We start from the raw sequence: 57,671 nt of genomic DNA on the forward strand, positions 1-57,671 counted from the left end.
CGTCGGGAATGGATCAGGTTTTTTATGCCAACTCAGGCGCTGAAGCCAATGAAGCCGCTATAAAAATGGCTCGCCTGTATGCGCGAAAAAAAAATATTGCGGAACCAATCGTTATTTGCATGAAAAATAGCTTTCATGGTCGAACCATGGCCACACTCAGCGCATCTGGCAGTGAACGCTTACAAATAGGTTTCGAGCCTTTAGTAGAGCGATTTATCCATATCCCTTTTAATGATATCTCCGCCTTAAAAACAGCTGTAAAACAACACCAACAAAGCATCGTCGCTATCATGCTTGAACCTGTTCAAGGTGATGGTGGTATTCAAGCAGCAACAACTGAGTTTCTAAAAACAATCCGCCTACTCTGCAACCAACATGATTGGTTGATGATTTTGGATGAAATTCAAACTGGACTTTGCCGTACGGGCCCTTGGTTTGCCTATCAACACCATGACGTTATGCCTGACGTGTTAACCTTGGCTAAAACGCTAGCCAATGGTTTTCCCATAGGTGCCTATCTCTCTCGCGATAAAGCCAACAATTTGTTCCCTATTGGCAAACATGGCTCTACCTTTGCTGGTAATACTCTGGGTTGTGCGGTGGCTATCACCGTACTAGATACATTAGAAAAAGAAAATATTTCTACACATGTAAAAAAAATCGGAGACTATTTAATTCAGCAATTAAAAAAATGTTTCTCTAAACATACACAGGTTATTTCAATACGAGGCCAAGGTCTTATGATTGGTATAGAGCTCGATCGCGAATGTCGCAACCTACCGCGTTTAGGACTGAAACATCGACTATTATTTAATGTCGTTGCTAATAACACGATACGACTTTTACCGCCTTTAATTCTTAACGAAGAAGAAGCCAATGAAATCTGTCATCGTCTGGTAAAAACAGTCGATGACTTCTATACCGCTGAATCATTATGACAACGTCTAAAGAAAAAAAATTACAGTTCGCTACGCGCACTATTCATGCCGGACAATCACCTGATCCAAGCACAGGCGCTGTGATGACACCTATCTACGCCACCTCAACCTATGCACAGAAAGGTCCTGGCGAACATCAAGGCTTTGAATATTCCCGATCACACAACCCAACCCGCTTTGCTTATGAACGTTGTATTGCCGATCTGGAAAGCGGACGGGCTGGATTTGCCTTTGCTTCGGGGTTAGCGGCGATTAATACCGTACTTGAGTTATTAAAACCGGGTGATCACGTTATCGGCATGGATGATTTGTATGGCGGTACGGTGCGCTTATTTAGCCAAGTGAAACAACGCTCTGCCGGCTTGCAATTTTCTTTTGTTGATTTAACACAACTTGATAATCTAAGTAGCCATATAAAGCCTGAGACTAAATTACTCTGGATAGAATCGCCGACTAATCCCTTATTAAAATTAGTTGATATCGTTGCGGCTGTAAAAATTGCGAAACAACACAACATTCTCGTGGTCGTCGATAACACCTTTGCCACACCCTGGATACAACGCCCTTTAGAAATGGGTTGTGATTTAGTCGTACATTCAGCCACTAAATATCTGAACGGTCATTCAGATATGGTAGGCGGCATTGTAGTTGTCGGCGATAATCACGATCTCATTGAGAAAATGCGCTATCTACAAAATGCTACCGGTGCAATACAAGGACCCTTCGATAGTTTTCTAGCATTACGTGGATTAAAAACATTGGCATTACGCATGGAAAAACACTGCTTAAATGCGCTGCAGATTGCACAGCACTTAGAAAAGCATTCGAAGGCTGCCGAAGTTTATTATCCTGGGCTTGCGAGTCATGCTCAACATGCACTCGCTAAAAAACAAATGGCAAATAAGTTTGGCGGCATTATTAGCTTTGTTTTAAAAGGTGATTTAAACGACGTTCGCCATTTTCTTTCACGTTGCCGTTTATTTACCTTAGCTGAAAGTTTGGGTGGTGTAGAAAGCCTTGTCGATCATCCTGCCATCATGACACACGCATCGGTACCCGCAGAAACGCGTGCGCATTTGGGCATTAGTGATAGTTTAATTCGCTTGTCTGTTGGTGTAGAAGCAATTGAGGATCTCATCCAAGATTTAGAACAGGCCCTGAGCTTTAAATAATAAAACCCATGATAAAAAAAGCAATCGCGCTTATTTCCGGTGGTCTAGATTCCATGCTAGCGGCTCGCGTGGTACAAGAACAAGGTATTCATGTCGAAGGTATTAACTTTTACACGGGGTTTTGCGTCGAAGGTCATACACACGCTATCCGTAACACGGATGAAAACAAGCCTAAACGCAATAATGCGTTATGGGCGGCAGAACAATTAGGTATTAAATTACATATTATCGATATCATCCAAGAATATAAACAAATTGTATTAAATCCTAAACATGGTTATGGCACACACCTTAACCCTTGCTTAGATTGCAAAATTTTCATGGTAAATAAAGCAAAACAATGGATGGAAGAAAATCAATTTGACTTTATCATTACCGGTGAAGTCATTGGCCAGCGACCTAAATCTCAACTTAAAAAAAACATGCCTATTGTGGCACGAGAATCGCAAGCGGACGATCGCTTACTACGACCACTTTGCGCTAAATTTCTAGCGCCCACGTTGCCAGAACGAGAAGGATGGGTAGCACGCGAAAAACTACATGGTTTTTCTGGTCGTAGTCGCACACCACAATTTGATTTAGCAAAACAATTTAATTTTAGCGATTATGCCCAACCTGCGGGTGGTTGCTGTTTTTTAACCAATGGTCACTACAGCAAAAAACTCAAAGATCTTTGGCAGCATCGAGGTAAAAAAGACTATGAGTTTGATGATATTGTCTTGCTCAAAGTAGGACGCCATCTCCGACCTAGCCTACTATTCAAACTCATTATCGGCCGTGATGAAGGTGAAAATCATTTTCTTGAAGGTTATCAGCAACAATTTACCTCGATCAAACCGATCAGCCATCGTGGCCCCTTCACGCTAATCGATGGCCAGGCAGCTGCCGAGGATATTCACATTGCGGCACAAATTACCGCTCGATTTTGCCAAGCAGAAACAAGTGATTTAGTGACTTTAGAGGTCCACTCACAAAGCGGTAGCCTGCTAACCCTCACTGTGAGTCCCTTTACTACAGATCAGATCTGCAAAGAATGGTATATTTCAGGGTAATTATTAATAACCTAAGCAATAATGACTCATTATACTCACAGCAATGGGATTTTCGGTAAGGCGCCACGAAAATGAACAACCGCAGTGTATATAACATACATGAGGATTGCGAATTGAGCGGGAACACAGCCAAAAATTCTAGTACAAAGAATATATATCGACTGGATGCACGGCGTTTATTGTGTCCTTTACCTGTTATTCGGGTACAAGAGCGAGTCAAGCAACTGAATGCTGGTGATATTTTAGAGGTTGTCTGCACAGACAAAGGCAGTTTATCCGATATCTCTGCGTGGTGCCGAGTCCATGGTCACCATTTAGTTTCTAGCCATAGTCAGCAACGTGAAATTTTTATGACCGTACAAGTAGGCTCAGCGTAGGATATGGATGGAATCTAGTCGATACCAACAAGTACGTTCCGTCAGCCTTTGGGGTGGACTAAAGAACGTCATCCTTTCCACAGTCAAAATCATCTTTGGGATTACTGGACATTCGCATGCACTATTAGCGGATGGCATCCATTCTCTGTCAGACTTACTGATTGATGGTGTCGTTATTATTGCCTCTAAATTTGGCAGTAAAGCCGCTGATGAAGACCATCCTTATGGGCATGGACGTATAGAAACGGCCGCAACAGTATTTCTAGCATTAGTATTAGCACTGGCTGGCTTTGGTATCATTATCGACGCGGGTTTTACCATCGCTGCTTCTCACGTTAACACTATCCCCTCTCATTATGTTTTATGGATTGCTATCACATCGATTTTTTTAAATGAAGGCTTGTATTACTGGACCAAACGAATTGCAAAACACGTTAAATCAAAATTATTGATGACTAATGCTTGGCATCATCGCAGTGACTCTGCTTCCTCCTTGGCTGTTGCACTCGGTGTAATGGGTGCCTGGGCAGGGTTTCCTAAGCTAGATGCCTTGGCTGCTGTTATCGTTGGCCTCATGATCCTCAAAATTTCTTGGGATTTTGGTTGGCATAGCATTCAAGAGCTAGTTGATACGGCACCTAGCCTAGAGGAAACAAAAAAAGTTAGGCAGTTTATAAAAAAAATTCCGGGTGTAGCCGCCATTCATCAATTACGTACACGTTCAATTGCAGGTTCAATCTTTTGTGACGTGCATGTATTAGTGGATCCGCAGCTTAGCGTTTCAGAAGGCCACCATATTGGCCAAGAAGTCGAACACCTTCTAACAGAAAATTTTCCTGATATCACCGATGTAACCGTCCATATTGATACGGAAGATGATGAGCTAACAAACCCTTCGCGCCATTTACCTAATCGAGCGACGTTACAACCTATTTTGCTTCGGGAGTGGAAACCTCTCCTTCCTGAAACAATCATTCATGCCGCCACTTTTCACTATCAAAGTAGCGGAATATTGATTGAATTAAAATTACCGCTAAGTTTTTTAGATCAGCCTTCTTTATTGCAAGAACTAAAAAAAATAACGCATTCAGCCGAATTTATTACCGGTATTAAACTCTTTTATTATAACCCCAGTGAATAAAATGTTTACGATTGCAACCTGGAATGTTAACTCGTTACGTGTGCGACTTAACCATGTATTAGAATGGTTAGCACTACGAAAGCCCGATGTACTCGCTTTACAAGAAACCAAAGTCGAAGATCAACATTTTCCTGAAGAAGCATTACGCCAAGCGGGTTATCATGTTTTTTTCAATGGCCAAAAAACTTATAATGGCGTTGCACTACTTAGTTGCTCACCGCTGCATAATCTGCTTACCGCCTTACCCAACTTAGATGATATTCAACGGCGCGTTTTAATTGCCAATATCGGCAATTTACGTATCGTGAATGTCTATGTGCCGAATGGTGCTAGCCCCGACTCCGAAAAATATATCTATAAACTAAATTGGCTTAATAAATTACAAGCCTATTTACAACAAGAATTAATCCAGCATCCGCGTTTAATCGTACTCGGCGATTTTAATATTGCGCCTGAAGATAAAGATGTCCACGATCCGGCGGCCTGGGAAGGCCATGTATTGGTTAGCCCGGCTGAACGTAACGCGCTAAAAGGCATCTTGGACTTAGGATTAAAAGATAGTTTTCGCTTACTCAATACTGAACCAGGACAATATAGCTGGTGGGATTATCGTGCTGGCGCATTTCGACGCAATAATGGCTTACGAATTGATCATATTCTAAGCAGTTCTGAGCTAGCGCCTCATTGCGTACGTTGTGAAATCGATAAAGAAATACGTGGATGGGAAAAACCATCTGACCACGTTCCCATCATAGCAAGTTATGAAAATATCAACTAGGATTTAGATATGACAGATACTATCAAAGCACGTTTTGGCATTGGCGAAATTGTGCAACATAATTTGTTTGGCTATCGTGGCGTCATTGTCGACGCCGACGCTGGCTTTCAAGGTGATGAAGGCTGGTATAATAAAAATGCGCCTGGGAATCCCTCTAAAAGCCAACCCTGGTATCATCTTTTAGTTCACGGCTCAGTGCACCATGCCTATGCAGCAGAAATTAACTTGGTAAAAGACGATACCTCAGACCCTGTTGAACACCCTGAATTAGATTATTTTTTCGATACTTTTATAGACGGTATGTACCATCGTCGCCGTTATAGCAATTAAATAAAAATGAAAACCTTGACCCTCATTCGACACGCAACGGCTAATGATGCACGTGCTTCACAGCCAGACAGCGCCAGAAACCTCAGTGAACTAGGAAGGTTCCAGGCAGAAGATATCGCAAAGCAATTATACTCAAAGCAATGGGATTGTCGGCAAGGCGCCGCGAAGGAGAGTAACCACAATGTATATAACATACATGAGGATTGCGAACCGAGCGGCAACACAGTCGAAAATTCAAGTGCGAAGAGTATAAACCAAAAAAACTGCTTACCTGATTATCTACTATGCAGTCCTGCCAATCGAACACTACAAACTGCAACGCTACTTTGCCACACCCTACAGCTTAATCCCGACATCATTAAAGTAAACGAGATTCTTTACTCAGGCGATACCGATGATATTTTAAGTGCCCTGCATGGTGTAGATTCGCAGCAACTCTGTGTTGTCGGGCATAACCCTCACCTCAGCTGGCTAGCACACCTTCTTTGTAACAGCACAAAAACTATCACTTTACCCCCCGCAGGTGTTATAAGCTTAGCATTTGAAATAGAAGATTGGTCGGAATTAACCAAAGCACAAGGACGGCTACTTTTTTTTATTGAGCCTCACCATGAATCCAGTTGAAACGCTTTTTAAACAAGCGACCGACGCACATCAGAAACATGCGTTCGATGATGCAAAAAAATACTATCTACAGATATTAACTCTGGAACCGTCCTTCATACAGGCGCATTGGAAATTAGCAACTATTTATTGGCAGTCCAATGATTTAGAAAAAGTACAAACACATTACAAAAAACTACTCGAAATCATTCCGAATTCACCTGCTTTGCTAAATAATCTAGCTGCACTTTCTCTTCAACAAAACCAACTAGACCGCGCTATCGATTATTTTAGACAAGCACTTAACATTGAGCCTAAGCATAAAGAAAGCAGAAACAATCTAGCCGCCAGTCTATTACAAAAAAATGAATTCAAAGAATCTATTTGGCACTACTCTTTGTACCTAAATTTAGAACCTGATGATAGTGAAGCACTTTATAATCGCGCACATGCTTTGATGCTAACAGGACAACTTGATAAAGCGATTGAAGATCTTAAAAAAATACTTAATCTGAATAACCAACACATTGATGCAATCTGTAACTTAGCGGCCATTTATTTAAAATTAGATGATAACGATACAGCCATTAACTATTACCAACAGGTTCTAACGCTTCAAAAAAATCATCCCATTGCTTCTTATATGCTGAGCGCGCTCACTCAACAATCAATACCGCCAACTCCACCTTTTGAATATATTAAAAATCTATTTGATAATTATGCACTGCAATTTGATCAGCACTTAAAAGAAACCTTAGCGTATAAAACACCCGAATTATTATATGAGCAAATCCAACCTTATTTAAACAATAAAAAATATACTTTACTGGATTTAGGCTGTGGCACGGGCCTTAGCGGTGCACCCTTTGCAGCAACCGCCGAAAAACTAACGGGTATTGATATTTCAGGCAACATGTTAGCGCAAGCGAAAGCCAAAAATTGTTATACGACATTAATTGAAAATGATATTTTAAACGGACTTAAGGAATTAAAGGAAGCTTATGATCTGATTTTATGCGTAGACACACTGGTTTATTTTGGTGATCTCGATACATTATTTGCCGACATAGCGTTACGTTTAAAAACGGACGCATTATTCGCTTTTTCTATAGAATTAGCAGAAGAAGTAACTGCTTCTTATCAACTACAAACCACGGGGCGTTATCAGCACTCAAACCTTTATATAGAAACACTGGCTAAAAAACATCACTTAGAATGCCTTAAACAATTAACCGTAGACGGCCGCTACCAAAAAAATGAATTTGTAAAAAGCAGTTTATTTGTGTTAAAAAATAAATATACCCATACACGCCTAATTGAAGATAAACTTTGAACACTTTCGCTTTTCCACCTACGCGCTTCTTAACCAGTGCAGCTCAACTCACTCAATTACCCTCCGATAAGGGATCAGAAGTTGCCTTTATTGGTCGATCTAACTCAGGAAAATCAACCGCCATTAATGCGATCACGGGTATAAAAGGATTAGCCAGAGCCAGTAAAACACCAGGACGCACACAATTACTTAATTTTTTTCAAATTACCGAAGAACAACGCCTGGTCGATCTACCTGGTTATGGCTACGCCCACGTTAACGATCAAAAAAAACAAGACTGGGAAGCCGTCATCTCTGATTATCTGCAAACAAGACATTCGCTAAAAGGCTTAATTATCACAATGGATAGCCGTCATCCCCTGAAGGAACGCGACGAATCCATGCTCTCCTGGGCAGTGCATTACCAAATCCCCGTCTACATCCTGCTCACGAAAACCGATAAACTAACCCGGCAGCAGTCGATGAACGTTTTAAAAAAAACTCAACAGCGACTCATTCAGCTAAAAAATAACAGCATTGTTCAGCTTTTCTCCGCCACAAAAGGTATTGGACTAGAAACCGCTCAACGCACCATTCTAAACTGGCTACGGCACGAATAGACAACGACTTATTGGATAAAAACTATATTGCCCTGCCCTGGATCAATCCAGAACATGATCTAGCTCAGGCATCCATTGCACGTTTTCTAATAACTTACGGCAACGATGCATTGTCTGTTTCGGCCGTATTAATATAAACAACTCGACAATCCCCCTCTTCAGTTTGAGTTAATTCTAAAATCATGACATGAAAAGTTGAGAATGGCGTTTTTCCTCTTTATTATCTCCATTACTTTTTTGCGCAGGAGTAGAAAAAAAACGAAGTGCATAATCTATTGCAAAATCAACTAAGTCTAAGGCATATCCAGGTAATCCACTACTGCTTCCATCTAGCGACGCACTATCAGTAGCACTGGGATTGCATTTGGCATTTAGCCCATTAACAACACCTGCATTCTCCTCTTGTGAGGATGTACTACCAGCATCGTCATCCTTCTTATTCCTCCCTTGCAATAAAAAAATCATTTCCAGGTTATAGGACCACTGTGCTACATTATTTAAACTTGAAAGCTTCGAACCGAGATTACATCCAGCATCTAATAATTTTTTAACGATAGCTGTATCGCCATTCAGCACTGGTTGCCAAAGTATACGAAGGACATCATTTTCATTAGCTTTGCTGGGATCACATCCAGCCTTGAATAGTTTTTCAAGCACGTCTACGTGGTCAGCTTGTGCTGCTATTCGAAGCAGTTTAGGGCCATATTCATTTACTGCACCATCTACATTGTCTAGTAACTGTTAGGATGTTGATATCACCTCGTCTCACCGCCGCACAAAGCGGTGTATAACCCTGTTTATTTTTAGCGTTTGGATTACATCCAAGAACTAGTAATTCTTCAACGATATCTGCACGGCCTTTTGATGCTGCTATATAAAGCGCTGTATCGCCATTTTCATTGATAGCACTATCGAGGTCACGTCCAACCATTAGTGCTTTAACGGCATCTACGCAGTTACTAACTATTGCTTGACCAAGTAGCTTATTACCATCGCTATCTGATAGCGGATTGATGATATCTTTATCATCTGCGCTCTGAGCGCTTATGTGGAAGCCAAGTCTTTGAAAAATTAACTTTATAAAAATAAGGATTTTTTTTATAAAACTCTTTTCCATAGGCAGTTTCTTATCTCTCTTATCTAAGAACCCCTTTTTCGCTTCCTCATGATTCGGGAACGGATTATAGTCATTGGCATGATTACCTAAGCGATATACCTCTACGCTCATAGTTAAGTGATCCTCCGACGGCAAACATCCAAACATACAAAACACTGCATAAGCCAATTGTTGCTCTTCCTCACTAGAAAAAACTAGCTGTGCACCATGATCTTCAATGATCCACTTTTCAGACATGCTATCACCACGGATGAGAAGCAAGGTATGAGAAGTAGAAGACAATTTTATCGGAAAATATTTCTTTTCAGGATCAGGAATCGTGTTTAAATAGTCCACCAAACCTTTTGTAGAAAAAATTCCTGGGAATTTAGCGACTAAATGCCTTCCACCTTGCTTTTCTATTAAATCGCTGCTTAGAAAGGATTCTATTTCTTTGTTGTCTTGGTCAATATATTGTTTTGTATTGAGAAGCGTTAGATTATTTTCATTAGGCGCTTGGGTAACACCCAGCACTTGTAAAAATACTATTATATCCAGACAAGCCAGGTGTACATCCTCAGCACTCACATCTTTTTTATCTTTCTCAAAAATTTTTGCTGCATACTCGATTAATAAACTGAACTTCTCTGATTCTTTTGAATTTATTGAAACTTGAGCTTTCTTATTGAATTCAACCAGTTGATCTTTAAAACCAGGTTGTAACATCGCTTCGAGTCGCCGTTTCCTCCTTTTTCCACGATTGGAGGTTCGCTCGCGTCTGAGCGGTATCAGTATCATCAAGCGAATACGTTTTATGCGGCGAAACAGGGCGGTTACCTTTGGTTGCGTCATTGGAGCTAATTTTGGGCGCATATTCGATGCATACCAATTGCGCTATTTGTAAGTTTTTTTGACCTAAAGAGCACAATATGATAAATAAAATGATTCTCAAAAAAATAATTGCGAGATTTTATGCCCTCACAACCGACTGAAATCACGTTTCGCGCTGTCCTATTAGCTATTGTATTAGCTGTTATTCTGGCGGCAGCCAATGCCTATCTGGGTCTAAAAGTAGGATTGACCATCTCAGCCTCTATCCCAGCGGCTATCCTTTCCATGGGTATTTTACGATTTTTTAAGAACTCATCGATTCTGGAAAATACTATTGTTCAAACTGGCGCCTCAGCCGGAGAAGCCGTCGTGGCTGGAATGGCTTTCATGCTTCCTGCATTAATCATTCTCCACTATTGGCAACATTTTGATTACTGGCAAACCGTTTTTATTGCCTTAACAGGTGGTACTTTAGGCGTATTATTTTCTATCCCGTTACGACGGGTTTTATTAGCAGATGAGACCTTACGTTTCCCAGAAGGTACCGCCATCGGCCAAGTTTTAAAAATAAGTGAAGATACGAAAGGGAATCTCAAGGAACTCGTACAGGGGGGGGCATTAGGCGCCATTATTGCCTTGTTCCAAGGCGGCTTTCAAATCATAGCCGATAACGCGCATGTATGGTTTAAAGCAGAAAATAAATTTATTTACGGTTTTACCTTTGGTTTTGAGCCCGCCCTCTTAGCTGCGGGTTATATCGTTGGAATAGGTGTCGCATTAAGTACCTTACTCGGCGTGGTAATTGGTTGGGTAATCGGTGTTCCTATTTTCAGCTATTTACATCCCTTAGCTGCCCATACGGATGCTAATAGTTTGGCCATGAGTATTTGGCAATCCGATATTCGCCCTATTGGTGTGGGAACGATGTTGGTCGGCGGCTTATGGACCATGGTATTGCTTATTAAGCCCATCATTAAGGGTATCCATTCATCTTTTGTCTCTTTAAAAACGGTCAAAAAGAGTGGTTATGCTTCATTACCAAAACATGAACGTGATATCCCTATTCACTATACCCTGGCTTTATTAGCGGTTTTTTTAATTCCATTGGGTTTTATTTTATTTAACTTTATTAGCCACCCCGCTCTTGGTTTAGACTTACATTTACAAATCATTACCTTAGTCATTGGTATTCTTTTTATTCTGATAACCGGTTTCTTTTTCTCTTCATTGTCGGGTTATTTTGCAGGGCTTATTGGCAGCAGCCAAAGTCCTATCTCGGGTGTTTCCTTGTCTGTACTCTTACTGGCTTCTCTGGTGTTATTAGGACTCTTTCATTGGGCACCCGGATTTACTGGAGATACTAAACACTTACTCGAGGGTGAAGGCTTAGCGATCATTATAGGTGCCTTAGTGAGTAGTAGTTGTGCAATTACCAACGATACTATTCAAGATCTAAAAGCCGGACAAATCGTTGGCGCAACACCTTGGAAACAGCAACTGATATTAATAGTGGGCGTTATTGTTTCAGCATTGGTCTTAGCACCCACTTTAGACCTACTCTTTAATGCCTATGGAATCGGTGGAATTTCGCCTCCAGGGCGCCATATGGATCCCTCACAAATGCTTGCAGCCCCACAAGCCGCTCTGATGGCGAGTTTAGTGGCCGGCGCATTCAATCATAATTTGCCCTGGGGTTTAATCAGCATTGGTTTTCTTGTCGCTATAGGATGTATTCTGGTTGACAGATTTCTTCAACCTCGCGGCATGCGTTTACCGGTACTTGCCGTAGGAATAGGGATTTATCTTCCGCTAGATACCTCTTCTGCTTTAATTTTTGGTGGGCTTGCTTCTTATTTCGTTGAACGAACCTTGCGCAAACAGCACCCTAATCAAACCGAAGAATCCGCTGATAAACCAGCAAGACAACGTGGACTTACCTTAGCTTGTGGATTAGTGGCGGGTGCCTGTTTAATGGGTGTGGTGTTAGCTATTCCATTTACATTGGCGCAATCTAAAGATGTATTACGTCTCATGCCCGCAAATTTGACAACACTTGCAAGTATATTGGGTGTACTCTCAACATTGGGAGTTTTAGCTTGGATTTATAAAACAGTTTGTCAAAAGGTTAATTAATCATTCAAAACAAAAAAGGAGAAAATATTTATTTTCTCCTTTTAAAATTAACGTTTAAATTGCGATAATGATTAGTTTCAAACTCAATACCTATATTGACAAACTAAAAAAATAAAACTACCTTCCCCTGGAATTCGGGGGAATAAACTGTACTCAGCGTAATAAGAGTATATGTGTCCTACCACCAATCCAAAACCCGGGGATAGGTCACCATGTCAAAATTCTATAATCCTTTTTCGGTTAAACGATCAATAAAAGGGTTCCCCAATAAATGGGACTTAATTGCTTTTATCGTTGTACTCGGCATGCTGGCTGCATTTGTATGGGGCGGCAAACAAATGGCGGCGCCTTATCAAATTGGCCAAACTTTTCCTTTAACTTTAGATCCACACCAACTACCTAAATATGCATTATTCACCGTACTGCGTTTATTTACTGCGATGGCTTTTGCCTTGCTATTTACCTTTACAATCGGAACCTTAGCCGCAAAAAATAAACGTGCGGCCAGTCTCATTATTCCTTGCATTGACGTTCTGCAATCTGTTCCCGTTATAGGGCTTTTATCCATTACTGTCGTGGGTTTTATTAAATTATTTCACGGTAGTCGTCTCGGCCCTGAGGCAGCGGCTATCTTTGCTGTATTCACAGCACAGGTTTGGAATATAACGCTTAGTTTTTATCAAAGCCTACGCTCCGTTCCTTTGGAACTCAAAGAAGCAGCCGATATGTTTCATCTATCGGCTTGGCAGCGTTTTTGGCGCGTAGAAGTCCCTTTCAGTATTCCAGGATTGCTTTGGAATATGATGTTATCCATGTCGGGTAGTTGGATCTTTTTGATAGCGTGTGAAAGTATTTCGGTTAACAATCAAACGATTGTATTACCTGGTATAGGTTCCTATTTAGGTCTCGCTATTAGTCAATCCAGTATGCAGGGAGTCATTTATACCATCCTCACCATGCTGGTCGTTATATTATTGTATGATCAATTATTTTTTAGACCTTTACTAAGTTGGTCCAAAAAATTTACTTTCGAACAACTAGGCCAAGAAGCTGTCTCACGCTCTTGGATAACCATTCTTTTGCAACGTTCAAGTGCCATGAGACACGTAAGCCAATTTTTTGCAAAATTAGGCGATCACATCGTCAATTTACGCGCCTTCAAACCTTCGCAAACGATACAAAAATATAAAAACACCCACTTAGAAGCCGCGTTAAATATCACTTGGTATGTGGTTATTACCACACTTATTTTTGCTTCTGTATGGCTATTAATACAATTTATAGTACGCCATATTTCATTGAGTGAAATACCACATGTACTATTTTTAGGTGCAATGACCTCATTGCGTGTCATTGCCGTTACCATCATATGCAGTATCATTTGGGTTCCTATCGGTGTTTGGATAGGATTAAATAGACATGCTGCTAAAATTGTACAGCCTCTCGCTCAATTTTTAGCAGCATTTCCAACGAACGTTTTGTTTCCTATCGTTGTTATTCTCATCTTGAAATACCAACTCAATGTTAACATATGGACAACGCCGCTGATGTTATTAGGCACACAGTGGTATATTTTATTTAATATCATTGCAGGTGCTTCTGCTTTACCCGAAGACCTAAAACAAGCAACCGCTAACTTTGGCGTAAAAGGCTGGCAATGGTGGCGTCGTTTAATTTTACCAGGAATTTTTCCTTACTGGATAACCGGCACAATAACGGCTGTGGGCAATTGTTGGAACACCAGTATCATTGCAGAAGTGGTTAGCTGGGGCGCTACAACCCTAACAGCTACCGGATTAGGTGCTTATATTGCACAGTACAGTAACCTCGGTGATTTCCCCCGTGTCGCGTTGGGCATGGCCACTATGAGTGTTTTTGTACTGGCTATGAACTATTTAATCTGGCGACCCCTTTATAATTTAGCCCAATCCCGTTATAAATTAGATTAAACAAAACATTTAACGTTGCAAATTCGCCTCTGCGAGTGTAAAGATTATAGATTATGCAAAAACAACCTATTTTTACTGTAAAAAACATTAGCAAGTCTTTTAAAAAGGCCGAACAACAAGAATTACTTGTCTTAGATAATGTTAATTTTGAACTCTATGAAGGTGAAATTGTTGCACTGCTTGGAAAATCCGGCTCGGGAAAATCCACACTATTACGCATCATTGCAGGTCTCTCAGAACCCAGCAGCGGTACAGTAACCTACCGTGATCAACCAGTACAAGGGCCTGTGTTTGGCATGACGATGGTCTTTCAAAATTTTGCCCTTTTACCTTGGTTAACCGTTTTAGAAAATGTTGAGCTTGGCTTAGAAGCCTTAGGCATTCCTCGTGACGAACGTAGAACTCGAGCATTAAAAGCTATCGATATTATAGGTTTAGATGGTTTTGAATCCGCTTTTCCTAAAGAGTTATCCGGCGGAATGCGTCAACGGGTGGGTTTTGCACGCGCACTTGTGGTTAATCCTGACATTTTATTAATGGATGAACCTTTTTCCGCACTTGATGTGTTAACGGCAGAAAACCTTAAAAGCGACTTGCTTGATCTCTGGGAAACTAAACAGACCGGCACGCGCGGCATTTTATTTGTGACACACAACATTGAAGAAGCCGTATTACTAGCAAATCGAATTATCGTTTTTGATAGTGATCCCGGCACTATTCGCGCAGAATTAAAAATTGATTTACTTTACCCACGTTCTGACCAAGACCCCGCCTTTAGAAAATTAGTGGATCAAATTTATTCTTTAATAACGCGCCAAATGGATGAACGTAAAAAATTACTACATAAAGAACAACTCCCACGTATTACTGATATAGGCTATCGTCTTCCAGACGCCGATATTTCTGAACTCAGCGGCTTACTTGAAACATTAGACGAAGCTGGCCACGAGGGACACATTAGTTTACCTGAGCTCTCCGAATCTTCGCACTTAAATATCGATGATTTATTCCCCTTAACAGAAGTATTAGATATTTTAGGTTTTGCTTACGTCAACAATGGTGAATTAATTTTAACCGATGCCGGTAAATTATTTGCAAACGCCGATATTTTAGAACGCAAAAAAATATTTGCAGCACATCTATTACGTTATGTACCGCTAGCTAAGCATATTCGCCAAGTTTTAGAAGAACGCATTACAGCGGGTCAACGCGCATCCAAAGATCGTTTTTTAAATGAATTAGAAGATTTCTTGAGTGAAAAAGAAGCTGAACGTGTCCTACGTACAGTGATTGATTGGGGGCGTTATGCTGAATTATTTGCCTATTCGAATAACACTCGGATGCTCAGCCTTGAGAATCCAAATTAATAAAAGGTGGCGCGATGAATGACAAAAAATTTTCTGAATCAGCACTCGAACTTATTAAAATCGAAGGAGCTGCCGTTAATAGCTTAACAAAACGAGTAGATGCCCACTTTGAGAAAGCGTGTGAGCTACTCTTCGACTGTCAAGGACATATCATTGTCATCGGCATTGGTAAGTCAGGCCATATAGGAAACAAAATTGCTGCCACGCTTGCAAGTACAGGTAGCCCTGCTTTCTTCATCCACGCAGCCGAAGCCAACCACGGAGATCTTGGCATGATTAACGCTAAAGATGTGGTTTTAGCACTCTCCTATTCGGGAGAAACGGATGAGCTGATCAGTATATTACCCACCTTAAAATTATTAAAAATTCCTTTTATTCTCTTAACAGGGAATCCTGACTCTACCTTAGCACAACAAGCCACCGTTTCTCTTGATATAGGCATTAAAAAAGAAGCTTGTCCTCTGGGTTTAGCACCTACTGCAAGCAGTACTACTATGTTGGTCATGGGTGATGCGTTGGCAATCTCATTGCTGAATGCGCGCGGATTTACCCACGAGGATTTCGCTAAGGTTCATCCTAAAGGTCGATTAGGACGGCGCTTGCTGTTAAAAGTCGCCGATATTATGCAATCAGGTGCTGCAATTCCTCAAGTAAAGTCAGGCACTCCCGTCATTGATGCCTTATTAGAAATATCACAAAAACGCCTTGGCATGACGACCGTCACTAAAAACGGACGGCTTTTAGGTGTTTTTACGGATGGCGATCTAAGACGTACCATCGATCAAGATTTAGATTTACACACCACCTTGATTGATAAAGTCATGAGCTCTGATTGTAAAACGATAAGCGCCAATCAACTTGCAACAGAAGCCTTGCGTCTTATGGAGAATAACAAGATCACCACCTTAGTGATCGTTGACGATAAAAAAAAACCTCTTGGTGTTATTCATATTCATGATATTCTGGCAACAGGTATTAAATAGCTGCTAACATTTCACTATATTCAATTTTAACTAGAAAAATTGCTGTGGGTATACTCACAGCAATTGGATTTTTGGCAAGGCGCCGCGAAAATGAGCAACCGGAGTGTATATATGATACATGAGGATTGCGAATTGAGCGGCAACGCAGCAAAAAATTCAAGTGCGAAGAGTATATATGTTTTCTAAAACACTATTCATTAATCTCATTCTCGTCGCAATGATCTTATTGGGCACTTGGTATACCTGGCAGCAATTAACCCGAAGTACCAATGCCTTTACAGAGCGACACCAGCCCGATACTTATGCTACGCAAGTCACTATGTTTCATACGGACGCTGACGGAAATCTACATGATCAATTAAAAACACCTTTATCTATTCACTATCCTCTAGACGATAGTATTTCGCTTGCGACGCCGTTATTCAATTTGTTCTTAAAAAACAATGAAACGTGGGACCTTTCGGCTAAATATGGCAAGCTAAAAGAAAGTAATGATCACTTACAGCTTTGGGATAATGTAAAACTGATACAAAAAAAAGGTTCTAATACGAATATTTCATCCACCTTAACGACTTCTATTTTAAACATTAATCTTAAAGAAAAAACGGCAGATACTGCTGCGCCTGTGGTCATCACACAAGCCAATCAAGTGCTTAATGCGGTAGGCTTACATGCCGATTTTAATACCAAAACTATCCAACTTTTATCCCAAGTCAAAGGACAGCTCAAACCTACTAAAAGTAAGTGAGGTTTTAGATGCAGGAATGCAATTATCTACGACAGAAAATTAATAAAAAATTTTATTTAATCTTAACGTTATTCGCTTTAGTTGTTTTTTATCCTTACGCCTATGCAAATATTGATAACCAACAAGACATCAATGTTGAGGCCGATAGCTTACAATTTAATAATGAAACCAAGGTGGGTATCTACCAAGGGCATATCAAAGTAACACAAGGAAGCCGCATCCTTACTGCCGATCATGCCACCAGTTATTCTAACCGAGCAGGGGAAATTGTTAAGATTATTGCCTCAGGACATCCCGCGGTTTACCACGCCCTTATCTTTCATAAACACCCTAAGTTAATTGCTACTGGAAACACTATCTATTATTATCCCTTAACAGATTACCTAGAGGCCGTAGGGGATGCACAGATTATTCAAGGCCAAAACCGTTTTCAAGGCCCACAAATTAACTATGACTTTAAGAAAAAAACCGTAGCCTCTCCCTTATCAAAAGAAGGACATACCCAAATTACATTGGCTCCACTTCAAGCACTGCACTCATGAGTAACAAACTACAAGCCATCAACTTAGCAAAACGTTACCACACCCGTGTTGTCGTTAAAAACGTCTCCCTGGAAGTAGAACCCGGTGAAGTAGTGGGCTTATTGGGCCCCAATGGTGCAGGGAAAACAACCAGTTTTTATCTGATCGTTGGCTTAGTTGAAAGTGCACAAGGTAAAATCTTACTCAATAATCGGAATATTACCCACCTCCCTATGCATACACGCGCGAAAGCCGGCATAGGCTATTTACCGCAAGAGCCCTCTATATTTCGCAAATTAACGGTGGCTGATAATATTCTTGCTATCCTGCAATTACGTAAAGATCTCAGTAAAGAGCAACGTAAGCAGCATCTAGAAAATTTGTTGCATGAATTTCATATTACCCATGTACGCGATATCTTAGGTATCAGCTTATCCGGCGGCGAGCGGCGACGTGTAGAAATTGCACGTGCTTTGGCCATGGAACCTAAATTCATGTTATTAGATGAGCCCTTTGCGGGGATTGACCCCATCTCTGTTGTAGACATTAAACGTATGATTACCCATCTTAGTCATCGGGGGATTGGTGTATTAATTACTGACCACAATGTTCGAGAAACCCTAACGATTTGTAAACGGGCTTATATTGTCAGCGAAGGGGAGACGATCTATGCCGGCACACCCAAAGAAGTGTTGAATAATCAGCGCGTGAGGGAGGTTTATTTAGGTCACGAATTTGATCTCTAGATCCAACAATCCCCTTCAGCGCTTCCTGTTTTCCCTACTCAAGCTACGATATACTAAAGCGACGTAAAAATTATATTTTATAACACTTAAAATCAACTAGGGGTTGTTAATGCAAATTACTATTACAAATGATGGCATAGAGGCAACGGATGCATTGAAACAGCACATATTGGATAAATTTAAACGCTTAGATCGCATCCTCACTAAAGCAACGTCTATACATGTAACCCTAAGTATAGAAAACTTAGAACAAATCGCTAAAGCGCTGGTACATGCACACGGCACAGAATTTTATGCGCGTGCTGAATCTGAAGATTTATATAACGCCATTGATAACTTAATTGATAAAATTGAATTACAAGTCAATAAACACAAGCAAAAAGAAAAGGAAAAACGACACGATAGGTCAGAAAAATTCGATAACGGCTATACTGACGAAGAACTTTGATGAAGCCACATCCGTCATGGCGAGCGAATGAAATGAGCGTGGCCATCTCGGTTATGAAAATCTAGATTGCCGCGCGTCTTCGACGCTCGCAATGACGATCATCATTTATACTTATTTTTTTATCGAGGCTATTGTGCAACTAAACTCTTTAACGGCAATATCCCCTATTGATGGGCGTTATCACAGCAAAGTAGCTGAATTACGCCCTTTATTTAGTGAATATGGGTTATTTCGCTTTAGAGTTTTGATCGAAATTCGCTGGTTACAGACCCTTGCAAACCATGACCCGATTAAAGAAGTTAGGCCTTTTTCAGAAAAAACTAATAAGCAACTCGATGCCATTATTAAAGAATTTGATGAACATGACGCACAACAGATTAAAAAATTTGAAGCAACTACAAACCATGATATCAAGGCCATTGAATATTTTTTAAAAGAAAAAATAAAAAAAAATTCCGAACTTAAAAAGTGCAGTGAATTCATTCATTTTGCGTGTACATCCGATGATATTAATAATCTTGCCTATGCTTTGATGCTTAAAGAAGCTGCTGAAAACTGTCTGATACCGGCTATTCAAACGCTTATCACACAATTAAAAAGTTTGGCGCAAAACTATGCTGCCCACCCTATGCTTGCTCGTACCCATGGACAAGCCGCTGTGCCAACCACCATGGGCAAAGAATTGGCCAATTTTGCGGCACGTTTAACGATTCAGCTTGAACAGTTTTCTAAACTTAAACTACGCGGCAAATTCAACGGTGCTATTGGCAACTATAACGCACACCGTATTGCCTATCCCGATATCCATTGGCCTGAAATTTCCAAACAATTTGTTGAAAGCTTAGGGTTAACTTGGAATCCTTACACCACACAAATCGAATCACATGATTCCATTGCGGATTATTGTGATGCCCTTAAACACATCAATACGATTTTAATTAACCTATCCGCTGATATGTGGGGATATATTTCATTAGGTTATTTTAAACAAAAATCTAAGGCCGAAGAAACGGGCTCTTCGACGATGCCGCATAAAATTAATCCCATCGATTTTGAAAATGCTGAAGGCAATCTTAGCCTTGCTAATAGCTTGTACGAACATTTTTCCCGTACTTTACCCGTTTCACGTTGGCAACGAGATTTAAGAGACTCTACTTTACTACGTAATTTAGGGGTTGCACTTGCGCATAGCTTAATTGGCTATAAAAGCCTATTAAGCGGGTTGGAAAAAATTGAGCTTGATACCGCGAAATTAACCGAAGATTTAAATCAACATTGGGAAATCTTATCCGAAGCGATCCAAACCGTTTTGAGAAGATATGGCAGCGAAATGCCTTACGAAAAATTAAAAGCATTAACGCGTGGTAAAAAAATTAATCAGGAATCCCTACACCAGTTCATTCATGGACTTGAGCTGCCTGAAAACGTAAAACAACAATTATTAGCGCTAACACCGACAAATTATTTAGGATATGCGATTGAATTAGCACAGCAGCTCTAACTAAACTGAGTTACTCAAGGATCTTATGAGTGTAAACTGTTCTAATAAGTTACTCCTTGCCTTAATTGGCTGGCTCAATCGAGAAGTTGACCCTGTTCAAGAATTTCCTCTTAGCGACTTTAACAAGCTTAAACATGAATTACGCCCCTGTGATGTATTACTCATCGAGGGTCGTAAACGTATCAGCCGAATAATTAAGTTGATCACTCAAACCTCATGGTCACACTCAGCACTTTATATCGGTCGCTTACAGGATATTTAAGATAAAACCATGCAAGAAAAAGTGGCTAAATTTTATCATAGTAATGTCCAAGATCAGTTAGTCATTGAAAGCTTACTAGGCGAAGGTACTGTGGTTTCGCCACTTAATAAATATACTAATGAACATATTCGCATTTGCCGCCCCAGAGGAATTCTGCATCAAGATGCTCAAAACGTTATTAACTACACCATAGAACGCTTGGGGGTGCAATATGACTTCCGTCAGATTTTAGATTTAGGGCGATTTTTATTACCTTGGCCACTTTTACCACGAAAATGGCATTCCACACTATTCAATTACAAACCAGGAAATAGTTTAAAAGAAAGTTGCTCTGCACTACTCACGGAAGCGTTTCAATCGGTTAATTTCCCCATCATGCCGCAGATAGAGCAAGATGGTGAAACATTCAAAATTTTAAAAGGAAACCCTCGCTTAATGACACCTAAAGATTTCGATTATTCACCTTATTTTGAAATAATTAAATATCCTATGTCTTTATCAAAGTCCGAAATTTATAAAAATTGGCCTTGGGCATCTTAAGCTTAACAAGCAAATCAAGGTTAATAAATAAAACGTAAATTATCAGTTACTTGTTGGAGCAGGTCGAATATAGTTTCATTTAGTGCAGCAAAGCTAAATAATAACCGATCGCTTATCGATCCTGTAGAAACATAATTTTCTTTACAGTTCTCCGTACTTTCAGGCAGTAATTTAGAATAAATATTAACTATCTTTCCTAACCTTCCATTTCTTAAACATGGATTAGACGCTTTCATGTTTAATATTATTTTTTTTAAAGTTGTAGATTCTATATCTCTTTCAGATAAAATATTTTTTAATTCTGTCGCTGCAGTTAGTTTTTCTTCTGTCGAGTAACCAAAATTACATTTAAAAAATCGGGTTGTATGTGTAATATTTTTATTTTTTCTATTAAAAAGATCTTCTAAATAGCTATTTAATAATATTTTAGCGGTATATAAATTCCAAGCATGATCAGCTGTATGACTCAAAAATGTATACACGAGTTCTTTTGGGCCAAAATCAGTAATATTTTGCTCTATAAATTCTATGATCGCTATCAATTCAGGGTGTTCATTTAAAGAGTTCATTACTTTTCCCAATACACTTAACCCATATAAACCGTTTGAAAGGATCAGCTGATTCAATATTTTTGAATCAAATTTCTCTTTATTATCCTTTACAAAGTTTAATAGAGGCGACACGGCTTCAGGTTGATAACACACTGCTATATGCAATGCATTCCAACCGTCTTTATCCTTAGTTAAAAGCATTTGCTGGATGAATGCCCAATCAAATTTCTCTTTATTATCCTTCATAAAGTTTAATAGATGCAATACGGCTTCAGGCTGATAACGTAATGCTAAATTCAACGGGTTAGCACCGTATTTATTCTTAGTTAAAAGCATTTGCTGGACGAATGCCCAATCAAATTTCTCTTTATTATCCTTTATGAAGTTTAGTAGAGGCGACACAGCTTCTGGTTGATAACGCGCTGCTAAACTCAACGCGCTATGACCACTATTAGTCTTATTTAAAAGCATTTGCTGGATTAATGCCCCATCAAATTCCTCTTTATTATCATTTACAAAGTTTAATAGATATGATACGACTTCAGAGTGGTTACACACCGCCATCATCAATACATTAATGCCTGTTGTACTTTTATTTAAAAGCATTTGCTGGATGAATGTCGAACCAAATTTCTCTTTATTGTCTTTTACAAAACTTAATAGATACAATACCGCTTCAGACTGATAACGCGCCGCTAAACTCAACGCGCTATGACCACTATTAGTCTTATTTAAAAGCATTTGCTGGATAAATGTCGAACCAAATTTCTCTTTATTGTCTTTTACAAAATTTAATAGATACAATACCGCTTCAGGTTGATAACGCACGGCTAAACTCAACGCGTTATGACCATCATTAGTCTTATTTAAAAGCATTTGCTGGGCTATTAATTCCCAATCCAATTTTTCTTTATTGTCCTTCACAAAGTTTAATAGAGGCAATACGGTTTTAGATTGATAACGCACTGCTAAATTTAACGCATTATCACCGTCTTTCGTCTTATTTAAAAGCATTTTCTGGATTAATGTCCAATCCAATTTCTCTTTATTATCCTTTACAAAGCTTAATAGCGACGATACAAACTCAGGTTGATAACGCACTGCCGCCATCAACATATTCCAACCGTTTTTATCTAAAAAAAACAGTATATCCCGCACGCTACCCATATTATTAGGATTGCTTCTTATATCTTTTAAAATTAAATAGATTAATAATTTAAAAAATTCAATCGTGTTACTATTAGATGATTTTTTTCTATAGTTTTTATAAGCCAAGATATTGTTTTATCAATTAATGCTGGACAATCTCTTAGATTTTCCCAATAAGCAGCGAACTCTGTTTCAATTTTTTTTAATTGCGAATAAACATCATTATTATTAAATAAGCTATCCATAATGTATTTATTTTCACTGCCAAGCAATTGGTTATTACGTAATAAACTGCTAAACGAGGCACAATCTACTAGGCTATGTATATCATTTTCTGAAATCGCTTTAACAAAATAACCTTCTTTGAGCAGAGTATTAAAAAAACAGTTTCTTACTACATTCCATTTAATATCTTTTAATATAGGCAAATAACAATCTTCATCATCATCTGAATAAACTATTTCAAAAAAATCTTGGCAAGTAAGATTTTTAAAAGTTTCTGCATGGAGGTATGTTTTAATTTTTTCAGTTATGTTTTCTGCGATACCTACGGTATACCCTGTAGCTTGAGCCCCCTGATAATCGGATAAACTAGCGAGTCCTCGTAGTTGTTTTTCTAATAGAAAAGGTAAGTAAAACGGAGTAAATTTTTCTGAAAATTCTTTTTCTAAATATTTTTTAATTTCGGAATATGTTAAGTTCGAAGAAAAGGGGTCCTTAAAATTTCCTTTAACTCCTAGATTGTTATTAGCAGCAATTTGCAACACCTGATTCCACGCATGGATTTGCTGCGTCTGGGTAGTTGCAAGCTTAGCCGCTACTGTATTTACAAGATCGAGTCGCGATTGATAGAGTAATTCATCTAAATTTTGTGGCTCTTGTAACGAAGTCACTATATCCGCAACTCGGTTAATAAACCCTGGCGTGCAAAATTCAATATCTTCAGTTAACTTCAAAACTATGGCGCTATAGTAAGAACTTTTGCAATTTAAATGAGAAAGCGTTAAATAAATAAATTGCAACGCTTCTTTTAGTGAAATAGTAGAATTTCTAAATAAAAGAGGATATTTATTGAGATCAGCATTTTTTAGATGTTTATTAAAAGCATCAACCTTTACATTGCATAACCCAGATAATTTTTCAAACCAATCTTCAGGTAATGACTGTAAGTTTTTTAAATCAGGAAGATTAGGTGGAATACATTGAAAGCACCTATCGCTTAGATTAGATGATTTGGAATTTAACCTTGGCATATCGTCTTCCCTTTTTAAACTATTTAAAATTAATTAGAAAAACGTAAAACTCTTACAGACTATCAAATTTTTATATTTTTGTACATAATTTTTACATTCGAGCTAAAATAACAACAAATTAACAGATATAAGTATTCAAAAAATTTAGGACAAAAAAATCAGGGGAAATAGCATTAAAAATAAAGAATAAAATGCAAAAAAAGAAAGTAGCTATCCACATCAGAATTTAAATGATCGAGCAGTTTTATCATTATTTCTTATTGAATTTTAATCAAATGTAATTTTCTAATTTTTTATTTTTATTCTTTATTTTTCGGCTTAGTTTTACCTTTAGTATGTATGATCATTTCATCTTTTTTATAATCCACCTGTATTTTATCGCCTGCCACAAATTCTCCGGCAATCAACGCACGCGCAATCGGGTTTTCCAACTCTTGTTGAATAGCACGCTTGAGGGGTCGTGCACCATAAACAGGATCATAACCAACCGCTGCAATATGATCGATCGCCGTTTCACTCACGTCTAATTTCAAATCACGCTCCTTCAAACGCTGACGTAAGCGTTCCAATTGAATAGATGTAATCGTATGAATCTGTTTTTGTGTGAGCGAATGAAATACAACCACTTCATCCACACGATTAATAAATTCTGGCCGAAAATGTTGTGAAATAACCTCCATAACCGTGCTCTTCAACGTTGCATAATCAGCTTTGGGTGCTAATTCTTGTATCAATTGAGAACCCAAATTCGATGTCATCACAACCACCGTATTGCGAAAATCAACCGTACGTCCATGCCCATCGGTTAAGCGACCATCTTCCAATACCTGTAATAAAATATTAAATACATCCGCATGTGCCTTTTCAATCTCATCCAGCAATACAACCGAATAAGGTTTACGACGAACGGCTTCGGTTAAATAACCACCCTCTTCATAACCTACATAACCAGGCGGCGCACCGATTAAACGCGAAACAGAATGCTTTTCCATAAATTCAGACATATCTAAACGTACCATGGCATCATCTGAATCAAATAAAAATGCCGCTAAGGCTTTACATACTTCGGTTTTACCCACACCGGTGGGACCAGAAAAAATGAAAGAACCAATGGGGCGGTTTGGATCCGATAACCCTGCACGAGAACGAAGAATCGCATTGGCCACCACTGCAATCGCTTCATCTTGACCAACAACGCGCTTATGCAATGCTTTTTCCATCTGCAATAATTTTTCACGTTCACCTTCCAACATCTTAGAAACAGGAATGCCCGTCCATTTGGAAACAATTTCAGCAATTTCTTTTTCAGTCACTTTATTACGTACTAAATGTGTTTCCTGTTTTTCCATTTTATGCGCGGCTTGTAATTGTTTTTCTAAAGCAGGAATTTGACCGTATTGCAATTCTGACATTTTGTTTAAGTCACCGGAGCGACGAGCCTTTTCTAATTCAAATTGTGCTTTTTCAAGATCGCTCTTTATTTTTTGTTCGCCTTGCAACGTGGCTTTTTCAGCTTTCCATATTTCGTTTAAATCAGCATATTTTTTTTCGAGCTCGCTCACTTCTTTTTGCAAGTTATGTAAGCGTTTTTTAGACGCTTCATCCGTCTCTTTTTTTAAGGCTTCGCGTTCAATTTTTAATTGGATTAAACGTCTATCTAAACGATCCAACTCTTCAGGTTTAGAATCAATCTCAATACGAATACGACTAGCAGCCTCATCGATAAGATCGATAGCTTTATCAGGTAAGTTTCGATCCGAAATGTAGCGATGTGATAAAGTAGCGGCAGCAAGAATAGCAGAATCGGTAATTTCGACACCATGGTGAATTTCATAACGCTGCTTTAGGCCACGTAATATGGCCACCGTATCTTCAACACTGGGCTCGTCAACCAATATTTTTTGAAATCTTCGCTCTAGTGCGGCATCTTTTTCAATATAATTGCGATATTCATTTAATGTGGTTGCACCAATACAATGCAATTGGCCGCGTGCTAAAGCGGGTTTTAACATATTACCAGCATCCATTGCACCTTCTGCTTTTCCAGCACCGACCATGGTATGTAATTCATCAATAAATAAAATAATCTGCCCTTCTTGCTTAGCCAAATCATTCAACACGGCTTTCAAACGTTCTTCAAATTCACCTCGGTATTTTGCACCTGCAATTAATGCGCCCATATCCAGCGCTAACAAACGTTTATTTTTTAGACCTTCTGGTACTTCATGATTAATAATTCGTTGTGCAAGCCCTTCAACAACCGCTGTTTTACCAACACCGGGCTCACCAATTAACACCGGATTATTTTTTGTTCGCCTTTGTAACACTTGTATCGTTCGACGAATCACATCATCACGTCCTATTACCGGATCAAGCTTGCCTTGTGCGGCTTGCACCGTTAAATCGATGGTGTATTTTTCTAAGGCACCGCGTCGCCCCTCGGCTTCTGGATCACTAACACCCTCTCCACCACGAATATCTTTAATCGATGCTTCAATCGCCGCCTTCGATGCACCGGCTTTTCGCAATAAATCACCCAAGATACTTTTATCGTCAACCGCCGCTAATACAAATAATTCACTGGATAGATATTCATCTTTGCGTTGCTGTGCCAATTTATCGGTTACATTAAGCAAACGCGTTAAATCATTAGACGGATAAATCTCCCCCGGCTTTGCTGCTTGAAGCGTTGGCAACCGATCGATGGCATCATCTAATTCTTTAGATAATTGGCTTAAATTAACATTTGATTTCGTCAGCAACGGTCTTGCCGTTCCATCTTCCTGCGATAACAATGCCTTCATTAAGTGGATCGGTTCAATAAATGCATTATCACGTCCTACCGCCAGTGATTGGGATTCAGCTATAGCGGCCTGAAACTGACTAGTTAATTTATTAAGACTCATATTTCCTCTGCGAGTTTGCTGTTATAACGATCTATACTCTTCGCACTTGAACTTTCGGCTGCGTTCCCGCTCGGTTCGCAATCCTCATGTATGTTGTATACACTGCGGTTGCTCTCCTTCGCGGCGCCTTGCCGAAAATCCTATTGCTGTGAGTATATTACTTATTCTTAGAGCTAATAGTTTAGTCCAATTAAAAAAAATCAAGTGTTCCTACCAATTTATAGCTAAAAATTAATGCAATGGCTATATGATGTAAAAAAAGGGTAAACTAAACCTGTTTTTTCGTATGTTAAAATAAACTTGGAAATCAATAGAGGCTTTATGACAGAAGAAGTATCAGGCAATTCACAGTGGGAACACAGAACCCTAGAAAAACTACTATTCAATACACTCAAAGAACAGCGTGCCAAGCGTCGTTGGAACATTTTTTTTAAACTCTTATTTTTTACGCTTCTTATTAGCTTTTTAGCCGCTCTATGGCTAAACCCAGGAAATTTACCTAACTCAACGAAAACAAAGCCTCATATTGGCCTTATCGATGTACGAGGCATTATCAGCGATAGTGCAGCTGCTAATGCGGATAATGTGATTGAAAGCCTAAAAAATGCCTTTGATAATAAAAACACACAAGCTATTATCTTACGCATCAATAGTCCTGGAGGAAGCCCGGTTCAAGCTTCACAAATTTACCAAGAAATCCGTTACTTACGTACCCAACATCCAACTATCAAACTTTATGCTGTCTGTGGTGATTTATGTGCTTCAGCGGCTTACTATATTGCTTCAGCCAGTGATGATATCTATGCGGATCCTTCCAGTATAGTCGGCTCGATTGGTGTACGCATGGACAGCTTCGGTTTTGTAGACACCATGAAAAAGCTCGGCGTTGAACGACGTTTGATAACCGCAGGCGATCATAAAGGCTTTTTAGATCCTTTTTCTCCGCAAAAACCGGATGAAAAACAAATTGCTGCGCATATGATACAAGGCGTTCATCAACAATTTATTAATGCTGTTAAACAAGGTCGTGGGGATCGATTAAAAGAGAACCCTGCACTTTTCTCTGGTTTAGCCTGGAGCGGACAAGAAGCTTTATCACTTGGGCTTATTGATGGATTTGGTGATTTAAGCTCTGTTTCTCGTGATCTTATTAAAAATAAAAATATTGTAGATTACACGGTAAAACCTGGTTTACTAGAACAACTTTCCGATCGCATGGGTGCTTCATTTGCAGCAAAAATAAGCACTAGTCTAGGGATTACGCCTAAAGGGTTTGGTTAGGAAAACATGTCAGGCAGGATGGCAGCCGGGTTTAGTTTATTTGAATTGTTAATTACATTAAGCATCATTGGCATTTTAGCGAGTGTTGCTTATCCCATTTATACACATGCTATTATCAAAACCCGTCGCGCTGAAGCAAAAATTGCCTTAATTAATCTGGCAAATCGCATGGAAATCTATTTTTTGGAGAACAATAATAGTTATGCCGATGCCAGCCTTAGCAAATTAGGTTTTCATGAAAAAACAGATAAAAACCTCTATCATTTATCTTTAAGTAGCACCAACAATAGCTATAAACTTGTAGCCACCGCAACATTCACTGATCCGGAATGCCATCGCTTACTACTCAATGAGTTAGGAGAGAAAACAAGCATTGGAGACTCACAATCATGCTGGTAAACGTAACTCACGCGGCAGAGCAAATGAAATATTTTCAACCTGGCCACTTAGCTCGGATACTAGACAGGATTGCCAATTTGGAAGTGATTTTAAATATTTAATAACATCTTGTACTAAAACCTCAGGTGCAGAAGCACCCGCGGTAATACCAATTGAAAATTTTCCTATTAACCATTCCGATACAATATCTTGCGCGGAATCAATCAAATAAGCCGACTTACCTAATCGCTCCACTAGTTCTCTTAGCCGATTTGAATTCGAACTATTGGCCGATCCTAAAACCAATACCACATCGCATTGATCCGCCAACGCCTCAACGGCTTGCTGACGATTTTGGGTGGCGTAACAAATATCTTCTTTCTTCGGCGCTGATATCTGCGGAAAACGTTCGCACAATACTTGAATAATAGCCTGTGTATCATATACCGATAAAGTCGTTTGGGTGACATAAGCCAGCGAACACGGGTTTTTAACATGAAGAGAATCTATATCTTTTATATTTTCTATCAAATAAATATCGCCTTCGGGATTATCATAATGCCCAAGCGTACCTTCAACTTCAGGATGACCAGCATGCCCAATTAAAATACATTCTTGGCCTAAGCGACTATAACGCGCGACCTCCATGTGGACTTTGGTCACTAAAGGGCAAGTCGCATCAAATACGCGCAACCCACGTTGTCGTGCCTGTTCCTTCACCGACTGAGAAACACCATGTGCACTAAAAATCGCCGTAGATCCAGAAGGAATTTCTAGCACATCTTCAATAAAAATAACGCCTTGTTGCTGTAGTTCGGTTACTACCGTCTTATTATGAACGACTTCATGGCGAACATAGATAGGTTGTCCAAATAAACTCAGTGCACGTTTGACAATTTCTATGGCACGATCAACGCCTGCACAAAAGCCTCGTGGATTCGCTAAAATAATTTGCATCATAAAGAGTCCTTAAATTTTTGTATTTTTTTCACAATAGCTAATAATAGCGGCTTAGAAATGGGCTTATAGAAAAAATCATATACTCCCTGACGTAGCGCATCACATCTTTCTTCATGGCTTGCTTCCCCTGTCAATAAAACGACAGGAATATCTCTTAGTAACGTCCGCTTCATTTTAGCTAACAATTCTAAGCCATGTAGTTTAGGCATCACTCTATCGGCGAAGACTACAAAAAATTCATCGGGTGATTGTTGCAAGAAATCCCAAGCCTGTTGCCCATCTTTAGCCATAACACAAGAATAACCGGCATCTTCTAGGTATTGGCTCATTACCCTTAGTGCTAAAAGATCATCATCTACTAATAATATTTTTTTTAAATTTTTATTTTTTTTATACATTTGTTGCATACATTTACTTCCGTCGTCATGGCGAGGCTGGAACAAAGCGACAGCCGTGGCCATCCAGGAAAAACCAACCTCTTTTTACTAGATTGCCACGCGCTTCGCGCTCGCAATGACGGTTTAATCGCTATCAAATTTTTCCGACTTTGATTTTTTTTCTAACGATATCTCTTGTTCATCACCTAAATTTTTACTGCAGTTTTTTATAGCCACCACTAAATCTTCTAGCATTGAACCTAAGCGTTTAGTACCAAATAACAATACTGCAATTAAAAAAATAATGAGCAGTGATATAATGCTGATTCCATGTAAGCGCATAAAACTCCCTATTTCTAATAAGTTCCGCCTATCCTCTACGAATAAATGTCACTAACAATAATCCCAAACCACCTAAACCCAATATTAATAAATTTCTAAAGGATAATAGCTGAGGAAAATTACCCACCACCAAACTCAACAACACCCAAGTAATGCATGCGACACCAATCCCAATTCTAATAGCAAAAAAGCCTTTTTTCTTGATAGAATCGTGATGTCTTTTTATATCTTTATATAAATAAGCATGTAACTCATTTCTTTCTTTACGTTGATCAAGTAACGCTTGATAAACTAACTCCGGAATCTCCGGCAGTTTTTCAGCCCAATAAGGCGCATATTCGCGCACTTTACGTAAAAAAGCGCGTGGCCCTAATTGTTTTTTCAGCCAACGCTCCAAAAAAGGCTTAGCGGTATTCCATAAATCTAAATCGGGATACAACTGACGCCCTAACCCTTCAACATTAAAAAGCGTTTTCTGCAATAATACTAATTGTGGTTGTACTTCCATTTTAAAACGTCTAGCGGTTTGAAATAGGCGTAGTAATAATTGGCCAAATGAGATTTCTTTTAAGGGTCGCTCGAAGATAGGCTCACATACGGTTCGAATAGCCGCTTCAAATTCATTAACTCGGGTATTCGGCGCTATCCAACCCGATTCCACGTGTAATTGTGCCACGCGTCGATAATCACGCTTAAAAAAGGCCAACAAATTTTCTGCCAGATAACGTTGGTCTTCGGGACTTAAGCTTCCCATAATCCCAAAGTCCACACCTAAATATTGTGGGTTATCCTTTTGTTTTGGCGAAACAAAAATATTCCCTGGGTGCATATCGGCATGAAAAAAACAATCACGAAACACCTGAGTAAAAAATATCTCTACGCCTCTTTCCGCGAGTCTTTTTAAATTAATGCCTTGTTTTTTTAACGTTGGTATATCAGAAATAGAAATACCGTAAATTCGCTCCATCACCATTACATTAGCATGTGTGTATTGCCAATAGATTTCGGGAATATATAGCAAATCAGAATGTAAAAAATTACGCCGAAGTTGAGAGGCACTCGCTGCTTCACGTAATAAATCTAATTCGTCTTTTAAACAAGATTCAAACTCCGCAACCACTTCACTGGGCCTAAGCCGTTTAGCTTCTTTCCAATAACGCGTCGCTAAATTGGCAATGGCATATAATAAATCTATATCTTTAACAATACGTTTATTAATGCCTGGGCGTAACACTTTGGCAACTACCTCTTGGCCCGTCAATAATTTTGCAGCATGAACTTGTGCAACAGAAGCCGAGGCTAACGGTGTTGTATCAAATTCAGCAAATATTTCAGTGATCGGCTTTCCGCAAGCGGATTCAATCATTGCCTTTGCCTGATCGCCAGAAAAAGGAGGAACGCGATCTTGTAATTTAGCTAATTCATCTGCAATCTCTTCAGGAATGAAATCTCGCCGCGTTGACAACGCCTGGCCAAATTTCACAAAGATAGGACCTAAATCCTCTAACGCTAAACGAATTCGCTCGCCTTGAGATTGTTTTCTATTACTAATGCGATAAGGATTAAAATAAATAAAGAAACGTAACGGGCGAAATAAATGCAAAGATAATACAAGCTCATCAAGACCATAACGAAATAAGGTAAAACTAATCTGGATTAACCGTATTAAGCGAGTAATTGATTTCATGCCTCACTTCCTTTGCAAAATGACACACGATTCATTCGTGCTTCTAATCGCGCTGCATCATCTCGCAAATCATCAATATCAGCGAAAAAAATTTGCAGTTCTTCATCTGGCACAAGGTAATCCATTTCTGCTTGAACATAATCCGTTACATTTTGACTCAGATCATCGATGCTTTGTTTAGCCCATTGCGATAGGGATTTAAAAAACTGTGCTATCGGATAAGCGATGGTATCACCCACGACTCGTGATAGTTGTTCTTCCCAATCAATTTCTAGATTTGAAAAAAGATCTTTAAATTGTTTGGCAAATTCCATATCGCCTGAAACCTGTATTGGCATTGCCGTCAATGCCGATTCTTTTTTCATAAAAGCTAAACGCATAAAATCAAAAACCGAACCTCGTAATACTAAATCAACCACTCCACTATAATTTTTTGTTAAATAAATAGTATCTGATTTAAAAAGCCAATAATGGGTTAAGGAATTCAATTCCAACTTAACAACCTTACCCGATAAATTGTTTAAAACCTTGCTCGATTCCGGATCAAGTTTTAAAAAGCGGTTAAGGATAGCTTCTTGAGCTGCAAGCCAGGTATTCAATGGCATTAGAACTTCCACGCTCTATGCAGGGCAACAATGCCGCCACTCAAATTATGGTATTCACATTGATCAAATCCCGCTTCAAGAATAAGTGACTTTAAACTTTCTTGATCGGGATGACGTCGAATAGATTCCACTAAATACTGATAACTCGCTGCGTCATTGGCAATCCACTGCCCCAATTTAGGCAGAAAATTAAAAGAGTAGCGATCATATAAGGTTTGCAAAAAGTTGAGTACTGGCTTGGAAAACTCGAGCACCAACAATCGCCCGCCTGGCTTAAGAACACGGTACATAGACTGTAGCGCAGCCATTTTATCCGTCACATTGCGAAGCCCAAAAGCGATGCTTAGGCAATCAAAATAATCTTCAGCGAATGGCAAGCTTTCTGCATTCGCCTGAAGCACCGTTATATTTTCTATTAGCCCGGCGTCAATGAGCCGATCACGCCCTACGGCTAACATCGCGGCATTAATATCAAGTAAGGTGACTTTACCTTTCTCACCCACACGTTTTGCAAATGCTTTGCTTAAGTCGCCCGTGCCTCCCGCTACGTCCAGCACCTTATCACCCCTACGAATGTGGGCTAATTCCACCGTAAATTTTTTCCATAGGCGATGCATCCCACATGACATCAAATCATTCATGAGGTCATATTTGGAAGCAACTGAATGGAAAACTGCGCCTACTTGTGCGGTTTTTTCAGCCCGCGGAATGGTTTTATAGCCAAAATCGGTTGTTGGCGACGTATTTAACGAGGTCTGTGAAGGCAAATCGAGCATAAATAGACTAAGTATGAACCACCTTGCCCATCTTACCAGCTACATTAGTTTGAGCAAGAACTTAAGGCAGGCGACTCGTTTTGCGCTTCTTCATCACTGGAGGAAGCATTGTCAGGGGACTTAAAAAAAGTAGAAGTAGAAATCGGAACCGGTGTATGTGTTGCTATCCTAAAAATCGCCTTTAAAAAATCAATCAGCTTTTCTAAAAAACTTCGCTCGTCTATCATTTTTCTAAAATAAGGATCCGGACAATCAAGTGTGGACTGTAAAATAACCAGTCTCGGCACCCATACCCCATGTTGCTCAATTACTTCTAGTTTAAATCGTGTTTTATTATGAAAAAAATAATCACCTACTTTCAGCTCGACATTCTGAGTTTCTTGATCCTGAGTATTCTGGTTCTTAATAATTTTTCTAAAAAAAAATTCGTCTTCAATATATAAATGCTTATCTTGCAAATAAATATTTATTTTATGTTCTACCCCTGAACCCTCTACAACATAATGCCGGCCAGCCAACTGCGACTTTACAGAAGCTACTCCCACACCTAAAATGCCATCATAATGCAAATAAAGCCCTAAAAATTCTCTATAGTACCTTTCCCTCTCTATATTTTTATTTCCCTTTAAAATTTCATCGCAACCTATTTTCAATATTAACTCGTTGTTTGCATGATCCATTTCCTCTGTTAGCGTACGAACAGTTTTACCATTAAAACTGATAGAAGCTCTTGTTATAGTCCCGATAGATTCTTTTCTGCTGGCAACTAATGGTACTTTATCTATATGAGTCTTTAACGCTCTATGATTTTTTATCGCCATGATCATTTACATCCTTATAATTGCTGTTTGCTTTACTTGAAGAAGTAATTATTCCCCTTTAATTTTTATTAGAAACCCCACGAATAATTAAACCCGAGGTACGCCGCTTCAGTACATCCAACGCATGTTGGCTTTTAACATCGGTCCACAATTCAAAAGCCTGCAAAGGTGATAATTCATTCAACGGATCACTGAGTCCCCGAATCGCATGCAACACTTCCATGAGACTAATAAAACCACAACTTAATGATTGATAAAGTGTAGCAGATTGCTTCTTAGATAAGCTAGCCACTTGTACATAAGCCGTTCGACCTAATTCAATAAAATACTTAATTTTTACATGTCTTTTTTCAGCTTGTTCAGGAAAAAAACCAGCAAACAATCACGTTGATACACGGGACTTTTTTCTAACCCTGATAAAAATTCGGTGGCTAAAATACAATTGGCAATATCTGGCCGTTGATTAAAGCGGCCTAATAAAAAAACCAAATAACTTTCAAGTTCTTTGTCTAAGGTCAAGTGACTCATCAATTCGGCATCCTTGACCAAGGCTTGCCACTGTGCCATTGTGGTCGAATGCAATAAAAGCGAGCCCATAGCTAATTCCCCACAGATAAGTACCCTTCTTTTCAGTGTAGAACACCCTAGCGGAAATGGCTGACTTTGCGTTATGATGCACCCTTTTTGTACACACTTCTGGGCTTGAGCAGAAAACCAATTTTTGCAGTCCAGCTATAACCTATCTGTAAATTATCATGATCGAAAAAATACGTAATATCGCTATCATCGCCCACGTTGACCATGGGAAAACTACCCTCGTCGATAAACTGCTACAACAGTCGGGTACGTTTTCAAGCCGTGCTACCGTCGTTGAACGGGTCATGGATAGTAATGACTTAGAGCGTGAGCGTGGTATTACCATTCTTGCTAAAAATACCTCCATCGAATGGCAGGGCTACCGTATCAATATTGTTGATACCCCTGGCCATGCGGATTTTGGTGGTGAAGTAGAACGTATTTTATCGATGGTAGATTCCGTCCTTCTATTGGTTGATGCTGTGGATGGCCCTATGCCACAAACTCGCTTTGTCACCCAAAAAGCATTTGCTAAAGGTCTAAAACCGATTGTAGTGGTCAATAAGGTCGACAGACCCAGCGCCCGCCCTGACTGGGTCATTAATCAAGTATTTGATCTTTTTGACCGTCTAGGTGCTACCGAAGAACAATTAGACTTCCCTATCGTCTATGCCTCTGCCTTACAAGGCTATGCAACACTGGATCTCAATAAGCCTAGTCGCGATCTCACACCCCTATTTGAAACGATTGTTGAGAAAGTAGCTCCACCGAATGTAGACCCGCAGGGCGCCTTCCAAATGCAAATCATTACCTTGGATTATTCAAGCTATGTGGGTACCATTGGTATTGGCCGTATTCAAAGAGGCACAGCAAAAGCGAATATGCCTGTGACATTAATCGATAGCGAAGGAAAAACACGTCCTGCTCGTATCTTGCAAGTATTAGGTTATCGTGGCTTAGAGCGTGTTGAGGTTGAACAAGCCGAGGCCGGTGATATTGTTGCTATCACAGGAATAGATAAGCTCAACATTTCGGATACCTTATGTGATCCGAATCAGGTAGAAGCGCTCCCCGCATTAACGGTAGACGAGCCTACCATGAGCATGACTTTCCAAGTCAATAACTCGCCTTTTGCCGGTCAAGACGGAAAATTCGTTACCAGCCGTCAGATACGCGAACGACTAGACAAAGAACTACTACATAATGTGGCATTACGCGTTGATAATACAGAAGACCCAAACCGCTTCCGTGTATCGGGCCGTGGTGAATTGCATTTATCCATTTTAATCGAAACAATGCGCCGAGAAGGCTATGAATTAGGTGTTTCGCGCCCTGAAGTGATTTTAAAAGAAATTGATGGCGAATTAAAAGAACCCTATGAAAACTTGACGGTTGATGTGGAAGAGCAACATCAAGGCAGCATCATGGAAAAACTGGGAAGCCGTCGTGGAGAATTGCTCGATATGGTCTCAGATGGAAAAGGGCGTGTGCGCCTCGATTATAGAATACCCACTCGTGCCTTAATTGGTTTTCGTACCGAATTTTTAACGGCAACATCGGGTCTTGGTTTAATGCACCATGTTTTTGATCATTATGGCTCCGCTAAAAAAGGTGCATTAGGAAAACGTGCCAATGGTGTTATGATTTCTAATCAAGCCGGCAAAGCAACAGGATATTCCTTATTTCATTTACAGGAGCGTGGCAAATTATTAATAGGCCCACAAACTGATGTTTATGAAGGCATGATTGTCGGTATTCATTCTCGTGATAATGATTTAGTCGTTAACGTGGTTCAAGGAAAACAATTAACCAATGTCCGTGCGTCTGGATCAGATGAAGCCCTTACTTTAACCCCGCATATCTCTTTTTCTTTAGAACAAGCCTTGGAATTTCTAGATGATGATGAATTACTAGAAGTTACGCCACATTATTTACGTCTGCGAAAAAAATTCTTAAAAGAACATGAACGTAAGCGAGCCAGTCGTGAGAGTTAAGTTAGCCCGTTTGTTTTAGGTTTTAATTAAAACAAACGAGTTTACTCTTCGAATTTAATCCCTTAAGACGAGATGGATAGCCCTTATTTCAGGGCTATTGTTACATCAACAATGGCTTCCGGATTCTCAGAAACATTTGCACAAATGGGTTCCGAAACTGGTATAGATAATGATTTAAAAAAGCCGGGCCGGTGACAACTATTACTCCCAAAAGAGGAAAAAGGAGATGATGTCGACCTAACTGAATTTTCTTCCAATACTGTGGTGGTAATATGCGCTTCTTTGCTCTTTTGCATGTCTACTAAGGTATCTAAATATTTATTTCCATATTTTTTGTTTATTTTGTCTTGTAGTCTATCATGCAAGGATTGATTACCGCTGCGTGCCGCTAGCGTTAGGACGGTATCATGCGTCCCCTTTGTTACATGGAGCAGGAGTTTCGGCTGTGTATTTCCTTTAATAACCTTATCCCATTGATAAGAAAAACGAGATTTGTGCTGGGATTCTGCTTGTTCCAATAGTTCGCTCAACGGATAATTTCCTGCTTGTATTGCCACATGGAGTGGTGCAAGATTATCTTGGTTAAAACTAAATAGATTGGCTCCACGCTTGATCAGCCATTGGGTCATCTCTTTATGACCATTTCTTGCGGCCATGTGCAGTGGCGTATTACCCAGGTTATCTTGGCTAGATAGTTTAGCACCTCGCTTGATCAACCATTGAGCCATCTCTTTATGACCACTTCTTGCGGCCATGTGCAGTGGCGTATTACCCAGGTTATCTTGGCTAGATAGTTTAGCGCCGCGGGAAAGTGCCATCTTTGCCATGTCTAGACGGTTATATTCTGCAGCAAAGCTTAGGATGATGTTAAAGTCCTGCTTAGATAACTTAATATCGCGACGATGTAATAGTATTTCAAGGATATCGATCCTATTACGTTTTACGACCAACTCCAATAGGCTAGCAGTATCAGCTATAGCTAGCTTGACCTTATGAGTGAGTAGCAATTTAATCATCTCCAAATCTTCATTTTCTATTGCTACGTTCAACAGTATTTTATTATCAGCTACTTGGTTAGATAATTTAGCAACTTTGTGAGAAATTAATAGCTTCGCCACGTTAACATTCTTAATAATTACAGCTGTATGCAGCGGAGTCTCACCAAGGTGATTGCGGCTATATAATTCTTTAGCACTGTGAGAAAGTAATAGCTTGGTTATAGTCCAGTTTCCTCTCTTTACGGCCATATGCAACGGGGTATCACCATTTGTATCTTGTTGAGATAATTCAGCACCGTGGGAAAGCAAATATTTAACCAGTTCTTCCTTCCCATTTTTTACGGCTAAATGCAGGGCACTGACATTACCTACAGGATCCAGTGAATTTATTTCTTCTCCTTTCTTTAATAAAAATTTAACGATGTTTAAACAGCCCTGTTCTGCAGCAACATGCAACGCAGAGGATTGATAAGTTCTTCCTTGAGAATACAACGAATCATTTCGATGTATTGCTTTATATCGTTCTTTCAATTGTTCTGCTTTCCGGAGTATCTTAGAACTGTAGGTTGTTTTTATATATTCAATAGTTTTATCATCCAGCGTAGCGCCCGCCTCCATGAGTTTTTCAGCCATTGCTGTACGACCTTTTCGTAGTGCAATAACGATTGGCAAAGGATGTTTATCCGTATCCCTATTTGGATCAGCACCCGCTTGTAATAATTCTTGTAATAATTTATGGTCTCCGATTTTTATAGCCTGATAAATTAAGGTTTTATTGTTAGGAAGAGGTTGATCTAATGGGTTATCATTAAGAAAGGTATCGCCATCAAAATCATCGGATCCATAATCAGAATCGTAGTCATCAAAATCATCGTCGTAGGTGATAGTTTCTGACTCGTTTTCAACCGCACTAGGAACGTGCTGATAAACGGAAATGCTGTCTTTGGTATCTAATTTTTCGGAAATATTTAATTTATTTGGCATAAATGTACTCCTTTTAGAATAAAAAAATAGCAACTAATTTTCATTAATTAATATACAAGGTAAAACTTAATGGAAAATTAAATCAAAAAACCGATTTTCTGTGGTCAAATAAAATAGCGCTATTTTTCGAGAAAAATAGCAAAAAAATAAAAAATTAACTTTTATTCTGGTGTCAAAGGGTTACTCACATTTACACCGAAAAAGAAAATTTTTTACAGAAGATCTAATATAAAAATCCTATACTTGAAAATTTTTTGGTAAAATTTCAAAGTATTCCTGTAAATAAAAATTGTTTTTCTGTATGAGTTCTGAAATATACTTTGCTTCCGCAAAACAATTAGTCCAGCGGATTAAACAAAAACAAATTTCCTGCACAGAGCTCATACACATTTATTTAGATCGCTTAACGCATATAAATCCTAAACTCAATGCGCTTGTTCAAACTTTATCGCCTGAAAACGCACTGCAACAAGCACGCCTTGCCGATGAAAAACTGGCAAAAAATCAAGTCATAGGCCCATTACATGGCTTACCTATTACCATTAAAGATTGCTGTAAAGTTAAAGACTTTGTTATCACAAAAGGCAGTACCGGATTTCATTTTCTTCCGACTGAAGATGCAACTGTCGTTGAAAGATTAAAAGCAGCCGGCGCTATTGTGATTGGCATTAGCAACGTCCCTGAATTTAATATTGCTTACGAAACGGATAATGATCGCTATGGCAGAACGCTCAATCCTTATGATCTGACACGCACACCCGGTGGAAGTAGTGGCGGAGAAGCGGCCATTATAGCCGCTGGCGGATCGACGTTTGGTTTAGGAACCGATGCGGGCGGTAGTATTCGTCAACCGGCACACAATACCGGCATTGCAAGCCTAAAACCAACACACGGATTACTGCCCAATACAGGAAAGCTTCCGTATGATGGAGGCTCATTAAGTTCATTAACAACGTATGGCCCTATGGCGCGCTTTGTTGATGATCTTATTTTAACCCTCCCTGTTTTATCCGGATCTCCGACTGTCACACCTACCCAGTTTATTAACTTTAAATCACTGCGCATTGCCTTTTATACCGATAATACGATTGCCAAACCCGATGAAGATACGCTGCGAACTATCAAACGCGTAGTGAATAGTCTGCAAACTGAAGTAGCACAGCTCGAAGAACATTGCCCTGCTCATTTACCAGAAATTTATTCCCTGATTAGCGAAACTTTCTTTTTAAAAGGTGATAAAGGATTAGGAATAAAAATGCTACTCAATCAGCTTGCCATAAAAAAGCCCTCATCCTTAGTGAGGGAGTTTCTCGCTATCGCACGTCACTGTGAGCTTTCCACAACAGAATTAAATCAACGTTTAAGTCGCCTCGATCAACTACGACTGGAATTAGAAACGTTTTTTATAAACTATGATGCGATCATTTGCCCTGTCGCTGCTACACCTGCAAAACAGCATGGGCGTTCTTTTATTGAAGGTCGTGATTTTAGTTATTTAAGTATTTATAACTTTACTGGTTGGCCTGCTGCCACTGTACGCTGTGGTACTTCTTTGGAAGGATTGCCGATAGGCATACAAATCATTGCTAAACCTTGGCAAGATATGACCGCCTTAGGTTTAGCAAAAAAATTAGAGACGTTGTTAGGCGGATGGCAAGTTCCGCCTTTGTTTCCTTAGATTGCCACGCCATTCAGCAACAGAAATTGCCGATACAATGACATATTTTCTGTGAAGATAGGTGCGGGACTCGCAATGACGCCCAGTGTGGCAATCACAATGACGGGCTTTGATTTTAATAACGATAGAAGCTAGGTTTATAAGGGCCTTGTTTTTTTACACCAATATATTTTGCTTGTTCAGAGGTTAACTCCGTCAATTTTGCACCGACGCGATCTAAATGTAAGCGCGCTACTTGCTCATCTAATTCTTTTGGCAGCATGTAAACCTTACCTGTTTCATAGCGATCGTTGTGTTGCCATAACTCTATTTGCGCTAAAACTTGATTAGTAAATGAGTTTGACATAACAAAACTAGGATGCCCTGTTGCACAACCTAAATTAACTAATCGACCTTCAGCTAACAGCAATAGACGCTTTTTATCCGGGAAAATAATTTGATCGACTTGTGGTTTAATATTCTCCCATTTAAATTTCCGTAAGCTCGCCACTTCAATTTCAGAATCAAAGTGTCCAATGTTACAAACAATGGCAAAATCCTTCATCTGTTCCATATGTGACAAGGTAATCACTGATTTATTACCGGTTGCGGTAACGAAAATGTCACCTTGGCTTGCTGCTTCATCCATCGTCACAACGCGATAACCTTCCATAGCGGCTTGCAATGCACAGATAGGATCAATTTCAGTAACCCATACGGTTGCGCCATATGAACGCAAACTTTGTGCACAACCCTTTCCTACATCACCATAACCACAAACCACTGCAATTTTACCCGCAATCATGACGTCGGTTGCTCGCTTCAGTGCATCAATTAAAGACTCTCTACATCCATAGAGATTATCAAATTTAGATTTTGTTACGGAATCATTAATGTTAATCGCTGGAATCAAAAGCGATTTTTTTTCCTGCATTTGGTAAAGTCTATGTACACCGGTGGTGGTTTCTTCCGATACGCCTTTAACCTCTGCCAAAAGACTGGAGTATTTTTCCTCATGCATTAATAAAGTAAGATCTCCACCATCATCTAGCAACAAATTAGGCCGCCAACCATTAGGTCCCTTTAAAGTTTGCTCAATACACCACCAAAACTCTTTTTCCGTTTCGCCTTTCCAAGCAAAAACAGGGACACCCTGCTCTGCCATAGCCGCTGCTGCATGATCCTGTGTGGAAAAAATATTGCATGAAGACCAACGTACTTCGGCACCCAAATCGAGCAAGGTTTCAATTAAAACAGCCGTTTGAATCGTCATATGCAGACAACCTGCAATGCGTGCGCCTTTTAAAGGTTTTGTATGGCCGTATTTTTTACGTAGCGCCATCAAACCCGGCATTTCTGTTTCGGCGATTGTAATTTCTTTTCGACCCCATTCAGCCAAACTTAAATTAGCTACTTTATAATCCATAATTTTAGTCTTTAATGCTTCTGATATCATGTGTGAACTACCTTCTTAAGTGCTGAACACAATAACCTTGCTTTATCTGTTTTTTCCCAAGGAAAATATTCAGTATTTTCTCGACCAAAATGGCCATACGCGGCGGTTGGTTTATAAATCGGTCTTAACAAATCAAGCATTTTAATAATGCCTTGCGGTCGGAGATCAAAATGTTGCTGAATAAGTTCAACAATATCCTTATCAGGCAATTTACCGGTGCCAAATGTATTGATATTAATGGATGTTGGTTCGGCAATACCAATAGCATAGGAAACCTGTAACTCACAACGATCCGCTAACCCTGCCGCCACAATATTTTTTGTAACATAACGTGCTGCATACGCGGCCGATCGATCGACTTTACTGGGATCCTTACCTGAAAAACACCCGCCACCATGACGTGCCATACCACCGTAGGTATCTACAATAATTTTACGACCCGTCAAACCGGTATCGCCTAAAGGTCCCCCAATAACAAAACGACCGGTGGGATTGATATGATAGACCGTGTTTTTTAACCATTCGGCTGGAAACACGGGTTTAATAATTTCTTCAATGATCGCTTCGCATAATTTTTCATAGGAAATATCAGGCGCATGCTGTGTAGAAAGCACTATCGTTTCTGCAGCAACAGGCTTTCCTCCTTGATATTTTAATGTAACCTGACTTTTTGCATCGGGTCGTAACCAATTTAAGGTTTTGTCTTTTCGCAATGCGGCTTGCCGCTCCATCAGCCTATGCGCATAGGTAATCGGTGCTGGCATGAGAACATCTGTTTCATTACTGGCATACCCAAACATCATACCCTGGTCACCTGCCCCCTGATCAGCCTTATCAACGCCTTGAGCAATATCCGGCGATTGCTTGCCAATCGCTGACATAACCGCACAAGACTCCCAATCGAAACCCATCGAAGAGCTGTTATAACCTATCTCTTTTACCGTTTCCCTAACGATGTGCTCAACATCTACCCATGCCGTGGTTGTTATTTCCCCGGCTACTAAAACCATTCCAGTTTTAACAAGGGTTTCACAGGCGACACGCGCATCTTTATCTTGCGCTAAGATAGCATCGAGAATTGCATCAGAGATTTGATCCGCTATCTTATCAGGATGCCCTTCAGATACGGATTCAGAAGTAAACGTCATGTAATTATCCATTTTTATTCTCAATAAAAAAATAGAGTGAAAATAAAGGGTCTTCATCTTAGCGAGTATTACCTAAGATTGCGAATTTTACTTATACTTTTCACACTTGAATTTTCGGCTGGGTTCCCGCTCAACTCGCGACGCCTTACTGAAAATCCCATTGCTGTGAATATAAAGTTAACCTAATAAGCTATCCATTTTATAAGCCCTAGCTTCGTCCAGGGCTCACTCCCTAAGGTCATATTATCTAGTCTAACTTTGCCTTATTAGGGTCTCTCATTAAAAAAGTAGCTAATAAAGCAATGCAAAAACCAATCGGCAAAATGAGTAAAGCACGGTGATAATCATTAACGCTATACACTCTTATCTGATTGGCTAAAGAGCCGTGCCAATTATAATCCATTAACCAACCAAATAAGGATTGGAAAACCGCATAACCACCAATAGCAAAAAAGGATACTACGCTAACGGACGTTGCCGTCAAACTCTTGGTATTGCTTTCAGCCACTAAAGGATAACTTAACACTTGGCTGCTGGTAAAAAAACCTAATGCAAAAAATAAGAATAAGACAGTGGTTAAAGAAAGCAAAGCTGGAAGGCATATAATTATCAGTGTCAATAACAGTGAGATAATTGTACCCATCACCATCAGTCTTACGCGTTTTCTCATTCTATCGGAAAGCCAACCCATAACAGGACCACCAATGATCGTGCCTAAAAACAGTAAACTTGGTGCTAATGACGCTTCCGTTGCTGAAAAATGCGCGGTTTGCTGTAAAAATAAACTACCCCAAATAGCACCTAGCAATGCAATAGGTAAATTTGTTAAAGAGGTATAAAGTCCACAAAGCAGATTTTGTGGATTTAAATAAGCCAAACGCCAGCTCTTCACCAGACCTAAATCGGATAATTCAGTCTGTGAAGCTTTTTGCTCTTGTTTCAATTCCGGAGGGCAATCCTGCACAAAGGAAAAAATAATAGTAAAAATAAATAACCCTAAGCCAGCATCCAGCAACAAGGTATGACGCCACCCCAAAGATTGCGCTAATAAGGTCAGCGGTGTTTGGGCTACCATTCCTCCCATCATAGCCATTGTTACAATTAAGCCACTGACTAATGCCATTTGCCTTGATGGAAACCAACGCGACGCTAAACGGATACTACTTAAAAAACAAAATGCACTACCAATTCCGCTCATAAATCGGAAGATACACGCTAAAACAAAGGAATGTGTAGTTGCGAAACCTGTGATCCCTATCACACACAACAACAAAGCTGACAGAATAATTAAGCGCGTAGAAAATCGGTCTAATAACGCACCAGCAATCGGTAAAAAAAGCAAATTAGCATAAAAATAATAGGCAGATAGTTTTCCCAATTCCGTTGCATGCAATGAAAAAGCGCGCATCAAATCAGCACTGATGGCATTGAACATATTCATCTGAATAAATTCATAAAAAAAGAAAAGTGCCGCAGAAAAACAGACAATCCAAGGCAGAAATTTTTTATTGGTTATAGAAGCACCATTCTGAGTTTTCATAGGTTTTCTCGAGAGTAAGGTTGACAATGTGTTTCACGTAAAAGGCAAGCGGCAATAATACTCACTACAAAAGCAATCGGCATAATAGCCAAGCCATTAAGATAATTGCTGGGTGAATACATCGCTACGCCATGATTTAACGCCTGATCCCAATGCAAATCCATTAGCCAACCAAACAAGGGTTGAAATACGGCACCCCCTCCCATAATTAGAACCGACGCTAAACCTGTGGAAGTCCCCGTTAAATGCCTAGGATTACTTTCGGCAATTAACGGGTAACTAATAATCTGTGTGCTGGTAAAAATACCGAGTAATAAAAATAAAACCAGTAACATAAAGAAGTTTAAATTTGGTAAAAACATAATACAAAGCAATACCAACAAAGAAAGCATAGCACCAACAATCATCGGTAGCCGTCGTTTACCAATTGCATCAGAAAACCACCCTACAAACGGTGAGCCTATAATAGTCCCCACAAAAACCATGGTGGCAACAAGCGATGCCTCAGTCTTTAAAAGATGGTGAACTTGGGTTAAATACATCACGCCCCAAAGCTCCCCCAGTAAAATAATCGGTAGGTTTAACAGACAGGTATATATTCCCCCTAATCCATTCTGTTTATTGAAGAGCACCGTCAAAAGACTCTTCTTTATAGAAGCTGGCACAGCGTTTTTTTCGATCATGACCTCCGGTGTTTGGTGCTTAGGATAGTCGCGAACAAATAGATAAACAATTAAGGTAATGACCGCTCCTACACCCGCATTAACCAGGACTGTCTCACGCCAACCTAACCATTGCACTAAAAGAGCAAAAGGGGTTTGTGCCACCACACCACCCAACATCGCAATCGTAATGATAACCCCGATGACGAACGCCAACCGCTGGGAGGAGAACCAACGTGTGGCCAGTTTAATACAGCTTATAAAACAAAAAGCATTACCAATGCCTGAAATAAAGTGGCTAAATGCGGCTAGTTGAAAAGAATGGCTAAAGGCAAATAGAATCGTGGCTAAAACCACCATGACCATCGCAATTAATATAATGGTCCGTATAGATATCCGGTCGACTAAAATGCCTGCGAATAGCAGAAAAATAACGTCTGCATAAAAATAGGTGGCCGACAAAAAGCCTAATTGACTCGCATTAATGGAGAAATCTTGCATAAGCTCCTGGCTAATGGAGTTAAACATACCCATTTGGATAAATTCGTAAAAGAAAAAGAGCGCGGCAGAAAGGCAAACCAGCCAAGGCTGATATTTAGAAAAAGCAATAGGAAAAACTTGTTTTAGACTGGACATAACAGTCATTAATTCCTCAAATAGGTGTTTTTTAGAGGCTATTTGGGAGGGGTAGTCTATAGGAAGAAAAGCCTAATGTCTAAGCCGAAATTGCAATATAGCAAGCAACCCTCAGGTTAACTGGATGGTGGACTAAACTCAAGCTTCGCTGTTTCACCTAATTTGAAATGTTTTCTACACACGGCGATGTAACGCTCATTGCCTCCAATCTCCAGCTGCTCCCCCTGAGTCACTTTACGATGCTCAGAATCAATCCGCATATTCATCGTCGCTTTAGATCCACAGTGGCAAATTGTTTTTATTTCACCCATCTTATCCGCCAAGATCAGTAAATATAAGCTCCCTTCAAAAGGTTCACCACAAAAATCACTACGTAAACCATAGGTTAAAACAGGAATATTTAATCTGTCCACAATATCACTTAACTGAAATACTTGTGCTTTTGTTAAAAATTGCGCCTCATCAACTAAAACACACTGTAAATTCTTAGTTTTTTTTAATGTCTCTACTACAAATTCAAATAAATTATCATTTTTTGCAAAAGAATGACTGGCGGCTTCTAAACCTATACGTGAAAAAACAGTTCCTACTTTATAACGAGTATCGACCTGGGGAGAAAGCAATAAAGTTTCCATACCACGTTCTTGGTAATTGTAACTGGCTTGCAGTAGAGTAGTACTCTTGCCCGCATTCATAGCCGAATAATAGAAGTAAAGTTTAGCCATTGTTAGCGCTTATATTTGAAGATGTTGGACATTCTAGGTTACGTTATAATAATCATAACTTGGTAAAAATAGGAAGTGCCCCTATGGCATTAACGCCTTCTAACATGCTAGCGCTTGGAACAAAAGCGCCTAATTTTGAATTATTAGATACAAAGAGTGGCAACGTCTGTAGTTTAACATCACTCAAATCAGCAAAAGCAACTGTGATTATGTTTATTTGTAATCATTGTCCTTATGTTAAACACATACAAACCGAGCTAATTCGATTAGCCGCGGATTATCAAGCAAAAGGAATTGCCTTTATTGCTATTAGTTCCAATGATGTAGAAAATTATCCTGAAGATGCGCCCCAAGAAATGGCTAAATTAGCAAAGCAGTTAAACTATCCTTTTCCTTATCTTTATGATGAAACGCAAAGCACCGCAAAAAATTATCAAGCCGCTTGTACACCCGACTTTTTTGTTTTTGATAAAGATTTACACTGTGTTTATCGCGGTCAGCTAGATGACTCCACCCCAAACAACAAAATTCCAGTTACAGGCAAAGCCCTACGCGCTGCTTTAGATAATATTTTAATGGACAAACCAGTGGGTTCTGAGCAAAAGCCTAGCATCGGCTGTAATATTAAATGGAAGCACTAGAAGCTATTCTGTGTAACGCCAAACTTAGCAGAAGATTGCCATGTAGGTTCTGGTTCTTTATTTCTAGCATTAAAAAAGGCTGTATTATTAGGAGTATTCTCTAAATTTATTTCGGGCGTTACGGGTGAATCTGCCTCAGCTCCAGATCCTATTCGACTATTAATTTTTCCAAATAATCTACTTAACTCTGGCAAATATTTAATACTGGCTTGGTTAATATCTGGGTATAGCTCAGAGAAAAAATCCTTTTTGCCCAGGTTAGAAAATACTTCGTGATAAATCTTGAGCACCTCTAATAGAAAGCTAGCTTTACTAAAGTTTTCATTGGTTGTTTCACTGCCCTCTTTTATCTTTAATAAAATAACTTGCTCTGCCCATTTCGTTGCAAAATTTTCTTTACTCAACCATGGCCAACGAATAATTCCACAATGAAATAAAGCAAAAAAATTCGCCTTAAAAAAACAATCTTTTTCAGCTTTAAAATCTATTTTATCGTCTAATCTATTCAGTTGTTTAAGTTTTTCTAGCTTTACACTAAAATAACCCTGTGTAAAAAAGAATTTAATCCATTCCTTTAATGAAAATTTTTCACTCTTAAACCAGATATTATTTTCAATCTCTAGTTTGAATTTATCTATTGCACTAATATAAATAGCATTTAACTCTTTTTCTATCTCTTCCGATTGAGCTTCTAGATGGGGGAATTCTTCATTATGTAGATAGATTTTTCCTGCATTGTAACTGACGACCCTATTGCTGGATCTAGCTTGATCAATACGCTCTTTTAAAAATGATTGAATCTCATACAACTCCGAAGCCATGGTTTCTAACTTACCGCGAATTAAAAATAACCTTTTTTCATGTACGTTAGAAAGTCCAGAAAGTGATCCTTCGGGAGTAAGCACTGGCCACTTAAAGTTGTTCACAGCATCTTTCACAAACCCTATTGTGTCCTCTTTCATCTCCTGGCCTTTCTCTAGTATACCCTGCCCCTTCTCAAAAACTTCTATTGCTTTATTAGATACATCATCAATAATAATCTGAGTTTTCTCAGTAAATTTTCCCACACCTTTTTGTACAGCTTTAAAAAGTTTACTTCCCATTCCCTTTAAATTATTTATTGTTTCGATAGAAGCGGGTTTTGCTTGCTGAATTTCAGATAACTCTAACGTCCCATATTTCTGTAATGCAATCTCCACTGCCTCTTTGACAGCCTTGGGACTACGATTAATTTCACATGTGGAAAAATAAACAGCTATTTCTTCAGGTAGGCTATCCACTTGTGTACCAGAGCTAACTTGTCCCTCGCTCAACACATCCCATTGAAACTCTTTTCCTATTTTATCCCGATAGTCTTGTTTAAATTTTGATAATTGTCTACCAAGCGTCGGCTTGGGCGATGATTTTATAAGACGATTAAAAAAACTTACATTGGAAACAGCGCTTTCTTGCTCACATTTTCTATTTAATGCTTGGTAAATCAATACCACGCCCAAATCAAGATTCTCATTGGGATTTTCATCTAAGCCTGCATAAAAATATTTTTTTTTATTAATCAGTGTAAAAACAAAACAATTAATAAATCTTAATAACGCTGGTTGGTCACTCAATTCACTATTAGCAATCCCTTCAATGTTTGCCAATAAATTTCTGTAAATAATCGAACTATCAATTGAAAAAATAACAGCCACAGATTTTTGTCGGATATTCGTAAGATTTTTAATAGAAAAATAATTTAAACTTTCTACCTTATCTATTTTATCTAAATAATGGTTTAAATTTATAGTGTTATGATTAACTAAAAAACCAAAGTGCGTAAAAAATTCTTCATACTCTTTATCAAAGCTCACATGTTCTTTTTTAGATAACAAAAGAATCAATAACTCTAAAATATTTTTTTTAATTGAATCTCGGGTTTGGTATGTCTTATACGTTTGACATAAGTTATTATTTAGTAAATTTTCTAGTATCTCTTTAATATCTCTGTATATATTATCTTTAATCTTATCTATACCAGACGGATTATCTAAGATACAGACACTAAGTAGTTTATAAAGGAAGATATCAAATAGTTTATGATCCGCCGTTAAACAAGCAAACCTTTGACAAGGAAAATCCTTTTCTATTTTTTTACATTTTTTGGCATCGTCTAAACAATTCTTGAAATAAACTATGTGTATATCTGAAGGGGGTTCCTCTTTTTCAAAATAAGCTTCTGTTTTTTTTATTTTTTTATCAAGGAAGCTCTTTAAAGGTCCGCTTAAACGATCCCTTATTTCTAGAATGCTGGCTTTTATTTCGGCAAGTTCGCTATCCATTCGACTTCTCTTTTTATAATAAAGTTAATAGCTGCGACTAAATAGTACAATTTTAAGTATAAAATAAAAAGTTATTTGTACTAATTACTTTTATCTTTATTCAATTCTTACATAAATATTTTTTAGCAGATTCTTATTGTAAGCTTTTAAGTAAGCAACGATGAGAAAAAGAGAATGGCATTACATACAGCGTGCGGGCCGCGGCAATCCTGCCAGCTTGCTCGCTTGCTTTAGTACGCCTTTGGGGAAAAGATTATTAAGATAAAGACTATTTGCTTTTTCAGATCCAATTTGTACCGCTAATTGGTTGACTAAGATTCGTATGGGGGGTGTCTTGTGGTATTGTTGATAGAAATTTCGTAAAAGATAAATGACGTGCCAATGGTCTTTAACGAGTGTTATTGCTTCTTCTTCTGCAATAACCGTCGCTATATTTTCATGCCAATCTGAGGAATGAATGAGATAACCATATTCGTCAGTCAACACTTCTTCGCCATTGATTAGTAAACCCATCTTTATCCCCTTATCTAGGATAATGTCATGGGTTTATTTTAGTTGGGTCTCGCTTAAAAGTATAATTACTCTTCGCACTTGAATTTTTGGCGGCGTTCCTGCTCGACTCGCCATCCTCATGTATCATGTATACACTGCGGTTGCTTCGTTCTCGCGGCGCCCTGCCAAAAATCCCATTGCTGCGAGTATAACTTTAGCACATAGCATTAACCCACTGATTGAAAGTGGGTTAATTTTAGACTCTTTGAGCAAAAAAATTTACTCTCTATTACCGCTAAACGCGCCTAGTAAATTTAATAAACTCAAGAAAATGTTATACAGCGATACATATAGTGTCACAGTGGCCATAATGTAATTAGTCTCGCCGCCGTGAATAATCTGGCTAGTTTGTAGCAAAATAATGCCGGATGATAAAAGAACAAATACGGCTGAGACGGTCAACATTAATGCGGGTATGTGGAAAAATAAGGTAGCAATGCTGGCAAGAAACGCAACGATCATCCCTACCATCAAAAACCCGGACATAAAGCTAAAGTCTTTTTGGGTAATCAGCGCGTAAGCCGATAATGCAAAAAAGATAAGACCTGTTGCACCCAAGGACATCATGACCAATGCCTGTCCATTGGTGAATCCATGGATATAGTGGTTCAAAATAGGACCGAGCGTATACCCCATAAATCCTGTCAATGCGAAAACTGATAACAAGCCCCAGCCACTATTACGTGTCCAGTTCGTTAGAAACAATAAGCCAAAATAACCCGCTAATGTAACTAACGGATTCAATGGAGGTGAATCGCTTAGCATAGCCATTCCAGCGGTAAGTGCGCTAAAAAGCATAGTTAAGCCCAGCAGGATATACGTATTACGCAATACGGTATTCGTGGCTAAAACAGATTCTAACCTTTGGCCTGATAGAACTTTACTAGAAGCCATACGACTCCTCCTCTCGTTATGGGTATAAATTGGTTTATTTTAACATAAATTGAACGCTAACCACACCATCTCAACTATCACAGTATTTACTCCCATAAGGGGTACCTTTCTAAAGAAACCGGGCCTTTAAAAAAAAGCCGCGCATGTGCAGAAAATGCCGTTGTATAATCCGAGACATAAAACTTTTTTTGTGGTTCAAAAACACCGTTCGATAAAAGACCATGACTTTCAAGTAAGTTTTTTACAAGCTTAGCCACGATATCCGTCGAATCTAAAATGGCCGCTTTAGTCGGATAAAACTGCTGTATAAGTTGTTTAATTAAAGGATAGTGGGTACAACCTAAAACAAGCGCATCAAGACCAGCTAAAACGGGATTTAAAAGGTAAGATTTAATCGCATCTTGCATAATGGTTTGATCGGCTGCTTCTTCGATTAAAGGAACCAGCAAGGGCGTCGCTAATGAATTTAGTTGTATATGAATATCCCGTTGATCCAGCTTTTTTCTGTAAATATTTGAACAGATAGTTTGTTTGGTTCCAATTAATCCAATGGTTTTATTAACATAATTTTCTGCCAAGTAATCAATCATCGGATCAATGACATCAACAACAATAGACTTACGGCCCACATATTCTTTTACTAATTCATGGGCAACGGCTGATGCAGAATTACAAGCAATCAAAATGAGTTTACAATCTTGCTGCAACAACATATCGCAGATTTTTATAGAATACGCTTGAATAGCTGCGGCTGATTTATCTCCCCAAGGGGTATGGGCCGTATCGCCGAAATAAATAATAGATTCCTGGGGCAAATGATTTGTCACTGCCTTGGCAACGGTTAAACCACCGACGCCACTATCAAAAATACCAATGGGCTTTAAAGAATGTTGTGACATAAATTTTATACTCATTACCGTAAATATACTCACAGCAATAAATATACTCACAGCAATAGGATTTTCGGCAAGGCGCCGCGAAAACGGAGCAACCGTAGTGTATACAACATACATGAGGATTGCGAGTCGAGCGGGAACGCAGCCGAAAATTCTAGTGCGGGGAGTATATATATTAAGGTATTAGCATGGTAACCCCTACCACTAAAAGGAATAAAGCAAATATTTTTCTTAAATGATGACCTCTAAGTCGTTTACCTAATCGCGTACCTAAGGGAACAACCACCATACTTCCAATCGATACACCAATAACAGCGGGCCAATAAACAAATCCACCGCTACCCACAGGGAGGTTGTGTACATGAAGACCTGTCATGGTAAAGGTAAACACCCCAATAATCGCTAACAATAAAACACAAGCAGAGGAAGTTGCAATAGCATGGTGGGTTGATAACCCTAGACGTAAAAAAATCGGTACGGCAATAGCGCCCCCCCTATACCCAATAAACCAGAAATAGCACCAATAGAAATACCTATAGCCCATTTTTTAAGTGGCGTTAAGTAGATCGTTTCTTTTCTTTCTACTTTATTTTTATTAAAAAAAATTTTAAATGCGATAGAAAAAAGAAATAAACTAAATAATAATTTTAATGTTTGTGTAGAAAGTATTAATGCAATTAAAGCACCCATAACAATACCAAAAATCATCCCAGGTGCTAACTGGCGAAATAAACACCAGTTAATAGAAAAACTACGTTGTTGTTGGTATACAGCAACTAAAGAACTAAAAATAATAGACGCTAATGCGGTACTGGTTGCTAAATGCATTTGTAATTGATTTGGTATGCCTGTGTGTGCGAAAACAGTCAATAATCCGGGAACTAATACTGTACCTCCGCCTATTCCTAACAATCCTGATAGAAATCCGGCTAATACACCAATTAAAATGTAAGATACAAATAACATTAGCAAACCGATCCCTGGCTACACGGGTATTTTTCCTGACCTTGCTCTACTTGCAAGGTAACGTGCTGAATCTGAAATTTTTCGGCTAATGTTTGATTAATTTGTTGTTGCAGTTGATCCGACAAACCATCACCTGGCATAACCAAATGCGCCGTTAAAGCTGTTTCTTGTGTACTTAAACCCCAAATATGTAAATCATGTACGGCTGTAACACCCGGCAACTTTTCTAAATAAGTAACTACTGCTTTTTGATCAACACCATAAGGAACTGCGCCTAAAATCAATTCAACTGAACGGCGCAACAAGTTCCAGCTCCCCAAAGTAATAATACCCACGATGACTAAACCCACCACAGGATCTACCCATTGCCAAGAAGTGAAATATACTACTGCACCAGCCAGCACAACACCCAACGCAATCAACGCATCATAAGCTAAATGCAGGAATGCACTTTTAATATTGAGATCAGATTGTTGTTGGCGCATAAATAATAACGCCGTACTTCCATTGATTAGCATCCCAATAAAAGCAACTACCATCACAATCATTTCATTAATAGGCACCGGATTACGAAGTTTATCAATCGATTCATACACAATCAGTGCGGAGGTAAATACCAGTAACAACGCATTGGCTAAGGCCGCTAAAATAGTCAATTTTTTATAGCCGTAACTATAGCGTTGCCTAGAACGTTTTTTTGCTAAAAAGCTTGCGCCCCAAGACATTAATAAGCCTAAAACATCAGCAAAATTATGCACCGCATCCGAAAGCAGACTCATAGAATGTGCAATAAACGCATAGGTCACTTCAGCCAATACAAACCCTGAATTCAACAATATGGCTAACGCAAAACTGACATTTAAACCCACTGCAAAAGCGGTGTGATGATGGTGGTGGTGATGTGACATCGTATTAACCCTTCACAACTTCAATATTTTTATCTTTAGGCAACACAAAGCGGAACGTTTGTGCATTAATAGCAGGGTTAAGCTTAACTTGTGAAAAATCGATTATGGTCTGTTGCCCCAATTTATCTATCAAGCGCATTTCACGCAATTGATTTTGCTGAAAAATTAAAGTTATTGAACGAAACAACGCATTGTTGTCTTTAGGTATTAAATAAAAGCCCTGAACGTCCATCAAAAAATTGACATTAAACTGTTTTGTTAAGTTGTTAGGAGAATCACTCAATAACGCAGCGGGAGTGTTCGCTGCCATTGTTTGCTGCTTTTGTATCATCACTTGTTGCAAACCGATGTCATAAAACCAAATACGCTGTCCATCGGCAATTAACAATTGTTTACTCGGCGCTGTCACTTCCCATCGAAACCGTCCGGGTCGTTGTAAGATCATTTGGCCGCTGGTTTTCTGCAGAATTTGCCCTCTGCCGTCCATCACCGTTTGGGTAAAATTAGCCTGCAAACTTTGTAAGCGATTTAATAAGCTGGTTAATGCTTGTGATGCTGAAGCCGCATAAACGAGTTGGGTTGGCAGCAATAAAAAAAATATAAAAATATTTAATCGATAAATAAACTTCATAAGCAAAAAGCACCTCAAAATAGCTTGGCCCACAACAGAATAGGCTATTTGCCCAACAATGTGTACTATTCTAATACTATATACCTATCGTTTCTAAAACACCTAACAAAGCTTCATAGTTAATTAAAGACGAAAAAACGCTTAAATTAATCTCTTGTAGATACGGAAAAAACCCTAAATAAGGCATGGGAAATGAAGACTTAAGAAAGTTAATATTTTCTTCAATACAATGCATCATGGGGTCAACCTGATTAGCTATCCAGCCAATGACGGGAAGCTGTCGTTGCTGTAGATAGTTCCAAGTTAATAGCGCCTGATTTAAACAACCTAAGCGCATACCCACCACCAGAATAATAGGAAACCCCATTATCTGAACCAAATCGGCAAAGTTCTCTTTTTTATTTAAAGGCACACTAACACCACCTACGCCCTCAATAACGCCATAATCCGCTTGATAACTCAATGCTAGCTGACAAGATTGTGTGATAGCCGAAACACTTAAAAGACGTTTTTCCCGCTCTGCTGCAATGTGGGGTGCTATTGGATCCACAAAACAAAAAGGATTGACCTGCTGGTACGGCAAACAAATACTTGCCGCCTTTTGTAAACAAATCGCATCGTCGCTGCGCAAACCCATCGGGGTTAATTGAGCGCCACTAGCAATTGGCTTTAATCCAATAGTCGATAGCCCCTGTACTTTTAGCCCTGTTAATAAAGCCCCCGCGGCTATTGTTTTCCCAACACCCGTATCTGTGCCTAGAATAAAAAAACTTTTGCTAGCCATCATTTTTAACCATTAACTTTAACGTAGAGATTTTTAATTTTTTCTGCGTCCGCCAATTTCTGGCACGGATATTCGTATTTCGCTCGAACCTTGTTTAGCTTCAATGGCTTCCTGCGTCGCAGTCCATGCATGACCATAGATAATTTCCCAAGTGGCGGGCAACTTCCCTGCCGAAGTACGAAAAACATCATACGCTTGAATCAATGTTTGCAAGGATCGCTTCGGTGTTAAACCACGGTGTCTGTCGATGGAAAGATTCTGTACGCCCAGTTCTTTGAGTTCCCTCATCAAAAAAAAATATCAGAATAGAGTAAAGTAAAATAATCCACATCCATCACCGGATCAGCAAACGCTGCCTGAAGTAAACTATCGCCTAGATCGTGCATATCGGGAAAAACATGCACATGCGATTTATCATCTACTTGCGCCCAAGAATAACGTAGCTCTTTTAATGTGTCCGCGCCTACGATTGAAAATAATAATAAGCCACCTGGCTTTAAGACACGATGAAGCTCACTAAGCGTTGCTGAGAAATCGGTACTCCAATGTAACATCAGGTTGGAATAGACTAATTCAAAACTATGGGTTTGAAAGGGTAAAGATTCTGCCTGACCGCCTAAACAATGGAACTTAGAAAACTCATCTTTTGTTTTTAGCGCTTGTGCTTGTTTAAGCATTCCAAATGATTGATCAAAACCAATAACTTCAGCCAGTGGATATATTTTTTTTAGACAAGCCGTAGCATGACCTGTGCCACAACCCAAATCTAAAATCGTTTTCGGTTGTAACCGAATGCCTTGCAAGCGTTCTAATAAGTCATTTGCCACCGTGCGCTGTAGAACAGCAGCTTTATCATAGCTAAGCGCCGCCCTATTGAAACGAGAAGCAATTTTTTTTTCATCTAATTGATTTAGCATAGTTTTTTATCTACGCGCGATGCAACCCGATCGCGATTCGTTCTAATAAGCTATCGATATCATTTTCTGAATGCAAGGCACTTAAACTTATTCGCAAACGCGAGGTATTTTTCGGTACGGTGGGCGGCCGAATCGCATTCACTAAAAAGCCATTTTGCCGTAAGTGTGCCGCTAATTTCATAGCTCGCTCAGGTCCCCCAAGTAAAATAGGCTGAATAGGGGTCTGGGATGCCAAGATCGGTAATTCTAACTGTTTAGCGGTGTGTTTAAAATGCTCAATCAAATAACACAGCTTTTTTCTACGCCAATCTTCCTTCTGGAGCAACAATAAGCTGGTATGTGTTGCTTTAGCAATAGCCGGCGGCAACGCGGTGGTATACATATAGGGGCGTGAAAATTGAGTTAAATGCTCTATAATGGTTTCACTTCCTACCACAAACCCACCAAAACTCCCTAAGGATTTACCAAAGCCTGCCGATAAAATATCTGGCTTTAACCCAAAATATTCGCAAATACCCGCACCTTTTTCACCTAATACACCTAAGCCATGCGCATCGTCTACTAATAATAAAGCTGAATGATTTTTTGCTGTTTCAATCAAATCTGGCAAGGCCGCTAAATCACCATCCATACTAAATACACCATCGCTTACAACAAATGACTTTCGCCCGGGAGAATCTGTCAATTGCTTAGTTAAACTCGGAATATGGTTATGTTTATAGCGTTTAAAGGAAGCACCGGAAAGCCTTGCCGCATCGACTAAGGAAGCATGATTTAACCTATCACCAAATATACTATCATGTCTATTTGCTAAGGCCGTTAAGATACTTAAATTGGCCATATAGCCAGTAGAAAAAACCAACGCCTTTGGGTAACCGCTAAATTCTGCTAAAGCTTCTTCTAACTCACAATGAATGCGACTATAAGCACCCAGAAAATGCGAAGAACCGCTACCAAGACCATATTCATCAGCTGTTTGTTTAAACACCTTAATAACATCAGAGTGTTGACTTAGTCCTAAATAATCATTAGAACAAAACGAAATCAGCTTTTTCCCACCATAAAGCCGCTGTGTTCCTGATACACCTTGCAAAACAGCACGCGTTCTATAGAGCCCGGCCTGTTTATGTTGCGTTAGTGAATCTTCTAACAGGAATGGCATGTATTTAATTCGGTATCAGCTAACACGGGGATCAGATTCAGCTTTTCTAATAACGCACGATCTTGATCAGGCGCAACATTTGCCGTGGTTAA

General features: G+C 39.2%; 59 protein-coding genes (2 of these 59 only partly in view). 26 read left to right on the top strand and 33 right to left on the bottom strand.

Translation table 11 applies throughout. From position 1 onward, the window contains the following. From DMP02_RS06750 to yihA, 10 genes are all read left to right on the top strand, one after another. Window positions 1-938: the 3' portion of an aspartate aminotransferase family protein gene (locus tag DMP02_RS06750; protein ID WP_197720800.1), read on the top strand. Its footprint begins 277 nt before the window's first position; only the last 938 of its 1,215 coding nucleotides appear in the window; the start codon falls outside the window, past its left edge; it ends in the stop codon at window positions 936-938. Further along, a complete protein-coding gene (locus DMP02_RS06755) occupies window positions 935-2,110 on the top strand; it encodes a trans-sulfuration enzyme family protein (RefSeq protein WP_126323378.1) in 1,176 nt (391 codons plus the stop codon). Before DMP02_RS06750 ends, DMP02_RS06755 begins: the two co-directional genes overlap by 4 nt. An 8-nt stretch (window positions 2,111-2,118) precedes the next feature. Continuing rightward, entirely contained in the window at window positions 2,119-3,162 is a 1,044-nt protein-coding gene (locus tag DMP02_RS06760; protein ID WP_126323379.1) for a tRNA (5-methylaminomethyl-2-thiouridylate)-methyltransferase, read from the top strand. A 71-nt stretch (window positions 3,163-3,233) separates the two neighbouring features. Beyond that, entirely contained in the window at window positions 3,234-3,539 is a 306-nt protein-coding gene (locus DMP02_RS06765; protein WP_126323380.1) for a sulfurtransferase TusA family protein, read from the top strand. 7 nt (window positions 3,540-3,546) lie between these two features. Further along, on the top strand, window positions 3,547-4,680 hold the full coding sequence (locus DMP02_RS06770) for a cation diffusion facilitator family transporter (protein ID WP_126323381.1): 1,134 nt from the start codon (window positions 3,547-3,549) through the stop codon (window positions 4,678-4,680). Window position 4,681: 1 nt separating this feature from the next. After that, window positions 4,682-5,458: an exodeoxyribonuclease III gene (xth, locus tag DMP02_RS06775; RefSeq protein WP_126323382.1), complete on the top strand. Its 777-nt coding sequence runs from the start codon at window positions 4,682-4,684 to the stop codon at window positions 5,456-5,458. Window positions 5,459-5,467: 9 nt separating this feature from the next. Further along, window positions 5,468-5,788 carry a heat shock protein HspQ gene (gene hspQ / locus DMP02_RS06780; protein WP_126323383.1) on the top strand — a complete coding sequence of 107 codons (321 nt, stop codon included), beginning with the start codon at window positions 5,468-5,470 and terminating at the stop codon, window positions 5,786-5,788. A 6-nt stretch (window positions 5,789-5,794) separates the two neighbouring features. After that, a complete protein-coding gene (locus tag DMP02_RS06785) occupies window positions 5,795-6,412 on the top strand; it encodes a SixA phosphatase family protein (RefSeq protein WP_126323384.1) in 618 nt (205 codons plus the stop codon). Continuing rightward, window positions 6,399-7,724, top strand: a complete 1,326-nt coding sequence (locus tag DMP02_RS06790) for a tetratricopeptide repeat protein (protein ID WP_126323385.1) — start codon at window positions 6,399-6,401, stop codon at window positions 7,722-7,724. The genes DMP02_RS06785 and DMP02_RS06790 overlap by 14 nt, the downstream gene beginning before the upstream one ends. Beyond that, a complete protein-coding gene (yihA, locus tag DMP02_RS06795; protein WP_126323386.1) occupies window positions 7,721-8,323 on the top strand; it encodes a ribosome biogenesis GTP-binding protein YihA/YsxC in 603 nt (200 codons plus the stop codon). The genes DMP02_RS06790 and yihA overlap by 4 nt, the downstream gene beginning before the upstream one ends. A gap of 180 nt (window positions 8,324-8,503) precedes the next feature. Here yihA and DMP02_RS06800 read toward each other — a convergent pair whose 3' ends face one another. After that, on the bottom strand, window positions 8,504-8,980 hold the full coding sequence (locus DMP02_RS06800) for a hypothetical protein (protein ID WP_126323387.1): 477 nt from the start codon (window positions 8,978-8,980) through the stop codon (window positions 8,504-8,506). A 49-nt stretch (window positions 8,981-9,029) separates the two neighbouring features. Continuing rightward, window positions 9,030-10,145 (bottom strand): ankyrin repeat domain-containing protein, encoded by a 1,116-nt coding sequence (locus DMP02_RS06805; protein ID WP_172594004.1) that lies wholly within the window; start codon window positions 10,143-10,145, stop codon window positions 9,030-9,032. A gap of 246 nt (window positions 10,146-10,391) precedes the next feature. Here DMP02_RS06805 and DMP02_RS06810 point away from each other — a divergent pair, with 246 nt between their 5' ends. From DMP02_RS06810 to DMP02_RS06860, 11 genes are all read left to right on the top strand, one after another. After that, the gene (locus DMP02_RS06810; protein WP_126323389.1) at window positions 10,392-12,383 is read left to right on the top strand and encodes an OPT family oligopeptide transporter; all 1,992 of its coding nucleotides are present in this window, start codon (window positions 10,392-10,394) and stop codon (window positions 12,381-12,383) included. Between the two features lie 212 nt (window positions 12,384-12,595). Continuing rightward, window positions 12,596-14,332: an ABC transporter permease gene (locus DMP02_RS06815; protein WP_126323390.1), complete on the top strand. Its 1,737-nt coding sequence runs from the start codon at window positions 12,596-12,598 to the stop codon at window positions 14,330-14,332. A 53-nt stretch (window positions 14,333-14,385) separates the two neighbouring features. Then, the gene (locus DMP02_RS06820; RefSeq protein WP_126323391.1) at window positions 14,386-15,699 is read left to right on the top strand and encodes an ABC transporter ATP-binding protein; all 1,314 of its coding nucleotides are present in this window, start codon (window positions 14,386-14,388) and stop codon (window positions 15,697-15,699) included. Window positions 15,700-15,713: 14 nt separating this feature from the next. Then, window positions 15,714-16,682 (top strand): KpsF/GutQ family sugar-phosphate isomerase, encoded by a 969-nt coding sequence (locus tag DMP02_RS06825; RefSeq protein WP_126323392.1) that lies wholly within the window; start codon window positions 15,714-15,716, stop codon window positions 16,680-16,682. 175 nt (window positions 16,683-16,857) lie between these two features. After that, on the top strand, window positions 16,858-17,430 hold the full coding sequence (lptC, locus tag DMP02_RS06830) for an LPS export ABC transporter periplasmic protein LptC (RefSeq protein WP_126323393.1): 573 nt from the start codon (window positions 16,858-16,860) through the stop codon (window positions 17,428-17,430). 8 nt (window positions 17,431-17,438) lie between these two features. Next, complete coding sequence (lptA, locus tag DMP02_RS06835; protein WP_126323394.1) at window positions 17,439-17,972, top strand: lipopolysaccharide transport periplasmic protein LptA; 534 nt, start codon at window positions 17,439-17,441, stop codon at window positions 17,970-17,972. Then, entirely contained in the window at window positions 17,969-18,697 is a 729-nt protein-coding gene (gene lptB / locus DMP02_RS06840) for an LPS export ABC transporter ATP-binding protein (protein ID WP_126323395.1), read from the top strand. The genes lptA and lptB overlap by 4 nt, the downstream gene beginning before the upstream one ends. A 109-nt stretch (window positions 18,698-18,806) precedes the next feature. Beyond that, window positions 18,807-19,145, top strand: a complete 339-nt coding sequence (hpf, locus tag DMP02_RS06845; protein ID WP_126323396.1) for a ribosome hibernation-promoting factor, HPF/YfiA family — start codon at window positions 18,807-18,809, stop codon at window positions 19,143-19,145. 133 nt (window positions 19,146-19,278) lie between these two features. Beyond that, a complete protein-coding gene (gene purB / locus DMP02_RS06850; RefSeq protein WP_126323526.1) occupies window positions 19,279-20,646 on the top strand; it encodes an adenylosuccinate lyase in 1,368 nt (455 codons plus the stop codon). 25 nt (window positions 20,647-20,671) lie between these two features. After that, a complete protein-coding gene (locus DMP02_RS06855) occupies window positions 20,672-20,908 on the top strand; it encodes a hypothetical protein (protein ID WP_126323397.1) in 237 nt (78 codons plus the stop codon). A 9-nt stretch (window positions 20,909-20,917) separates the two neighbouring features. Continuing rightward, window positions 20,918-21,448, top strand: coding sequence for a hypothetical protein (locus DMP02_RS06860; protein ID WP_126323398.1), 531 nt, complete (start codon window positions 20,918-20,920; stop codon window positions 21,446-21,448). Window positions 21,449-21,468: 20 nt separating this feature from the next. Here the strand turns inward: DMP02_RS06860 and DMP02_RS06865 are convergent, their stop codons facing one another. The 3 genes from DMP02_RS06865 to clpB form a co-directional block, all read right to left on the bottom strand. Continuing rightward, window positions 21,469-23,274, bottom strand: coding sequence for an ankyrin repeat domain-containing protein (locus tag DMP02_RS06865; RefSeq protein ID WP_126323399.1), 1,806 nt, complete (start codon window positions 23,272-23,274; stop codon window positions 21,469-21,471). Beyond that, entirely contained in the window at window positions 23,208-24,401 is a 1,194-nt protein-coding gene (locus DMP02_RS06870; protein WP_126323400.1) for a hypothetical protein, read from the bottom strand. Before DMP02_RS06870 ends, DMP02_RS06865 begins: the two co-directional genes overlap by 67 nt. A gap of 299 nt (window positions 24,402-24,700) precedes the next feature. Beyond that, window positions 24,701-27,307: an ATP-dependent chaperone ClpB gene (clpB, locus tag DMP02_RS06875; protein ID WP_126323401.1), complete on the bottom strand. Its 2,607-nt coding sequence runs from the start codon at window positions 27,305-27,307 to the stop codon at window positions 24,701-24,703. A gap of 321 nt (window positions 27,308-27,628) precedes the next feature. Between clpB and DMP02_RS06880 the strand changes: the two genes are divergently transcribed. Both DMP02_RS06880 and DMP02_RS06885 read left to right on the top strand, forming a co-directional pair. Next, window positions 27,629-28,588 carry a S49 family peptidase gene (locus DMP02_RS06880; RefSeq protein WP_126323402.1) on the top strand — a complete coding sequence of 320 codons (960 nt, stop codon included), beginning with the start codon at window positions 27,629-27,631 and terminating at the stop codon, window positions 28,586-28,588. Window positions 28,589-28,594: 6 nt separating this feature from the next. Next, the gene (locus DMP02_RS06885) at window positions 28,595-28,987 is read left to right on the top strand and encodes a type IV pilin protein (RefSeq protein ID WP_232019641.1); all 393 of its coding nucleotides are present in this window, start codon (window positions 28,595-28,597) and stop codon (window positions 28,985-28,987) included. Here DMP02_RS06885 and ispH read toward each other — a convergent pair. The 9 genes from ispH to DMP02_RS07415 form a co-directional block, all read right to left on the bottom strand. Then, window positions 28,976-29,926 carry a 4-hydroxy-3-methylbut-2-enyl diphosphate reductase gene (gene ispH, locus DMP02_RS06890; RefSeq protein WP_232019642.1) on the bottom strand — a complete coding sequence of 317 codons (951 nt, stop codon included), beginning with the start codon at window positions 29,924-29,926 and terminating at the stop codon, window positions 28,976-28,978. The two genes, DMP02_RS06885 and ispH, sit on opposite strands and share 12 nt — an antisense overlap. Then, complete coding sequence (locus DMP02_RS06895) at window positions 29,923-30,333, bottom strand: response regulator (RefSeq protein ID WP_232019643.1); 411 nt, start codon at window positions 30,331-30,333, stop codon at window positions 29,923-29,925. Before DMP02_RS06895 ends, ispH begins: the two co-directional genes overlap by 4 nt. A 114-nt stretch (window positions 30,334-30,447) precedes the next feature. Then, window positions 30,448-30,645: a Sec-independent protein translocase family protein gene (locus DMP02_RS06900; protein ID WP_126323403.1), complete on the bottom strand. Its 198-nt coding sequence runs from the start codon at window positions 30,643-30,645 to the stop codon at window positions 30,448-30,450. Window positions 30,646-30,673: 28 nt separating this feature from the next. Beyond that, window positions 30,674-32,332: a ubiquinone biosynthesis regulatory protein kinase UbiB gene (gene ubiB, locus DMP02_RS06905; protein ID WP_126323404.1), complete on the bottom strand. Its 1,659-nt coding sequence runs from the start codon at window positions 32,330-32,332 to the stop codon at window positions 30,674-30,676. Next, window positions 32,329-32,937 carry a ubiquinone biosynthesis accessory factor UbiJ gene (locus tag DMP02_RS06910; RefSeq protein ID WP_126323405.1) on the bottom strand — a complete coding sequence of 203 codons (609 nt, stop codon included), beginning with the start codon at window positions 32,935-32,937 and terminating at the stop codon, window positions 32,329-32,331. Before DMP02_RS06910 ends, ubiB begins: the two co-directional genes overlap by 4 nt. After that, entirely contained in the window at window positions 32,937-33,713 is a 777-nt protein-coding gene (gene ubiE / locus DMP02_RS06915; RefSeq protein WP_126323406.1) for a bifunctional demethylmenaquinone methyltransferase/2-methoxy-6-polyprenyl-1,4-benzoquinol methylase UbiE, read from the bottom strand. The genes DMP02_RS06910 and ubiE overlap by 1 nt, the downstream gene beginning before the upstream one ends. Before the next feature lie 44 nt (window positions 33,714-33,757). Then, window positions 33,758-34,534: a hypothetical protein gene (locus DMP02_RS06920; RefSeq protein WP_126323407.1), complete on the bottom strand. Its 777-nt coding sequence runs from the start codon at window positions 34,532-34,534 to the stop codon at window positions 33,758-33,760. A gap of 58 nt (window positions 34,535-34,592) precedes the next feature. Then, window positions 34,593-34,916, bottom strand: a complete 324-nt coding sequence (locus tag DMP02_RS07410) for a hypothetical protein (RefSeq protein WP_232019644.1) — start codon at window positions 34,914-34,916, stop codon at window positions 34,593-34,595. Beyond that, the gene (locus DMP02_RS07415; protein WP_232019645.1) at window positions 34,871-35,131 is read right to left on the bottom strand and encodes a hypothetical protein; all 261 of its coding nucleotides are present in this window, start codon (window positions 35,129-35,131) and stop codon (window positions 34,871-34,873) included. Before DMP02_RS07415 ends, DMP02_RS07410 begins: the two co-directional genes overlap by 46 nt. A 158-nt stretch (window positions 35,132-35,289) precedes the next feature. On the opposite strand from DMP02_RS07415, the gene typA reads away from it, so the two are divergent. After that, window positions 35,290-37,104 (top strand): translational GTPase TypA, encoded by a 1,815-nt coding sequence (gene typA, locus DMP02_RS06930; protein WP_126323408.1) that lies wholly within the window; start codon window positions 35,290-35,292, stop codon window positions 37,102-37,104. 83 nt (window positions 37,105-37,187) lie between these two features. On the opposite strand, the gene DMP02_RS06935 is transcribed toward typA, so the two are convergent. Next, the gene (locus DMP02_RS06935) at window positions 37,188-39,086 is read right to left on the bottom strand and encodes an ankyrin repeat domain-containing protein (protein WP_126323409.1); all 1,899 of its coding nucleotides are present in this window, start codon (window positions 39,084-39,086) and stop codon (window positions 37,188-37,190) included. A 301-nt stretch (window positions 39,087-39,387) separates the two neighbouring features. On the opposite strand from DMP02_RS06935, the gene DMP02_RS06940 reads away from it, so the two are divergent. Continuing rightward, window positions 39,388-40,764: an amidase gene (locus DMP02_RS06940; protein WP_126323410.1), complete on the top strand. Its 1,377-nt coding sequence runs from the start codon at window positions 39,388-39,390 to the stop codon at window positions 40,762-40,764. 115 nt (window positions 40,765-40,879) lie between these two features. Here DMP02_RS06940 and ahcY read toward each other — a convergent pair whose 3' ends face one another. The 5 genes from ahcY to DMP02_RS06965 all read right to left on the bottom strand — a co-directional run bounded on the left by ahcY (window position 40,880) and on the right by DMP02_RS06965 (window position 46,910). Beyond that, a complete protein-coding gene (gene ahcY, locus DMP02_RS06945; protein ID WP_126323411.1) occupies window positions 40,880-42,199 on the bottom strand; it encodes an adenosylhomocysteinase in 1,320 nt (439 codons plus the stop codon). Further along, on the bottom strand, window positions 42,196-43,359 hold the full coding sequence (gene metK / locus DMP02_RS06950) for a methionine adenosyltransferase (protein WP_126323412.1): 1,164 nt from the start codon (window positions 43,357-43,359) through the stop codon (window positions 42,196-42,198). Before metK ends, ahcY begins: the two co-directional genes overlap by 4 nt. 235 nt (window positions 43,360-43,594) lie before the next feature. Further along, window positions 43,595-44,887 (bottom strand): MFS transporter, encoded by a 1,293-nt coding sequence (locus DMP02_RS06955; RefSeq protein ID WP_126323413.1) that lies wholly within the window; start codon window positions 44,885-44,887, stop codon window positions 43,595-43,597. Beyond that, entirely contained in the window at window positions 44,884-46,185 is a 1,302-nt protein-coding gene (locus tag DMP02_RS06960) for an MFS transporter (protein ID WP_126323414.1), read from the bottom strand. Before DMP02_RS06960 ends, DMP02_RS06955 begins: the two co-directional genes overlap by 4 nt. Window positions 46,186-46,301: 116 nt before the next feature. Further along, window positions 46,302-46,910 (bottom strand): thymidine kinase, encoded by a 609-nt coding sequence (locus DMP02_RS06965; RefSeq protein WP_126323415.1) that lies wholly within the window; start codon window positions 46,908-46,910, stop codon window positions 46,302-46,304. A gap of 83 nt (window positions 46,911-46,993) precedes the next feature. Here DMP02_RS06965 and DMP02_RS06970 point away from each other — a divergent pair, with 83 nt between their 5' ends. After that, entirely contained in the window at window positions 46,994-47,551 is a 558-nt protein-coding gene (locus tag DMP02_RS06970; protein ID WP_126323416.1) for a thioredoxin family protein, read from the top strand. On the opposite strand, the gene DMP02_RS06975 is transcribed toward DMP02_RS06970, so the two are convergent. The 13 genes from DMP02_RS06975 to bioB all read right to left on the bottom strand — a co-directional run. Continuing rightward, on the bottom strand, window positions 47,548-49,869 hold the full coding sequence (locus DMP02_RS06975) for a hypothetical protein (RefSeq protein ID WP_126323417.1): 2,322 nt from the start codon (window positions 49,867-49,869) through the stop codon (window positions 47,548-47,550). The genes DMP02_RS06970 and DMP02_RS06975 overlap by 4 nt on opposite strands. A 180-nt stretch (window positions 49,870-50,049) precedes the next feature. After that, entirely contained in the window at window positions 50,050-50,382 is a 333-nt protein-coding gene (locus tag DMP02_RS06980; RefSeq protein ID WP_126323418.1) for a TusE/DsrC/DsvC family sulfur relay protein, read from the bottom strand. 258 nt (window positions 50,383-50,640) lie between these two features. Then, complete coding sequence (locus DMP02_RS06985; protein WP_126323419.1) at window positions 50,641-51,315, bottom strand: Bax inhibitor-1/YccA family protein; 675 nt, start codon at window positions 51,313-51,315, stop codon at window positions 50,641-50,643. A gap of 86 nt (window positions 51,316-51,401) precedes the next feature. Next, a complete protein-coding gene (gene murI / locus DMP02_RS06990) occupies window positions 51,402-52,214 on the bottom strand; it encodes a glutamate racemase (RefSeq protein WP_126323420.1) in 813 nt (270 codons plus the stop codon). Window positions 52,215-52,386: 172 nt separating this feature from the next. Continuing rightward, window positions 52,387-52,755 carry a sulfite exporter TauE/SafE family protein gene (locus DMP02_RS06995; RefSeq protein ID WP_126323421.1) on the bottom strand — a complete coding sequence of 123 codons (369 nt, stop codon included), beginning with the start codon at window positions 52,753-52,755 and terminating at the stop codon, window positions 52,387-52,389. Next, the gene (locus tag DMP02_RS07000) at window positions 52,668-53,177 is read right to left on the bottom strand and encodes a sulfite exporter TauE/SafE family protein (RefSeq protein ID WP_126323422.1); all 510 of its coding nucleotides are present in this window, start codon (window positions 53,175-53,177) and stop codon (window positions 52,668-52,670) included. Before DMP02_RS07000 ends, DMP02_RS06995 begins: the two co-directional genes overlap by 88 nt. After that, complete coding sequence (locus tag DMP02_RS07005; protein WP_126323423.1) at window positions 53,177-54,085, bottom strand: cation diffusion facilitator family transporter; 909 nt, start codon at window positions 54,083-54,085, stop codon at window positions 53,177-53,179. The genes DMP02_RS07000 and DMP02_RS07005 overlap by 1 nt, the downstream gene beginning before the upstream one ends. A gap of 4 nt (window positions 54,086-54,089) precedes the next feature. Next, complete coding sequence (lolA, locus tag DMP02_RS07010) at window positions 54,090-54,716, bottom strand: outer membrane lipoprotein chaperone LolA (protein WP_126323424.1); 627 nt, start codon at window positions 54,714-54,716, stop codon at window positions 54,090-54,092. 76 nt (window positions 54,717-54,792) lie between these two features. After that, window positions 54,793-55,503 carry a dethiobiotin synthase gene (bioD, locus tag DMP02_RS07015; protein ID WP_197720801.1) on the bottom strand — a complete coding sequence of 237 codons (711 nt, stop codon included), beginning with the start codon at window positions 55,501-55,503 and terminating at the stop codon, window positions 54,793-54,795. Window positions 55,504-55,533: 30 nt separating this feature from the next. Further along, window positions 55,534-55,788 (bottom strand): hypothetical protein, encoded by a 255-nt coding sequence (locus tag DMP02_RS07020; protein WP_126323425.1) that lies wholly within the window; start codon window positions 55,786-55,788, stop codon window positions 55,534-55,536. Next, complete coding sequence (locus DMP02_RS07025; protein WP_126323426.1) at window positions 55,788-56,417, bottom strand: methyltransferase domain-containing protein; 630 nt, start codon at window positions 56,415-56,417, stop codon at window positions 55,788-55,790. Before DMP02_RS07025 ends, DMP02_RS07020 begins: the two co-directional genes overlap by 1 nt. A gap of 10 nt (window positions 56,418-56,427) precedes the next feature. Then, window positions 56,428-57,579 (bottom strand): 8-amino-7-oxononanoate synthase, encoded by a 1,152-nt coding sequence (gene bioF, locus DMP02_RS07030; protein WP_126323427.1) that lies wholly within the window; start codon window positions 57,577-57,579, stop codon window positions 56,428-56,430. After that, on the bottom strand, window positions 57,564-57,671 hold the 3' end of the coding sequence (gene bioB, locus DMP02_RS07035) for a biotin synthase BioB (protein ID WP_126323428.1). The gene runs 879 nt beyond the window's last position; 108 of the gene's 987 nt are visible here — the last part of the coding sequence; its start codon lies beyond the right edge, outside the window — the gene reads right to left on this strand; it ends in the stop codon at window positions 57,564-57,566. The genes bioF and bioB overlap by 16 nt, the downstream gene beginning before the upstream one ends.

Source organism: Candidatus Rickettsiella viridis, assembly GCF_003966755.1.
GTDB classification, from domain to species: domain Bacteria; phylum Pseudomonadota; class Gammaproteobacteria; order Diplorickettsiales; family Diplorickettsiaceae; genus Rickettsiella_B; species Rickettsiella_B viridis.

Excerpts from the sequence above, each read along its gene's own strand:
- DMP02_RS06755 (WP_126323378.1), top strand. The coding sequence starts at position 935 with ATGACAACGTCTAAAGAAAAAAAATTACAGTTCGCTACGCGCACTATT.
- DMP02_RS06760 (WP_126323379.1), top strand. The coding sequence starts at position 2,119 with ATGATAAAAAAAGCAATCGCGCTTATTTCCGGTGGTCTAGATTCCATG.
- DMP02_RS06765 (WP_126323380.1), top strand. The coding sequence starts at position 3,234 with ATGAACAACCGCAGTGTATATAACATACATGAGGATTGCGAATTGAGC.
- DMP02_RS06770 (WP_126323381.1), top strand. The coding sequence starts at position 3,547 with ATGGAATCTAGTCGATACCAACAAGTACGTTCCGTCAGCCTTTGGGGT.
- xth (WP_126323382.1), top strand. The coding sequence starts at position 4,682 with ATGTTTACGATTGCAACCTGGAATGTTAACTCGTTACGTGTGCGACTT.
- hspQ (WP_126323383.1), top strand. The coding sequence starts at position 5,468 with ATGACAGATACTATCAAAGCACGTTTTGGCATTGGCGAAATTGTGCAA.
- DMP02_RS06785 (WP_126323384.1), top strand. The coding sequence starts at position 5,795 with ATGAAAACCTTGACCCTCATTCGACACGCAACGGCTAATGATGCACGT.
- DMP02_RS06790 (WP_126323385.1), top strand. The coding sequence starts at position 6,399 with ATGAATCCAGTTGAAACGCTTTTTAAACAAGCGACCGACGCACATCAG.
- DMP02_RS06805 (WP_172594004.1), bottom strand. The coding sequence starts at position 10,145 with ATGTTACAACCTGGTTTTAAAGATCAACTGGTTGAATTCAATAAGAAA.
- DMP02_RS06810 (WP_126323389.1), top strand. The coding sequence starts at position 10,392 with ATGCCCTCACAACCGACTGAAATCACGTTTCGCGCTGTCCTATTAGCT.
- DMP02_RS06815 (WP_126323390.1), top strand. The coding sequence starts at position 12,596 with ATGTCAAAATTCTATAATCCTTTTTCGGTTAAACGATCAATAAAAGGG.
- DMP02_RS06820 (WP_126323391.1), top strand. The coding sequence starts at position 14,386 with ATGCAAAAACAACCTATTTTTACTGTAAAAAACATTAGCAAGTCTTTT.
- DMP02_RS06825 (WP_126323392.1), top strand. The coding sequence starts at position 15,714 with ATGAATGACAAAAAATTTTCTGAATCAGCACTCGAACTTATTAAAATC.
- lptC (WP_126323393.1), top strand. The coding sequence starts at position 16,858 with ATGTTTTCTAAAACACTATTCATTAATCTCATTCTCGTCGCAATGATC.
- lptA (WP_126323394.1), top strand. The coding sequence starts at position 17,439 with ATGCAGGAATGCAATTATCTACGACAGAAAATTAATAAAAAATTTTAT.
- lptB (WP_126323395.1), top strand. The coding sequence starts at position 17,969 with ATGAGTAACAAACTACAAGCCATCAACTTAGCAAAACGTTACCACACC.
- hpf (WP_126323396.1), top strand. The coding sequence starts at position 18,807 with ATGCAAATTACTATTACAAATGATGGCATAGAGGCAACGGATGCATTG.
- DMP02_RS06855 (WP_126323397.1), top strand. The coding sequence starts at position 20,672 with ATGAGTGTAAACTGTTCTAATAAGTTACTCCTTGCCTTAATTGGCTGG.
- DMP02_RS06860 (WP_126323398.1), top strand. The coding sequence starts at position 20,918 with ATGCAAGAAAAAGTGGCTAAATTTTATCATAGTAATGTCCAAGATCAG.
- DMP02_RS06870 (WP_126323400.1), bottom strand. The coding sequence starts at position 24,401 with ATGCCAAGGTTAAATTCCAAATCATCTAATCTAAGCGATAGGTGCTTT.
- clpB (WP_126323401.1), bottom strand. The coding sequence starts at position 27,307 with ATGAGTCTTAATAAATTAACTAGTCAGTTTCAGGCCGCTATAGCTGAA.
- DMP02_RS06880 (WP_126323402.1), top strand. The coding sequence starts at position 27,629 with ATGACAGAAGAAGTATCAGGCAATTCACAGTGGGAACACAGAACCCTA.
- DMP02_RS06885 (WP_232019641.1), top strand. The coding sequence starts at position 28,595 with ATGTCAGGCAGGATGGCAGCCGGGTTTAGTTTATTTGAATTGTTAATT.
- ispH (WP_232019642.1), bottom strand. The coding sequence starts at position 29,926 with ATGATGCAAATTATTTTAGCGAATCCACGAGGCTTTTGTGCAGGCGTT.
- DMP02_RS06895 (WP_232019643.1), bottom strand. The coding sequence starts at position 30,333 with ATGCAACAAATGTATAAAAAAAATAAAAATTTAAAAAAAATATTATTA.
- DMP02_RS06900 (WP_126323403.1), bottom strand. The coding sequence starts at position 30,645 with ATGCGCTTACATGGAATCAGCATTATATCACTGCTCATTATTTTTTTA.
- ubiB (WP_126323404.1), bottom strand. The coding sequence starts at position 32,332 with ATGAAATCAATTACTCGCTTAATACGGTTAATCCAGATTAGTTTTACC.
- DMP02_RS06910 (WP_126323405.1), bottom strand. The coding sequence starts at position 32,937 with ATGCCATTGAATACCTGGCTTGCAGCTCAAGAAGCTATCCTTAACCGC.
- ubiE (WP_126323406.1), bottom strand. The coding sequence starts at position 33,713 with ATGCTCGATTTGCCTTCACAGACCTCGTTAAATACGTCGCCAACAACC.
- DMP02_RS06920 (WP_126323407.1), bottom strand. The coding sequence starts at position 34,534 with ATGGCGATAAAAAATCATAGAGCGTTAAAGACTCATATAGATAAAGTA.
- DMP02_RS07415 (WP_232019645.1), bottom strand. The coding sequence starts at position 35,131 with ATGGGCTCGCTTTTATTGCATTCGACCACAATGGCACAGTGGCAAGCC.
- typA (WP_126323408.1), top strand. The coding sequence starts at position 35,290 with ATGATCGAAAAAATACGTAATATCGCTATCATCGCCCACGTTGACCAT.
- DMP02_RS06935 (WP_126323409.1), bottom strand. The coding sequence starts at position 39,086 with ATGCCAAATAAATTAAATATTTCCGAAAAATTAGATACCAAAGACAGC.
- DMP02_RS06940 (WP_126323410.1), top strand. The coding sequence starts at position 39,388 with ATGAGTTCTGAAATATACTTTGCTTCCGCAAAACAATTAGTCCAGCGG.
- ahcY (WP_126323411.1), bottom strand. The coding sequence starts at position 42,199 with ATGATATCAGAAGCATTAAAGACTAAAATTATGGATTATAAAGTAGCT.
- metK (WP_126323412.1), bottom strand. The coding sequence starts at position 43,359 with ATGGATAATTACATGACGTTTACTTCTGAATCCGTATCTGAAGGGCAT.
- DMP02_RS06955 (WP_126323413.1), bottom strand. The coding sequence starts at position 44,887 with ATGAAAACTCAGAATGGTGCTTCTATAACCAATAAAAAATTTCTGCCT.
- DMP02_RS06960 (WP_126323414.1), bottom strand. The coding sequence starts at position 46,185 with ATGTCCAGTCTAAAACAAGTTTTTCCTATTGCTTTTTCTAAATATCAG.
- DMP02_RS06965 (WP_126323415.1), bottom strand. The coding sequence starts at position 46,910 with ATGGCTAAACTTTACTTCTATTATTCGGCTATGAATGCGGGCAAGAGT.
- DMP02_RS06970 (WP_126323416.1), top strand. The coding sequence starts at position 46,994 with ATGGCATTAACGCCTTCTAACATGCTAGCGCTTGGAACAAAAGCGCCT.
- DMP02_RS06975 (WP_126323417.1), bottom strand. The coding sequence starts at position 49,869 with ATGGATAGCGAACTTGCCGAAATAAAAGCCAGCATTCTAGAAATAAGG.
- DMP02_RS06980 (WP_126323418.1), bottom strand. The coding sequence starts at position 50,382 with ATGGGTTTACTAATCAATGGCGAAGAAGTGTTGACTGACGAATATGGT.
- DMP02_RS06985 (WP_126323419.1), bottom strand. The coding sequence starts at position 51,315 with ATGGCTTCTAGTAAAGTTCTATCAGGCCAAAGGTTAGAATCTGTTTTA.
- murI (WP_126323420.1), bottom strand. The coding sequence starts at position 52,214 with ATGTCACAACATTCTTTAAAGCCCATTGGTATTTTTGATAGTGGCGTC.
- DMP02_RS06995 (WP_126323421.1), bottom strand. The coding sequence starts at position 52,755 with ATGGGCTATAGGTATTTCTATTGGTGCTATTTCTGGTTTATTGGGTAT.
- DMP02_RS07000 (WP_126323422.1), bottom strand. The coding sequence starts at position 53,177 with ATGTTATTTGTATCTTACATTTTAATTGGTGTATTAGCCGGATTTCTA.
- DMP02_RS07005 (WP_126323423.1), bottom strand. The coding sequence starts at position 54,085 with ATGTCACATCACCACCACCATCATCACACCGCTTTTGCAGTGGGTTTA.
- lolA (WP_126323424.1), bottom strand. The coding sequence starts at position 54,716 with ATGAAGTTTATTTATCGATTAAATATTTTTATATTTTTTTTATTGCTG.
- bioD (WP_197720801.1), bottom strand. The coding sequence starts at position 55,503 with ATGATGGCTAGCAAAAGTTTTTTTATTCTAGGCACAGATACGGGTGTT.
- DMP02_RS07020 (WP_126323425.1), bottom strand. The coding sequence starts at position 55,788 with ATGAGGGAACTCAAAGAACTGGGCGTACAGAATCTTTCCATCGACAGA.
- DMP02_RS07025 (WP_126323426.1), bottom strand. The coding sequence starts at position 56,417 with ATGCTAAATCAATTAGATGAAAAAAAAATTGCTTCTCGTTTCAATAGG.
- bioF (WP_126323427.1), bottom strand. The coding sequence starts at position 57,579 with ATGCCATTCCTGTTAGAAGATTCACTAACGCAACATAAACAGGCCGGG.